At 68.8% G+C, this 46,342-nt stretch carries 46 protein-coding genes; 21 read left to right on the forward strand and 25 right to left on the reverse strand.

Going from position 1 to position 46,342, the window contains the following annotated elements:
* Positions 1 to 57 precede the first annotated feature (57 nt).
* From B0W88_RS32875 to hppD, 4 genes are all read right to left on the reverse strand, one after another.
* On the reverse strand, positions 58 to 720 hold the full coding sequence (locus B0W88_RS32875) for a hypothetical protein (RefSeq protein ID WP_144006610.1): 663 nt from the start codon (positions 718 to 720) through the stop codon (positions 58 to 60).
* Positions 721 to 759: 39 nt separating this feature from the next.
* Positions 760 to 1,689, reverse strand: coding sequence for an MBL fold metallo-hydrolase (locus B0W88_RS04530; RefSeq protein WP_077033467.1), 930 nt, complete (start codon positions 1,687 to 1,689; stop codon positions 760 to 762).
* Between the two features lie 6 nt (positions 1,690 to 1,695).
* Positions 1,696 to 3,426, reverse strand: coding sequence for a long-chain-fatty-acid--CoA ligase (locus B0W88_RS04535; RefSeq protein ID WP_077033468.1), 1,731 nt, complete (start codon positions 3,424 to 3,426; stop codon positions 1,696 to 1,698).
* Between the two features lie 112 nt (positions 3,427 to 3,538).
* Positions 3,539 to 4,666 (reverse strand): 4-hydroxyphenylpyruvate dioxygenase, encoded by a 1,128-nt coding sequence (hppD, locus tag B0W88_RS04540; RefSeq protein WP_077033469.1) that lies wholly within the window; start codon positions 4,664 to 4,666, stop codon positions 3,539 to 3,541.
* A gap of 125 nt (positions 4,667 to 4,791) precedes the next feature.
* Between hppD and B0W88_RS04545 the strand changes: the two genes are divergently transcribed.
* Positions 4,792 to 5,274, forward strand: a complete 483-nt coding sequence (locus B0W88_RS04545; RefSeq protein WP_077033470.1) for an Lrp/AsnC family transcriptional regulator — start codon at positions 4,792 to 4,794, stop codon at positions 5,272 to 5,274.
* Positions 5,275 to 5,286: 12 nt separating this feature from the next.
* On the opposite strand, the gene B0W88_RS04550 is transcribed toward B0W88_RS04545, so the two are convergent.
* From B0W88_RS04550 to B0W88_RS04560, 4 genes are all read right to left on the reverse strand, one after another.
* Positions 5,287 to 6,117, reverse strand: a complete 831-nt coding sequence (locus tag B0W88_RS04550; RefSeq protein WP_077033471.1) for an HDOD domain-containing protein — start codon at positions 6,115 to 6,117, stop codon at positions 5,287 to 5,289.
* A 77-nt stretch (positions 6,118 to 6,194) separates the two neighbouring features.
* Positions 6,195 to 6,443, reverse strand: a complete 249-nt coding sequence (locus tag B0W88_RS04555) for a hypothetical protein (protein WP_077033472.1) — start codon at positions 6,441 to 6,443, stop codon at positions 6,195 to 6,197.
* Positions 6,444 to 6,494: 51 nt separating this feature from the next.
* Positions 6,495 to 6,671 carry a hypothetical protein gene (locus B0W88_RS34365; RefSeq protein ID WP_198937768.1) on the reverse strand — a complete coding sequence of 59 codons (177 nt, stop codon included), beginning with the start codon at positions 6,669 to 6,671 and terminating at the stop codon, positions 6,495 to 6,497.
* Positions 6,672 to 7,023: 352 nt separating this feature from the next.
* Positions 7,024 to 7,593, reverse strand: a complete 570-nt coding sequence (locus B0W88_RS04560) for a hypothetical protein (RefSeq protein WP_077033473.1) — start codon at positions 7,591 to 7,593, stop codon at positions 7,024 to 7,026.
* A gap of 49 nt (positions 7,594 to 7,642) precedes the next feature.
* Between B0W88_RS04560 and B0W88_RS04565 the strand changes: the two genes are divergently transcribed.
* Positions 7,643 to 8,206: an SRPBCC domain-containing protein gene (locus B0W88_RS04565; protein WP_144006611.1), complete on the forward strand. Its 564-nt coding sequence runs from the start codon at positions 7,643 to 7,645 to the stop codon at positions 8,204 to 8,206.
* A 5-nt stretch (positions 8,207 to 8,211) separates the two neighbouring features.
* Here the strand turns inward: B0W88_RS04565 and fusA are convergent, their stop codons facing one another.
* Together fusA and B0W88_RS04575 are read right to left on the reverse strand one after the other, a co-directional pair.
* The gene (gene fusA, locus B0W88_RS04570; RefSeq protein ID WP_077033475.1) at positions 8,212 to 10,293 is read right to left on the reverse strand and encodes an elongation factor G; all 2,082 of its coding nucleotides are present in this window, start codon (positions 10,291 to 10,293) and stop codon (positions 8,212 to 8,214) included.
* Positions 10,294 to 10,376: 83 nt separating this feature from the next.
* Positions 10,377 to 11,024, reverse strand: a complete 648-nt coding sequence (locus tag B0W88_RS04575) for an RNA pyrophosphohydrolase (RefSeq protein WP_077033476.1) — start codon at positions 11,022 to 11,024, stop codon at positions 10,377 to 10,379.
* A gap of 120 nt (positions 11,025 to 11,144) precedes the next feature.
* Between B0W88_RS04575 and B0W88_RS04580 the strand changes: the two genes are divergently transcribed.
* Positions 11,145 to 12,887 (forward strand): proline--tRNA ligase, encoded by a 1,743-nt coding sequence (locus B0W88_RS04580; protein ID WP_077033477.1) that lies wholly within the window; start codon positions 11,145 to 11,147, stop codon positions 12,885 to 12,887.
* Positions 12,884 to 13,495 (forward strand): lytic transglycosylase domain-containing protein, encoded by a 612-nt coding sequence (locus B0W88_RS04585; RefSeq protein WP_077033478.1) that lies wholly within the window; start codon positions 12,884 to 12,886, stop codon positions 13,493 to 13,495. The genes B0W88_RS04580 and B0W88_RS04585 overlap by 4 nt, the downstream gene beginning before the upstream one ends.
* Positions 13,496 to 13,499: 4 nt before the next feature.
* On the opposite strand, the gene B0W88_RS04590 is transcribed toward B0W88_RS04585, so the two are convergent.
* Positions 13,500 to 14,483, reverse strand: coding sequence for an aldo/keto reductase (locus tag B0W88_RS04590; protein WP_077033505.1), 984 nt, complete (start codon positions 14,481 to 14,483; stop codon positions 13,500 to 13,502).
* A gap of 111 nt (positions 14,484 to 14,594) precedes the next feature.
* Between B0W88_RS04590 and B0W88_RS04595 the strand changes: the two genes are divergently transcribed.
* Positions 14,595 to 15,476: a LysR family transcriptional regulator gene (locus tag B0W88_RS04595; protein WP_077033479.1), complete on the forward strand. Its 882-nt coding sequence runs from the start codon at positions 14,595 to 14,597 to the stop codon at positions 15,474 to 15,476.
* A 3-nt stretch (positions 15,477 to 15,479) separates the two neighbouring features.
* Here the strand turns inward: B0W88_RS04595 and B0W88_RS04600 are convergent, their stop codons facing one another.
* From B0W88_RS04600 to hemA, 6 genes are all read right to left on the reverse strand, one after another.
* Positions 15,480 to 16,043, reverse strand: coding sequence for a UbiX family flavin prenyltransferase (locus tag B0W88_RS04600; protein ID WP_077033480.1), 564 nt, complete (start codon positions 16,041 to 16,043; stop codon positions 15,480 to 15,482).
* Entirely contained in the window at positions 16,043 to 16,354 is a 312-nt protein-coding gene (gene grxD, locus B0W88_RS04605) for a Grx4 family monothiol glutaredoxin (protein WP_077033481.1), read from the reverse strand. Before grxD ends, B0W88_RS04600 begins: the two co-directional genes overlap by 1 nt.
* A gap of 69 nt (positions 16,355 to 16,423) precedes the next feature.
* Complete coding sequence (locus B0W88_RS04610; protein WP_144006612.1) at positions 16,424 to 17,047, reverse strand: hypothetical protein; 624 nt, start codon at positions 17,045 to 17,047, stop codon at positions 16,424 to 16,426.
* A 129-nt stretch (positions 17,048 to 17,176) separates the two neighbouring features.
* Positions 17,177 to 17,992, reverse strand: coding sequence for a peptide chain release factor N(5)-glutamine methyltransferase (prmC, locus tag B0W88_RS04615; RefSeq protein WP_077033483.1), 816 nt, complete (start codon positions 17,990 to 17,992; stop codon positions 17,177 to 17,179).
* Positions 17,989 to 19,071: a peptide chain release factor 1 gene (prfA, locus tag B0W88_RS04620; RefSeq protein ID WP_077033484.1), complete on the reverse strand. Its 1,083-nt coding sequence runs from the start codon at positions 19,069 to 19,071 to the stop codon at positions 17,989 to 17,991. Before prfA ends, prmC begins: the two co-directional genes overlap by 4 nt.
* Positions 19,072 to 19,131: 60 nt before the next feature.
* Positions 19,132 to 20,433 (reverse strand): glutamyl-tRNA reductase, encoded by a 1,302-nt coding sequence (gene hemA / locus B0W88_RS04625; RefSeq protein WP_077033485.1) that lies wholly within the window; start codon positions 20,431 to 20,433, stop codon positions 19,132 to 19,134.
* A 69-nt stretch (positions 20,434 to 20,502) separates the two neighbouring features.
* Here hemA and B0W88_RS04630 point away from each other — a divergent pair, with 69 nt between their 5' ends.
* Entirely contained in the window at positions 20,503 to 20,775 is a 273-nt protein-coding gene (locus tag B0W88_RS04630) for a hypothetical protein (RefSeq protein WP_077033486.1), read from the forward strand.
* On the opposite strand, the gene miaB is transcribed toward B0W88_RS04630, so the two are convergent.
* The 5 genes from miaB to B0W88_RS04655 all read right to left on the reverse strand — a co-directional run bounded on the left by miaB (position 20,765) and on the right by B0W88_RS04655 (position 25,419).
* Entirely contained in the window at positions 20,765 to 22,111 is a 1,347-nt protein-coding gene (miaB, locus tag B0W88_RS04635; RefSeq protein WP_077033487.1) for a tRNA (N6-isopentenyl adenosine(37)-C2)-methylthiotransferase MiaB, read from the reverse strand. The two genes, B0W88_RS04630 and miaB, sit on opposite strands and share 11 nt — an antisense overlap.
* Positions 22,108 to 22,491 carry a hypothetical protein gene (locus tag B0W88_RS04640; protein ID WP_077033488.1) on the reverse strand — a complete coding sequence of 128 codons (384 nt, stop codon included), beginning with the start codon at positions 22,489 to 22,491 and terminating at the stop codon, positions 22,108 to 22,110. The genes miaB and B0W88_RS04640 overlap by 4 nt, the downstream gene beginning before the upstream one ends.
* Before the next feature lie 61 nt (positions 22,492 to 22,552).
* On the reverse strand, positions 22,553 to 23,335 hold the full coding sequence (locus B0W88_RS04645) for an IclR family transcriptional regulator (RefSeq protein WP_198937769.1): 783 nt from the start codon (positions 23,333 to 23,335) through the stop codon (positions 22,553 to 22,555).
* Between the two features lie 2 nt (positions 23,336 to 23,337).
* Positions 23,338 to 24,528, reverse strand: a complete 1,191-nt coding sequence (locus B0W88_RS04650; RefSeq protein ID WP_077033507.1) for a mandelate racemase/muconate lactonizing enzyme family protein — start codon at positions 24,526 to 24,528, stop codon at positions 23,338 to 23,340.
* Between the two features lie 9 nt (positions 24,529 to 24,537).
* Positions 24,538 to 25,419: a dihydrodipicolinate synthase family protein gene (locus tag B0W88_RS04655; RefSeq protein ID WP_198937770.1), complete on the reverse strand. Its 882-nt coding sequence runs from the start codon at positions 25,417 to 25,419 to the stop codon at positions 24,538 to 24,540.
* Between the two features lie 223 nt (positions 25,420 to 25,642).
* Here B0W88_RS04655 and B0W88_RS04660 point away from each other — a divergent pair, with 223 nt between their 5' ends.
* The 6 genes from B0W88_RS04660 (at position 25,643) to B0W88_RS35300 (ending at position 34,023) form a co-directional block, all read left to right on the forward strand.
* Entirely contained in the window at positions 25,643 to 28,312 is a 2,670-nt protein-coding gene (locus B0W88_RS04660) for a TonB-dependent receptor (RefSeq protein ID WP_077033490.1), read from the forward strand.
* Between the two features lie 4 nt (positions 28,313 to 28,316).
* On the forward strand, positions 28,317 to 29,066 hold the full coding sequence (locus tag B0W88_RS04665) for an SDR family NAD(P)-dependent oxidoreductase (RefSeq protein ID WP_077033491.1): 750 nt from the start codon (positions 28,317 to 28,319) through the stop codon (positions 29,064 to 29,066).
* Between the two features lie 200 nt (positions 29,067 to 29,266).
* Positions 29,267 to 30,190: a 2-dehydro-3-deoxygalactonokinase gene (locus B0W88_RS04670; protein WP_158080797.1), complete on the forward strand. Its 924-nt coding sequence runs from the start codon at positions 29,267 to 29,269 to the stop codon at positions 30,188 to 30,190.
* Positions 30,187 to 31,344: a mandelate racemase/muconate lactonizing enzyme family protein gene (locus B0W88_RS04675; RefSeq protein WP_077033492.1), complete on the forward strand. Its 1,158-nt coding sequence runs from the start codon at positions 30,187 to 30,189 to the stop codon at positions 31,342 to 31,344. Before B0W88_RS04670 ends, B0W88_RS04675 begins: the two co-directional genes overlap by 4 nt.
* The gene (locus B0W88_RS04680; RefSeq protein WP_077033493.1) at positions 31,341 to 32,588 is read left to right on the forward strand and encodes an MFS transporter; all 1,248 of its coding nucleotides are present in this window, start codon (positions 31,341 to 31,343) and stop codon (positions 32,586 to 32,588) included. The genes B0W88_RS04675 and B0W88_RS04680 overlap by 4 nt, the downstream gene beginning before the upstream one ends.
* Positions 32,581 to 34,023, forward strand: a complete 1,443-nt coding sequence (locus B0W88_RS35300) for a 2-dehydro-3-deoxy-6-phosphogalactonate aldolase (protein ID WP_077033494.1) — start codon at positions 32,581 to 32,583, stop codon at positions 34,021 to 34,023. Before B0W88_RS04680 ends, B0W88_RS35300 begins: the two co-directional genes overlap by 8 nt.
* A 2-nt stretch (positions 34,024 to 34,025) precedes the next feature.
* Here B0W88_RS35300 and B0W88_RS04690 read toward each other — a convergent pair whose 3' ends face one another.
* Positions 34,026 to 34,883: a LysR substrate-binding domain-containing protein gene (locus tag B0W88_RS04690; protein ID WP_077033495.1), complete on the reverse strand. Its 858-nt coding sequence runs from the start codon at positions 34,881 to 34,883 to the stop codon at positions 34,026 to 34,028.
* Positions 34,884 to 34,988: 105 nt separating this feature from the next.
* Between B0W88_RS04690 and phnA the strand changes: the two genes are divergently transcribed.
* From phnA to phnY, 3 genes are read left to right on the forward strand one after another with little or no spacing between them, the layout of a single operon-like run.
* Positions 34,989 to 36,212: a phosphonoacetate hydrolase gene (phnA, locus tag B0W88_RS04695; RefSeq protein WP_077033496.1), complete on the forward strand. Its 1,224-nt coding sequence runs from the start codon at positions 34,989 to 34,991 to the stop codon at positions 36,210 to 36,212.
* Positions 36,209 to 37,285: an iron-containing alcohol dehydrogenase PsrA gene (psrA, locus tag B0W88_RS04700; RefSeq protein WP_077033497.1), complete on the forward strand. Its 1,077-nt coding sequence runs from the start codon at positions 36,209 to 36,211 to the stop codon at positions 37,283 to 37,285. The genes phnA and psrA overlap by 4 nt, the downstream gene beginning before the upstream one ends.
* Positions 37,282 to 38,709 (forward strand): phosphonoacetaldehyde dehydrogenase, encoded by a 1,428-nt coding sequence (gene phnY, locus B0W88_RS04705; protein WP_077033498.1) that lies wholly within the window; start codon positions 37,282 to 37,284, stop codon positions 38,707 to 38,709. The genes psrA and phnY overlap by 4 nt, the downstream gene beginning before the upstream one ends.
* Positions 38,710 to 38,717: 8 nt before the next feature.
* Here phnY and B0W88_RS04710 read toward each other — a convergent pair whose 3' ends face one another.
* Positions 38,718 to 39,296 carry an HD domain-containing protein gene (locus B0W88_RS04710; protein WP_077033499.1) on the reverse strand — a complete coding sequence of 193 codons (579 nt, stop codon included), beginning with the start codon at positions 39,294 to 39,296 and terminating at the stop codon, positions 38,718 to 38,720.
* An 85-nt stretch (positions 39,297 to 39,381) separates the two neighbouring features.
* Between B0W88_RS04710 and phnC the strand changes: the two genes are divergently transcribed.
* Genes phnC through B0W88_RS04730 form a run of 4 tightly spaced genes read left to right on the forward strand, consistent with a single transcriptional unit; the run spans position 39,382 to position 43,102 of the window.
* Positions 39,382 to 40,221: a phosphonate ABC transporter ATP-binding protein gene (phnC, locus tag B0W88_RS04715; protein WP_077033500.1), complete on the forward strand. Its 840-nt coding sequence runs from the start codon at positions 39,382 to 39,384 to the stop codon at positions 40,219 to 40,221.
* A 15-nt stretch (positions 40,222 to 40,236) separates the two neighbouring features.
* On the forward strand, positions 40,237 to 41,187 hold the full coding sequence (gene phnD / locus B0W88_RS04720; protein ID WP_077033501.1) for a phosphonate ABC transporter substrate-binding protein: 951 nt from the start codon (positions 40,237 to 40,239) through the stop codon (positions 41,185 to 41,187).
* A gap of 56 nt (positions 41,188 to 41,243) precedes the next feature.
* Positions 41,244 to 41,984 carry a phosphonate ABC transporter, permease protein PhnE gene (gene phnE, locus B0W88_RS04725; RefSeq protein ID WP_233151624.1) on the forward strand — a complete coding sequence of 247 codons (741 nt, stop codon included), beginning with the start codon at positions 41,244 to 41,246 and terminating at the stop codon, positions 41,982 to 41,984.
* 11 nt (positions 41,985 to 41,995) lie between these two features.
* Entirely contained in the window at positions 41,996 to 43,102 is a 1,107-nt protein-coding gene (locus tag B0W88_RS04730; protein WP_077033510.1) for a TIGR03364 family FAD-dependent oxidoreductase, read from the forward strand.
* A 1-nt stretch (position 43,103) separates the two neighbouring features.
* On the opposite strand, the gene B0W88_RS04735 is transcribed toward B0W88_RS04730, so the two are convergent.
* Positions 43,104 to 43,796 carry an NUDIX hydrolase gene (locus B0W88_RS04735; protein ID WP_077033502.1) on the reverse strand — a complete coding sequence of 231 codons (693 nt, stop codon included), beginning with the start codon at positions 43,794 to 43,796 and terminating at the stop codon, positions 43,104 to 43,106.
* 81 nt (positions 43,797 to 43,877) lie between these two features.
* Here B0W88_RS04735 and B0W88_RS04740 point away from each other — a divergent pair, with 81 nt between their 5' ends.
* Both B0W88_RS04740 and pncB read left to right on the forward strand, forming a co-directional pair.
* Positions 43,878 to 44,726 (forward strand): cysteine hydrolase, encoded by an 849-nt coding sequence (locus B0W88_RS04740; protein ID WP_077033503.1) that lies wholly within the window; start codon positions 43,878 to 43,880, stop codon positions 44,724 to 44,726.
* A 17-nt stretch (positions 44,727 to 44,743) separates the two neighbouring features.
* The gene (gene pncB, locus B0W88_RS04745) at positions 44,744 to 45,934 is read left to right on the forward strand and encodes a nicotinate phosphoribosyltransferase (protein ID WP_077033504.1); all 1,191 of its coding nucleotides are present in this window, start codon (positions 44,744 to 44,746) and stop codon (positions 45,932 to 45,934) included.
* Positions 45,935 to 46,342 lie beyond the last annotated feature (408 nt).

Below are 46,342 nucleotides of genomic sequence, written 5' to 3' on the forward strand. Positions count from 1 at the left end.
CAAAGCAAAACCCCTGTCTCTCACGAGGCAGGGGTTTTTGCTTTGGCGCACAAAATCCTAGCGTGCATGCTGCAGCGGCCATCGCGCGATGTGTTCATGGTGATGAGCGCCTACGTGGCTGAGGATGAGTGCCAAGTGGTCCGGATTCCAGTCGATAGGCTCTATCAGTACCTCGCCGATCACGGCTGGAGGCGAATAGTGCAAGGTCATGTGCAGTTCGCCGGTACTGAGAGCGGGCAGTCGCCGCGACTTCAGGCGAGAACTGACCACGCGACGCAGGTCCAGGGCGGCCTCACGGCCAGCGCGATCGCAACGTAGTGTCAGCGCCTGGCCATTAAAGCTGCGGATTCGGTCGAAGCGAACAGGAGCTGGCGGAAGATGGGCTCCTTTGAGCGCCTCTACGACCGCCTCGACGAGAACCCGAGAGGGTGGGTTCGGGAAGGCAACTCCTTGGTTGAGGTCCAGCAAGGTGGTGTGGAGCCGCTCGGCCTGTTGTGCGTACTTCATCGAGATCTTGAAGTACCGCTGGATCTGCTCGGAGTTTGCGAATAGGCGCAGTTGGTCGCCAGCGGAGGGCATCAGGGCAAGAAATAGACTGTAGGAGTCCGCTCTTTTCCCGTCGGGCAGTGTCTCGGGCCGCCACAGCAGCGAGTCCTCGAAACCCTCCAGCGAGATTTGTCGCAACGCGGGGTCAGCGGCGGGCGTCAGGCGGCGAAGCATCGATCAATCCTTCGAGGAGATCGGCGGAATGCCTACTAGCTAGCGAAGACTGATCGTACCGCCCTCTACGCGCAAGGTGCCGGACTGCGCGAGTTCCTGGACAAGCCCCTCAGTCCACGCAGGCAGTTCCTGGTCGGAGAAGTGCCGCCGCCACATCTTGCCGTGGATCGGCACGCGCTCCAGCCAATCGTCAAGGGCCTGGCGACTGCACCGGCCCACCTCGAGCAGATGGAACATCAGTAGGGCCTTCGCGGCGTGGCGCGTATGGCGCTCCGGATGTCGCCTGAAGAACGCCAGCCGGGATCGTGCTTCACCGAGGGCTCGACCCATGTCGTCGAACGGCTGTCCATGGCCGGGAACGACCGCCCGCACCGGCAGGCCTTCGATGAGGTCCAGAGTGCGCTCCACCTCATCGAATCCCGTTTCGCCGTCCAGTTCGGGAAGCACGATGCCGAATCCGTGCTCCCACAGGGCGTCTGCGGAGGCGAGGATGCCCGATACCGGTTCGAACAGGATCAAGGAGTGAGGATCGTGCCCAGGCGCCGCAAGAACCTGCCATTCCCGCCCGCCCTGGTCGATCAGCTCGCCGGGCTGGACGGCGCGGGTCGGCTGGAAGCGCTCGCACTGCTGTCCCGTGGGCGCGTAGCTGAGCACGCTCTCGTCCCAGTCAACGGCGGCTCGATAGTGCCCCGGTGGAATCCAGATGGCACACTTCGCATGGCGGCGCGCAAGCTCGGCGTTGCCTCCGCAGTGATCGGAGTGCAGATGGGTGTTCACGATCAGGCGCAAGGTCTGCGACGGTCCCAACGCCGTCTGGACCAGCTCCACCGTCTGGGCGCGGTGCGTGCAATAGCCGGTATCGACAATCACCGCTCCTCGGGCATCGCCGAGCATCAGCAGCGAGTTCGAGGAAAGCCAGCCCCGCTCCAGGACGACCAGGTCCGGTGGCAGCAGCCGGCCGCTGCTCATCGTTGATCAGCCGCGCAGCTCACGGCGCAGGATCTTGCCCACATTGCTCTTCGGCAACTCATCGCGGAATTCAATGTACTTGGGGCGCTTGTAGGCGGTCAGCTGAGCCTGGCAGTAAGCGGCAAGATCCTCTTCGGCCAACGCTGGGTCGGACTTGACCACATACAGTTTGACCGTCTCTCCCGATCGCGCGTCCGGTATGCCGATTGCTGCGCACTCCATGACGCCAGGATGCAGATTGACCACCTGCTCGATCTCCGTCGGATAGACGTTGAAGCCCGAGACCAGAATCATGTCCTTCTTGCGGTCGACGATGCGCGTGAAACCCTGCTCATCCATCACGCCGATGTCCCCGCTCTTGAAGTAGCCGTCCGGATACATGACGTTGGCGGTTTCCTCCGGCTTGTTCCAGTAGCCGGCCATCACCTGCGGGCCGCGTATGCAGATCTCGCCGCGCTCGCCCATCGGCACGTCGTTGCCATTGTCATCGCGGATCGCGATCTCGGTGCCCGGTACCGGCAGGCCGATCGTGCCGTTGAAGGTCTTCAGGTCGAGCCGGTTGATCGTCGCCACCGGCGCGGTCTCCGACAGGCCATAACCCTCGACCACCGGGCAGCCCGTGATCTTCAGCCACTTCTCTGCCGTCGCTTGCTGCACGGCCATGCCGCCGCCGTTCGAGATCACCAGCTCGCTGAAGTCGAGCCGCGCAAACGCCGGATCGTTGGCCAGCGCATTGAACAGCGTGTTCACCGCGGGGAACAGGTTGATCTTGTAGTTCTGCAGCGTGGCGATGAAGCCCGGGATGTCACGCGGGTTCGGGATCAGCAGGTTCATCATGCCCAGCCGCGCGCCCAGCATGTAGCAGGCTGTCAGCGCGAAGATGTGATACAGGGGCAGCGCGCAGACGGTCGTGAGCTGCTTGTCGCCGCCCAGCTTCTTGAGCATCGGCTGGAACCAGGCCTCGCTCTGCAGGATGTTGGCCACGACGTTGCGATGCAGCAGCGTGGCGCCCTTGGACACACCGGTCGTGCCGCCGGTGTACTGGAGGAAGGCGACGTCATCCGGGCCGAGCTCGGCCCGGCGCAGGCTCATCCGCGAGCCTTCCTCGATCACCTTGTTGAAACGGGTCACCGTGCGGCCGCCATCGGTCGGCAGCCGGAACTCGCGCACGAGCTTCTTGACGTGGCGCACCACGAAGTTCACCAGCCCGCCGCGCCAGAAACCCAGCATGTCGCCCAGCGAGGCCAGCACCACATGGCGCACGGCCGTCTGCCCGATGACCTCCTCCAGCGTCGCCGCGAAGTTCTCGAGCACGATGATCGCCTCGGCGCCGGAGTCCTTCAGCTGGTGTTCCAGCTCGCGCGGCGTGTACAGCGGGTTGACGTTGACGACGGTGAAGCCCGCCCGCAGGATGGCCGCGATCGCGACCATGTACTGCAGGACATTGGGCATCATGATCGCCACGCGGGCGCCGCGCTGCAGGCCCTTGCCCTGCAGCCAGGCTCCGAGCGCCTGGGAGAGTTCGTCCACCTCGCCGAAGTTCATCCGGCGGTCCATGCAAGCCGCGGCATCGCGCTTTGCGTACTTGCGGAAAGCTTCTTCCAGCAACTCGACCAGCGAGCCGTAGACCTTGTAGTCGACCTCGGCCGGCACGCCCTCCGGATAGCTGCGCAGCCATGGCTTGGGGCTGCTCGCCGAAGATGCCTGTTGCTGCTGGACCAAGGTCTCCACCGTCATTGTCTGTCTCCTGGATAGTCAGCAGACATGGTGGCCGGTGGAGGCGCCTGCGGTGCAGGGGACTTGCCCTAGTCCCGAGTCACGCCCGGGACAGGGCGAAGGCGGTCGCCGTTCAGGCTTCCGCCTTGAGCACGCCGCGGCGGATCTGGTCCAGCTCGATCGACTCGAACAGCGCCTTGAAGTTGCCCTCGCCGAAGCCCTCGTTGCCCTTGCGCTGGATCAGCTCGAAGAAGATCGGCCCGATCACTTCCTTGGTGAAGATCTGCAGCAGCAGCTCGTTGGGCGCGTCCAGGTGGGCGGCGCCGTCGATCAGGATCTTCAGCCGGCGCAGTTCCTCCAGCTTCTCGCCGTGGTCCGGGAGCCGCTTGTCAACCAGGTCGAAGTAGGTGTCGATCGTGTCCTGGAACTCGACACCGCTGTTGCGCATGCCTTCCACCGTGCCGTAGATGTCGTCGGTGCCCAGGGCCACGTGCTGAATGCCCTCGCCGCTGTACAGCTCCAGGTACTCGGCGATCTGGCTCTTATCGTCGCTGCTCTCGTTGATCGGGATGCGGATCTTGCCGCAGGGGCTGGTCATCGCCTTGCTCTTGAGGCCGGTCAGCTTGCCCTCGATGTCGAAGTAGCGCACTTCGCGGAAGTTGAAGAAGCGCTCGTAGAACTCCGACCATTCCTTCATCCGTCCACGGAAGACGTTATGTGTCAGATGGTCGATGTAGGTCAGGCCATGGCCCGCCGGGTTCGAGGGCACCGGCTTGCCCGCGGCATCCAGGAGCGGCACGAAGTCCACGTCGTAGATGCTGATGTTGCCAATCTCGCCGGCGGCCGCGTCGTCCTTGCCGTGCCAGCGGTCGACGAAGTAGATCAGCGAGTCGCCGATGCCCTTGATCGCCGGGATGTTCAGCTCCATCGGGCCGGCCTTGTTGTCGAATCCCCAGGCGCCCAGCTCCAGCGCGCGCTTGTAGGCGAAGCCGGCGTCCTTGACGCGGAAGGCGATCGCGCAGATCGACGGGCCGTGCAGGCGCGCGAAGCGCTGCGCGAAGGAGTCGACCTCGGCATTGATGATGAAGTTGACGCCGCCCTGGCGGTACAGCGTGACGCTCTTCGTCCGGTGCTTGGCGACGGCCGTGAAGCCCATCGTCTCGAACAGCTTGCCCAAAGCGGCAGGATCGGGTGCGGCGAACTCGATGAACTCGAATCCGTCGGTACCCATCGGGTTGTCCCAGGGAGTGAAGGCGGCCATGTGGTGCTCTTTCTTTCGGTCTGAATCGATTGATGCAGGCACTGTAGGCGTAGCGGGGCGCAGGATTCCTGCAAGTTCCGGCGTGAGGAATCTCTCTCGCGCAGGAATCCTGCAACAATTCAGCCATGGAAACCGATGTCCAGCTCGATGCCATCGACAGACGCATCCTGCGAGCGCTGCAGCTCGACGGCCGGGTCACCTACGACGCTCTGGCTGCGCAAGTGGGCCTGTCTGCGTCGGCAGTGCTCCGCCGTGTGCGCAGGCTCGAGGAAGACGGCGCCATCGCTGCCTACGTGGCCCTGGTGCGCCCCGAGCGGGTGGGCCTGGGGCTGACGGCCTACATCAACGTGCGCCTCGAGAAGCAGACCGAGAGCCACAAGCGCAACCCGATGGACCTGTTCCGTGCGGCGGTGCAGACTTGGCCCGAGGTGGTCGAATGCGCCGCGCTGACCGGCGAGATGGACTACATCCTGCGCGTCGTCGTGCAGGACATGCAGCACTACGCCCGCTTCATCTCCGAGACCCTGCTCAAGCACCCCAGCGTGCAGGACTGCAAGACCAGCTTCGTGCTGGACCGGGTCAAGAACACGACGGCGATCCCGGTCTGAAGGGGCGACAGATCAGTCGTACTGATGCAGCAGCGACTGCACATGAGCAGGCGCCAGGCTCAGCAGTTCACCGATATCGCGCAGATCCTCGGCCACGGCCGGGTGGCCCCAGCCCTCGTCGGTATGCTGCGCGAGCCGGACGGCCAGGCGCACCGCCAGCACCTTGGGGTCGATCGCGCGCAGGTGGTCGTCGGTGACCTGGCGCAGCAGGGCCGGCAGCCGCCATGCCTGCATCAGCGCCTGCTCCAGCTCGTTCAGCTCGATGTTCAGGACGTCCCGCTGCGCCTGCTCGCTGCTCAGCGAGCGATCGGCCTGCATGTGCGCTTCCAGCCGCAGCGCCAGGTCCGGCGCATGCACCCACAGCAGCAGTTCCGCGAAGTCGTGCAACAGCGCCGCGCTGTGGATCACTGCCGCGTCAGGGTCCAGCCGATGGACGGCGAACGATAGCGCATAACGCGCAGCCCGCTCGGAGCGGCGCAGCACCCGCTGCAGGCCGTCCAGCGCCTGCGGCCCCAGCTGATCCTCGACCACCGGTTGCGGGCCGAAGGCGCGGAAGAACGGCGAGATGCCCATCAGCACCAGCGCCGCCGTCACCGTCTCTGCGTCGGTCAGCAAGCGTTCGCTGCGATGGGCGGCCGCGTAGGCCAGCACCTTCAGCGTCATCAGCGGATCGGCGCCGATCAACTCGCCGAGCCGGTTGGCATCGACCTCGTCCTCGTTGCCGCGCAACAGCTCCAGCGCCTCCGCGGTCTCCGCCAGCACGGGGATCTCGGCGCCGCGCAGGCGTGCCGTCCAGCTGGCCAGGTCGGGCAGGGGCTGGGTCAGGGGAGGTGCGGCTGGCATGGCTCTCTTCGTTCGCGGGCGGACCCATCCTATATCGGCCGGTCCGCCCCGCGAGTGAAGTTGCTGCCGCACCCCGATCAGAGTCGGGTCACGCCGTCGAGCTGCCCGATCCGCTGCCCGTCGGCATACAGCGTGCCGCCTTCCGGCGCGCCGGCCTCGGCATAGAACTCGAGCTCGGGCCGCCGGCGCCCGCGGGCCGCCGCCAGGCGATCGGCCATCCGTGCAAATAACGCGCTAGTCCAGCGCAATGCGGTGGCGAACCGCCTTCTCCAGGCTTCCTCGACGAGGGCTTCGTCGCCCACGCCCTTCAATTCGGAAATTCTCATGATGTCGTTCCTCCGGAGGCGTACCGCGCGCTCGCGGAACGCCGGATTGATTCAGGGGCTGCGCTCGCTGGTTTCCGCGATCGCGCGTTGCAGTTCACGGCGCGCCTGCTGGCGTGTGTTGCCGCCGGCATGGCGGCCCGCCTGGCGCATTCGGCTGGCCGCGACCAGCGGATTGCGCGGCTTGAGCGTTTGCAGGGTGAGCGGACGGGGGGCGATGAATCGGGACATGAGGATCACTCCTTCGCGAGACGGGCCCGCGCTGGTTGACGGAAAGGGCGACGACAAGGCATGCGGCAGCGCCACTGCGATGTCGTTGCAGCGAAATGGAAAACGTGAACACAGACAGGGCGGCGCGGACGCAGCCGGATCGCAGGGGCGCGAAATGCCAAGGCCTCGGCGGCCGACGGATCGGTGCGAGGCGGGCGACGCCCGTCAAGAAGTTGCGTCTTGGGGTTTCATCGACGGCAATGCCGTCGACTTGCGCAAATGATAATCAAATGATTATCTTGCGCAAGTGGTTTTTATCTAGCGCATCATCTGGACTGACGATGCGGTGCCCCGCGGGCGCGCGGGCGCGCGCTCAGGGGCGGGTCTTGCGGGTCTTCAGCGGCGCCACGCCTTGCTGCAGGCGGCGCCATTCGTCCATCTCGCTGGCGGCAGAGGCGGAGGACGTTGCGGCCGGGCGCGCGGGCGCAGCCGGCGTCGGGGCCGAGGCGGCGGAGGGCGTCAGCACCTCGCCCAGCAGATCCAGCAGCCGCGTGCGGGCGCGCTGCGGATGCCGGCGGTAGTAGGTCAGCACCAGGCCGACGATGAAGCGCTCGTCGTCGTCCTGCGGCAGGCTGGGCTGGACATCGGCGGCGGATGCCGGGTCGGCCGGGGCCTCGACCGGATGGTCATGGTCCATCCAGCCGGGCGGCTTGTGGAACAGCTGCTCGAACTGCCGCGCCAGCCGCTCGCCGATCTGGCGGCTGCGGCCCTTGATCTGGCTCCAATAGCTGGGTTGGATCTGCAGGCGCTCGGCAAAGCGCCGTTCCAGGCCTCTCAGCGTGGCGGCATCGGCATGCTTGACGGTGGAGGCGACGAATTCTTCAAACAGGCGCAGCGCATTGTCCAGACGGACCTGAGCGGTGTCCCGGATCGGGGGTGACATGGCCGCTATGATAAAGCGACGTTGATCGCCACCTGAACGGAGGGCACCCGTGAGGACACTCGTCGCGCTCTTGATGAGCCTTGGCATCGCGCTGCCGGCCCTGGCTGCCGAACGCAGCATTGATAAAGAAGTATTGATCAATGCCGATGTGGAGCAGGCCTGGCACAGCTGGACCACCCGCGAAGGCATCACTGGCTTCTTTGCGCCCGATGCCGAGATCGACGCCCGCGTCGGCGGCGCCTTCCACATCTTCATCGACCCGCTGGCCGAGCCCGGCGCCAAGGGCGCCGACGAGATGCGCTTCATGGCCCTGCAACGCCCGAAGATGCTCAGCTTCGACTGGAACGCGCCGCCGAGCCAACCCGAGATCCGCGCCCAGCGCACCTTCGTCGTCGTCCGGCTCGAGCCCGTGGATGCCACGCATACCAAGGTCAGCATCCACCACACCGGCTGGGGTGACGGACCCGCCTGGGACAAGACCTACGCCTATTTTGACAAGGCCTGGGGCGTGGTGCTGGGCAACCTCCAGCAGCGCTACGAGAAGGGGCCGAAGGACTGGACCGAATGGCTGAAGCAGCTGGAGCAGTACCACAAGGCGGCTCCCGCCAAGTAGCTCACTCACTCCTCTTCGCGCACCTTGTAGGCGGAGGTCAAAGCCGCCTGCGTGTTCGGCGGTACCGGCTCGTAGTGCGAGAGCACCAGCGTGTAGCGGCCCTGGCCGGCGGTCATCGCATTGAGCCGGGTCTGGTAGCTGGACAACTCGGCCAGCGGCGCCAGGCCCTGGACGACCATGGTGCCCGGCACCGCCGAGCGCGTGCCGTTCACCTGGCCGCGCCGCGAGGCCAGATCGCCGGTGATGTCGCCCATCGCGGCATTCGGTGCGCTGATCTCCACGTGCACGATCGGCTCCAGCACCAGCGGCCGGGCCTCCCTGACGGCGGCCATCAAGGCGCGCCGCCCGGCGGTGACGAAGGCGATCTCCTTGCTGTCCACCGAATGGTGCTTGCCGTCGAACACGGTCACCCGCAGGTCCACCAGCGGATTGCCCGAGATCACGCCGCTCTCCAGCGCCGAACGCACGCCCTTTTCGACGGCCGGCATGAACTGCCCCGGGATCGTGCCGCCCTTGACCGCGTCCACGAACTCGAAGCCGGCACCGCGCTCCATCGGCTCGATGCGCAGATAGACCTCGCCGAACTGGCCCGCGCCGCCGCTCTGCTTCTTGTGCCGGTAATGGCCCTCGGCCGGGGCCGAGATGGTCTCGCGGTAGGCGATGCGCGGGGGCTGGGTCGTGACCTCGAACTTGTAGGTCTCGCGCAGCCGTTCCAGCAGCATGCGCAGGTGCAGCTCACCCAGGCCGTAGATCAGCGTCTCGTGCGTCTGCCCGGCGCGCTCCACCTTCAGGCAGGGGTCTTCGTCGACGAGGCGGCCGAGGATCTCCCACATGCGCTGCTCGTCGCCGTGACGGACGGGCGTGACGGCCAGCCCATGCACCGGCACCGGGAAGTCCAGCGGCGCCAGGTGGATGTGCTCGTCTTCCGGGGCGTCGTGCAGGACCGCGTCGTAGTGGATCTCGTCCACCTTGGCGATGGCGCAGATGTCGCCCGGCAGCGCCTGGTCGACCTCCACATGCTTGGCGCCCTGCAGCATGAACAGGTGGCCGACCCGGAAGCACTTGCGGGCATGGCCGACGAAGAGCTGGCTGCTGCGCGTCACCGTGCCCTGGTGGACACGCAGGATGCCCATCTTGCCGAGGTAGGGGTCGGCATGGACCTGGAACACATGGGCCAGCACATGGGCGTTGGGGTCAGGTCTTGCCTGCAGTGGCTGGGCCTCGGCGCCTTCGCCCTGCAGGAACTGCGGCGGGTTGCCTTCGGCCGGGTTCGGCAGCAGGCGCTCGATCACGTCCAGCAGCTCGGCGATGCCGGCGCCGGTGCGCGCGGAGGTGAAGCAGACCGGGATCAGGTGCCCCTCGCGCAGCGCCTGCTCCAGCGGGGCGTGCAGCTCGCGCGGGTCCACGTCGCCGTCATTGAGATAGCGGTCGACGAAGTCGGAGTCCACCTCGACCACCTGCTCCACCAGCGCCTGGTGCGCCGCCTCGACCGAGGAGAAATCGGCGCTGCCCTCGCGGTTGAAGAAGCAGTCGACGACCTTGCCGCCTGACCCGCCTGACGGCAGGTTGAGCGGCAGGCACTCGCGGCCGAAGGCCTCGCGGATCTGCTCCAGCAGCCCCGGCAGGTCCAGCTCGGGCATGTCGATCTTGTTGATCACGATGGCGCGGCAGAGGCCACGCCTGCCGGCCGCTTCCAGCATGCGCGAGGCCATCAGCTCGATGCCGTTCTGCGCGTCGATCACGACGACGGCCGTGTCCACCGCCTCCAGCGCCGGCAGCGACTGGCCGACGAAATCCGGCGCCCCCGGCGTGTCGATCGCATGGATGCGGATGCCGCCGTGGTTCATGTGCACCAGCGAGGCCTGCAGCGAGTGCTGCATGCGGCGCTCCAGCACGTCGTAGTCGGAGACGGTGGAGCCGCGCTCCACGCTGCCGGCCTGGGTGATCGCCCCGGCCTGCAGCAGCAGCGCCTCGAGCAGGGTGGTCTTGCCGGCGCTGGCCGGGCCGACCAGGGCGATCGTGCGGATCGCCGCGATGCCCGGATGAATATCGTCGCTGGCTTCCTGCGAAGAACTGCTGCTGGGCATGGCGCGCTCCTTGTCTCTGGAGGTCTGCGGAGCGGTTCATGCCGATCCGCGGTGGACCCCAGAGTAGGGCAAGCGCGCCGGGCTTACAAGGGGCCGGGTGTTTCCTTGTCGGGGACCTCGTTGCCGGCTGTTTCCGCGCCGGCCTGGACCGGTTCTCCGCAATCATCGCCCGGGCCGCCGTTGTGCCGAGGGCCGCCGCGTCCCAGCTCGCGATGCTGCGGCCGCATGCCCGAACGCAGGTAGCGGTTGTGGTGGTTGATGCGTGGCAAGTAACGGGCAAGTTCCGTCAGCGCCATCTCGTAGACGCCGCGCTTGAACTCGATCACCGATTCCAGCGGCACCCAGTATTCGTTCCAGCGCCAGGCGTCGAACTCCGGGTGGTCGGTGGCGCGCAGGTTCATGTCGCAGTCGCGACCCATCAGCTGCAGCAGGAACCAGATCTGCTTCTGGCCCTTGTAGTGGCCGCGCGCGTCGCGGCGGATGAAATGCTCGGGAACCTCGTAACGCAGCCAGTCTCGGGTACGCGCAATGATGCGCACGTGATCGGGAATGAGCCCCACTTCCTCGTGGAGCTCGCGGAACATCGCCTGCTCGGGCGTTTCGCCGTGTTTGATGCCCCCTTGCGGGAACTGCCAGGAATGGGTGCGGATGCGCTTGCCCCAGAACACCTCGTTCCTGTGGTTGAGCAGGATGATGCCGACGTTGGGTCTGAACCCTTCACGGTCGAGCATAATCAACCTCGAATCTATAGTTGGATCGATTATTGCACCGGGCAGCCCTTGCGGCGCGACCCCTGCTAACCCTCACTACCTGCCCTCCACCTGGCCCCTGCCGGCCAGGTCCGCTCCGCCATGAAAGCCAGCAATTTCTTCATCTCCACGCTCAAGGAAGCCCCTGCCGACGCCGAGGTCGTCAGCCACAAGCTGATGATGCGGGCCGGCATGATCAAGCGCCTGGGCGCCGGCATCTACAACTACATGCCGATGGGCCTGCGCGTGATCCGCAAGGTGGAGAACATCATCCGCGAGGAGATGAACCGCGCCGGTGCGGTGGAACTCCTGATGCCGGTGGTGCAGCCGGCCGAGCTGTGGCAGGAGACGGGCCGCTTCGACAAGATGGGCCCCGAGCTGCTGCGAGTGAAGGATCGCCATGAGCGCGACTTCATCATCCAGCCGACCAGCGAGGAGGTGGTGACCGACATCGCCCGCCAGGAGCTGCGTTCGTACAAGCAGCTGCCCAAGAATTTCTATCACATCCAGACCAAGTTCCGCGACGAGCGCCGCCCGCGCTTCGGCATCATGCGCGGCCGCGAGTTCACGATGAAGGACGCCTACAGCTTCGACCGCGACGTCGAAAGCGCCGGCCGCTCCTACGAGAACATGTACGCCGCCTACGGCAAGATCTTCGACCGCCTCGGCCTGCAGTACCGCGCCGTGGCTGCCGACACCGGCGCCATCGGCGGCGACCGCTCGCACGAGTTCCAGGTCATCGCCGACACCGGCGAGGACGCGATCATCTACTGCCCGACCAGCGACTACGCTGCCAACATCGAGCTGGCCGAAGCGCTGTCGCTGCTGCCTTCGCGTGCTGACGCCACGATCGCACTGACCAAGACGCCCACGCCCGGCAAGGCCACCTGCGCCGACGTGGCCGAGCTGCTGAAGCTGCCGCTCTCGCAGACCGTCAAGTCGCTGGTGCTCGCCACCGACGAGACCAGCGAGAAGGGCGACATCGTCAAGTCGACCGTCTGGCTGCTGCTGGTCCGCGGCGACCACGAGCTCAACGAAGTGAAGGCCGGCAAGGTCGAAGGCCTGAAGGGCGGCTTCCGCTTCGCCACCATCGCCGAGATCGAGGACCACTTCGGCTGCAAGCCCGGCTACCTGGGCCCGATCGGCCTGAAGAAGCCCGTCAAGGTCATCGCCGACCGCACCGTCGCCAACATGGCCGACTTCGTCTGCGGCGCCAACGAGGCCGACTTCCACTACACCGGCGCCAACTGGGGTCGTGACCTGCCCGAGCCGGACGTCGTCGCCGACATCCGCAACGTTGTCGCCGGCGACCCCTCGCCGGACGGCAAGGGCGTGCTCGCCATCCAGCGCGGCATCGAGGTGGGCCATGTGTTCTTCCTCGGCACCAAGTATTCGGCCGCGATGAACGCCAACTTCCTGGACGAGAACGGCAAGCCCCAGCCGATGCAGATGGGCTGCTACGGCATCGGCGTCACCCGCATCCTGGGCGCGGCGATCGAGCAGAACAACGACGCCCGCGGCATCATCTGGCCGGACGCGATCGCCCCGTTCACCGTGGTGCTCTGCCCGATCGGCATGGACCGCAGCGAGGACGTGAAGGCCGCCGCCACCAAGCTCTACGAAGAACTGCAGGCGCAGGGCGTGGACGTGCTGCTGGACGACCGCGGCGAGCGCCCGGGCGCGATGTTCGCCGACTGGGAGCTGGTGGGCGTGCCGCACCGCGTCGTGCTGTCGGACCGCGGCCTGAAGGAAGGCCAGGTCGAGTACCAGGGCCGCCGCGATGCCGAGGCGACCAAGCTGGCGCTGGCCGATGTGCTCGGCCATCTGAAGTCCAAGCTCGCTTGAGGCGACGTGCCGCGCTGACGGCGGCGCTGTCCGCGCTGGCCCTGCCGCGCCTCGCGCGGGCCGGTGCGCAGGTCGAGGAGCCGCTGGCGGATTCGGTCCGCTCGGCGCTGTCCTCGGCCATCGCCAACGCGGCGCCGCCCAAGCCGAAGTTCACCGACATCGAGGCCCGCCTCGCCTATTTGCGCTGGCTCGGCGCGATGAGCGAGAAAATGAAGAAGCGGATCGCCGAGGCGCAGACCCGCATCGAGTTCCTCGAGACCATCTGGTACGAGTCGGCCCGCTCAGGCCTGGAGCCCGCGCTGGTGCTGGGCTTGGTACAGGTGGAAAGCGGCTTCCGCAAGTACGCGATCAGCACCGCCGGCGCTCGTGGCTACATGCAGGTGATGCCCTTCTGGGCCAAGCTGATCGGCAATGGCGACGCCGCCCACCTGTTCCACATGCAGACCAACCTGCGCTTCGGCTGCGTGATCCTGCGCCACTACCTGGACCGCGAGAACGGCGACCTGTTCATGGCGCTGGGCCGCTTCAACGGCAGCCGCGGTCGGCCCGAATATCCGGGCGCGGTGCTCGCGTGCCGCCGCCAGTGGCTGATGCCCGGCGAGAAGTGACGACTCAGCGCTCCACCATCGCCTGCACCGCCGGCGCATAACGCGCCCCCTGAGCGGGTGCGGCCTCGACCGCAGCCTCGATCTCCTGCACCTCCTGCGGCGACAGCACCAGCGTTGCAGCGCCGATGTTTTCTTCCAGCCGGTGCAGCTTCGTCGTCCCCGGGATCGGCACGATCCAGGGCTTGCGGGCCAGCAGCCAGGCCAGCGCCAGCTGGGCCGGCGTCACCTGCCTGCGCGCGGCGATGCCCGCGAGACTGTCGACCATCCGGCGGTTGGCCTCGCGCACCTCCGGGCTGAAGCGTGGCAGCGTGTTGCGGAAGTCGCCCTCGGCGAAAGCCGTCTGCGTGTCGATCGCTCCGGTCAGGAAGCCGCGGCCCAGCGGGCTGAAGGGCACGAAGGCGATGCCCAGTTCCTCCAGCAGCGGCAGGATCTCCTGCTCCGGCTCGCGCCACCACAGCGAATACTCGCTCTGCAGGGCGGCCACCGGCTGCACCGCATGGGCGCGGCGGATCGTCTGCGCGCCGGCCTCGGACAGGCCGAAGTGCAGCACCTTGCCCTCGCGGATCAGCTCCTTCACGGTGCCGGCCACCTCCTCGATCGGCACCTGCGGGTCCACGCGGTGCTGGTAGAGCAGGTCGATGCGGTCGGTGCGCAGGCGCTTCAGCGCGTCCTCGGTGACCTGGCGGATGCGCTCGGGCCGGCTGTCCAGCCCTTGCGCCGGCACGCCGTTGCGAAAGCCGAACTTGGTGGCGATCACCACCCGGTCGCGCAGCGGCGCCAGCGCCTCGCCGAGCAGGCTTTCGTTGTCGCCGGGCCCGTAGGCTTCAGCGGTGTCGAAGAAGCTCACGCCGCGCTCGACGGCGCTGCGCAGCAGCTGCATCGATTGCGCCCGTTCCGGCGCCGGCCCGTAGGCGAAGCTCAGGCCCATGCAACCCAGGCCGAGGGCGGAAACCTCGGGGCCGTTGCGGCCCAGCTGTCGTGTGTTCATCGTCATCTTGCGCGTCCTGTTGCGTTGTCGATGGAGGAACTTTAGGCTTGCCGTCGCTCCAGGACTAGACTGATGGATCGACTAGGACTCAGTAGGTAGGCTAATCAATCCATGGCACGCTTCGACGACCTCGCCGCCTTCGCCGCCGTCGTGCGCGCGGGCAGCTTCACCCGGGCCGCCGCGCAGTTGGGCATCACGCAATCGGCGTTGAGCCAGACCATCCGCGCGCTGGAGCAGCGGCTGGACCTGAAGCTGCTCAACCGCACGACGCGCAGCGTCTCGCCGACCGAGGCGGGCGAGCGCCTGTTCCAGGCCGTGGGGCCGCGCTTCGAGGACATCGAGGCCGAGCTGGCCGTGCTGGGCGAACTGCGGGGCAAGCCGGCCGGTACCGTGCGCATCAGCGCCAGCGAGCAGGCGATGCGGCTGCTGGTCTGGCCGCGCCTGCAGCGCTGCCTCGTCGACTATCCGGACATCCGCCTGGAGCTGAGCAGCAACAACAGCTTCATCGACATCGTGGCCGAGCGCTTCGACATCGGTATCCGCATCGGCTCTGACGTGGCCAAGGACATGATCGCCGTACCCATCGCGCCGGACATGCAGATGGCCGTCGTGGCCAGCCCGGCCTACTTCACCCGCCGGCCGCCGCCGCAGCAGCCGCAGGCGCTGACGCAGCACGACTGCATCGGCCTGCGCCTGGCCTCGCACGGCGGGTTGATGAAGTGGGAGTTCATGCGCCGGCGCAAGTCGGTCAATGCGCATATCGAAGGCCGGCTGGTGTTCAATTCCAGCGAGCTGGTGCTGGCCGCGGCGCTTGCCGGCCACGGCCTCGCCTGGCTGCCGCTGGAGTCCGTGCGGCCGCATCTGGCTGCGGGGCGGCTGGTGTCGGCGCTGGATGACTGGGCCGCGTCCTTTGCCGGCTATCACGCCTACTACCCGAGCCGCCGGGCCTCGCCGGCGGTCAAGCTGGTGGTGGAGGCCCTGCGGACCGGATGAAGCCTAGAGCCCGGTCCAGGCCTTGGGCGCCGCACCGGCCACGCCGGCCAGCTCCAGCACCCGCTCGACGCTCTCGTTGACCAACTCTTCGATCGTCTGCGGCCGGTGGTAGAAGGCCGGCAGCGGCGGGAACACGATCGCGCCCATCTCGGTGGCGGCCGTCATGTTGCGCAGGTGGGCCAGGTTGAACGGCGTCTCGCGCACCATCAGCACCAGCCGGCGGCGTTCCTTCAGCGTGACGTCGGCGGCGCGGGTCAGCAGGTTGTCGCCGAAGCCGTGGGCGATGGCGGCCAGCGACTTCATCGAGCAGGGCGCGACCACCATCGCGGCCGTCGCGAAGCTGCCGCTGGCCACGCAGGCGCCCACGTCGCCGGGCGAGTACGAGAAGCTCGCCTCGCGCTCCAGCGCGGCCCGGTCCAGGCCCAGCTCGTGGTGGACGTTCAACACGCCGGCCGGCGTGACGATCAAATGCGTCTCGAGGCCTAACTCCTTGCCTCGACGGAGCAATTGCAGCCCGTAGGCCGCCCCGGTCGCGCCGGTGATCCCGACGACGAGCCTCTGGGTCATCAGGCGGACAGCACCTGCTGCAATTCACCGGCCTGGTACATCTCCATCATGATGTCCGAGCCGCCGACGAATTCGCCGTTGACGTAGAGCTGCGGGATCGTCGGCCACTGGGCGTAGTCCTTGATGCCCTGGCGCACGCCTTCGTCCTCGAGGACGTTGAAGGTCTTCAGGTCGGACACGCCGCAGGCCTTCAGGATCTGGATCGCGCGGCCGGAGAAGCCGCACATCGGGAACTGGGCCGTGCCCTTCATGAACAGCACCACCCGGTTGCTCTTCACCAGGTCGTCAATGCGTTGCTGGACGTCGCTCATCTTTCTCACCTCAAGTGCTTCACTGAGGCGGGATTATCGGCGAGGCGCGGCGGGCGCGCTGGCGCCGGGTCAATAGCTGTACGAGAGGCCGAACTGGACCACCGGCTTGTAGCGCACGTCGCGCAGCGTGTCGTCCAGGCCTTGCGCATTGCTCACGGACGAGCCCAGGCGCAGGCCGGGCGTCGCGCCCAGCATGCCCAGGTCGGCACTGAAGCTGAAGCCCGAGTGCGCCAGCTGCCCGGTGTAGCCGATGCCCAGGTAGGACAGCGAGGTGCTCGGGTCGTTCAGCTCGCGGGTGGGCGAGAGCAGGCTGATCGAGCGCTGGCCCACGGCCACGCTGCTTTGCAGGCTGCCCAGCGACATGGCCGAGCCGTTCTGCGACAGCGACAGCGGCCCCAGCAGCATGCCGCCGGTGGCGCGCAGGCCGCCGCGCACGCTGTTGCCGAAGCCGGAGCCGGTGAGGTAGTAGTCGCCCAGCAGGTTGGCGCTGAGGATGCGCGAGCCCAGGGCGTGCTGCGGCTCGGAGCCGATCGTGCTGTTCGGGCTCAGGCTGCTCATGCTGAGGCGCGCCTGCCAGCGCGGCGTGCCGTCGTCCTGGGTGCGGAGCTGGAGGCCTTCGGCGGCCTGGGCCGCACCTGCGAGCATCAGCGCCGACATCAACGCGGCGAGCGGAGCCAAACCTCTGTACGACATGGCGACCTCCTGTGATGCTTGCCCTGCACCCTCGCAACCATGCTACGCCCGGCCGGCGCGGCTGTGGCGTCAGAAATGAACGGTTTTTCAATACTGTTGCCCGCACCCCGAAGTGAGGGCTGGCGCGGCTTAGCGGCCGGGCGGCAGGCGCCCGCCACTGACGCGGGGCTGACCGCCTAGATCGCGGCGCAGCGTCACTTCGCCGAAGCCGCGCGCCCGCAGCAGCGCCGCGACCGGCTCCGCCTGGTCGTAGCCGTGTTCCAGCAGCAGCCAGCCGCCGGGCTCCAGATGCTGCGGTGCATCAGCAATGATGGCGCGCAGCGCGGCCAGGCCGTCGCCCTCGGGCGTCAGCGCGCTGCGGGGTTCGTGGCGCAGTGCCGGCAGGTGCGGGTCGTCGCCGGCGATATAGGGCGGGTTGCTGACGATCAGCTCGAAGCGCCGCCCGGCCAGCGGGCCGAACCAGTCGCCCTGGTGGAAGGCGATGTCCAGGCCCAGGCGCTCGGCATTGGCACGGGCGACGGCAAGCGCGCCCGTACTCAGGTCCACCGCCTCGACGAGCGCCGCCGGCATCCGGTGCTTGATGGCGAGCGCGATGGCGCCGCTGCCGGTGCCGAGGTCCACCACGCGCGCCGGCCCGTCCAGCAGCTCCAGTGCCCAGTCCACCAGCGTCTCGGTATCCGGCCGCGGCACCAGCGTGTCCGGCGTCACCGCCAGGTCGAGGCCGTGGAACTCCTTGCGGCCCAGCAGGTAGGCGATCGGTTCGCCGGCAGCGCGGCGGGCGAACTGGGCTTCGAGGATGCCGCTCATCTCGGGCGTTAGGGCGAAATCGTCGTGCGTGATCAGCCAGCCGCGCTCGCGGCCGAGCAGGGCACAGAGCAGCAGCGTCGCGTCCACGCGGTCGACGCCCAGCTCGCGCGCTCGGGCGAACGCCTCAGAGACGATCACGCCCGCCCTTCCAGCAGCGCCAGCTGCTCCGCCGCCTGCGCCGCCTGCAGCCCGGCGACGATGTCGTCCAGGTCGCCGTTCATGATCGCGTCCAGCTTGTACAGCGTCAGGTTGATCCGGTGGTCGGTCAGCCGCCCCTGCGGGAAGTTGTAGGTACGGATGCGGTCGCTGCGGTCGCCGGTGCCGATCAGGCTCTTGCGGGTGGCGGCCTCCTTGGCGGCGCGCTCGTTCTTGTCCTTGTCGCGCAGGCGCGCGGCCAGCACGGCCATGGCCTTGGCCTTGTTGCGATGCTGGCTGCGGTCGTCCTGGCATTCGGCCACCAGGCCGGTCGGGATGTGCGTGATGCGGATGGCCGAGTCGGTCTTGTTGACGTGCTGGCCGCCGGCGCCGCTGGCGCGGAAGGTGTCGATGCGCAGGTCGGCCGGGTTCAGCTGGATCTCCTCGGCCTCGTCGGGCTCGGGCATCACGGCGACGGTGCAGGCACTGGTGTGGATGCGGCCCTGCGATTCGGTGGCCGGCACGCGCTGCACGCGGTGGCCGCCGGATTCGAACTTGAGCCGGCCGTAGACGCCGTCGCCCTCGATGCGCACGACCAGCTCCTTGTAGCCGCCCAGGTCGGAGACGTTTTCCGACAGCAGCTCGGTGCGCCAGCCCTGGCGCTCGGCGTGGCGCAGGTACATGCGCGCCAGGTCGGCGGCGAACAGGGCCGATTCGTCGCCGCCGGCACCGGCGCGGATCTCGAGGAAGGCCGGGCGCTCGTCGTCCGGATCGCGCGGCAGCAGGGCCAGCTGCAGCTCGTCGTTGAGCCGGGCGATGTCGGCCTCGGCGGCGGCGATCTCCTCGCGCGCCATCTCGGCCATGTCGGGGTCGTCCAGCAGTTCGCGGGCTTCGGCCAGGTCGGCCTCGCGCTGGGTGTAGAGCTTGTACTTGCCGACCAGGCCCGCCACCTCGGACTGCTCCTTGGTCAGCGTGCGGTAGCGCTTGATGTCGGCGGCGAGGCTGCCGTCGGCGAGCAGGGCGTCCAGCTCGTTGAGGCGGAAGCCGAGGCGGTCGAATTGTTGGCGGAGGGAGTCTTTCATCGTCGGAGAACAGCGGGTGATGGTTGAAGCAAAGGCCGGGGAGGTCTTTCTTCAGCGCCGCTAATTCTCCGAATCAGAACCGGTCGGGCCCTTGCTGCTGCCCCGCAGGAACAGCCGCGACACCGTCTGCGCCAGCTGCAGCCGCTGGTCGCCGTCGCTGCCGTGCAGCTCGGCCAGCGTGCCGTGCAGCATCTTCTGGGTGAGGCCGCGGGAGAGGGCCTCCAGCACCGTGTCCACGTCCTCGCCGCGGGCCAGCAGCTTGCGGGCGCGGGCGATCTCGGCGGCGCGCCACTCGTCGGTCTGCGCATTCAGCGCCTGGATCAGCGGCACCGTGTGGCGCTGGCCCAGCCAGTGCACGAAGCTCTGCACGCCGGTCTCGATGATGGCCTCGGCCTGCTCGACGGCGGCCAGGCGCTTCTCGCTGGCGGTCTGGACCACGCTGGCCAGCTCGTCGACGGTGTAGAGGTAGACGTCGTTCAGCTGCGCCACCTCGGGCTCGATGTCGCGCGGCACGGCCAGGTCCACCATGAACATCGGCCGGTGCTTGCGCGCCTTCAGCGCCCGTTCGACGGCACCCAGGCCGATCAGCGGCAGGCTGCTGGCGGTGCAGGAGATGACGGCGTCGAACTCGTGCAGGCGCTGCGGCAGGTCGGCCAGGCGGATCGCCTCGGCATTGAGCCGCGAGGCCAGCTTCTCGCCGCGGTCCAGCGTGCGGTTGGCCACCGCCATCGCCTTCGGATTCTTCGCGGCGAAGTGCGTGGCGACCAGCTCGATCATCTCGCCGGCGCCGACGAACAGCACCTTGATCTGGCTCAGGTCCTCGAAGAGCTGGCCGGCCAGCCGCACCGAGGCCGCCGCCATGCTGATCGAGTGCGTGCCGATCTCGGTGGAGGTGCGCACCTCCTTGGCCACCGAGAAGCTGCGCTGGAACAGCTGGTGCAGCGTCGTGCCCAGCGTGCCAGCCTGGTCGGCTTCCCTGACGGCCTGCTTCATCTGGCCGAGGATCTGTGCCTCGCCCAGCACCATCGAATCCAGCCCGCTGGCCACGCGGAAGGCATGGCGCGCCGCGGCGCCGCCTTCCATCACATAGGCATGGTCCAGCAGCGCGCTGCGGCCCACGCCGCCGACGCCGGCCAGCCAGTCGACCGCCGGCTGCACCATCGCCTGCGGCCCGGCCACGTAGAGCTCGGTGCGGTTGCAGGTGGACAGGATGGCGGCCTCGGCCTTGCCGGTGGCCGTGGTCTGGAGCTGCCGACGGAAACCCAGCAGCGTCGGCGCCAGCTGTTCGAGCGTGAACGCGAACCGGCCCCGCAGGTCGAGCGGGGCGGAGTTGTGGTTCAGACCGAGGGCGAATACCGACATGCCGTGATTATAAAATTTGGGACGATATTGCGCCGCCGCGCCGTCAGAACACCTTTAAGCCGAACCCACTTGTCGCCGCTCGACGCCTTCTGGCATATCGCCAACCTCTTTCTTCCCGCCTGGGCCGTGGCGGCGCTGCTGGCCTGCGCCGTCAAGCTGCTGTGGCGGCGGGATCTGGCGGCGCTGACCTGGCGCCGCCTGGCCCTGTGGGGCGCCGCCGGCGGCAGCGTGGCAGTGATCGCCGCGCTGGTGATCACCGGGCACGACGGCAAGATGATCGGCTACGGGCTGATGCTGGCGGGCATCAGCCTGGCGCAGTGGCTGCTGATGATCAGGCGCTAATAACGCTTTCGTTGAGCAGCACCTCGCCGCGCAGCGAGTGCGCGAAGGCGGTCGTGATCTTCACGTCGATCAGCTGGTTCATCAGCCGCGCGTGGCCCTTGAAGTTGACGATGCGGTTGCACTCGGTGCGGCCCATCAGCTCGGTCGGGTCCTTCTTGGCGTGGCCGGTGACCAGGATGCGCTCGGTGCGGCCGACCATGCCTTCGCTGATGCGCAGCGTGTTGGCCTCGATCTCGGCCTGCAGCTCCTGCAGGCGCTTGATCTTGGTTTCATACGGCGTGGTGTCTTCCAGCGCCGCGGCCGGCGTGCCGGGGCGGGGGCTGAAGATGAAGGAAAAGCTCTGGTCGAAGCCGACGTCGCGGGCCAGCTTCATCAGCTTCTCGTGGTCGTCCTCGGTCTCGCCGGGGAAGCCGACGATGAAGTCGCTGGCGATGCGGATGTCCGGCCGGATCGCGCGCAGCTTGCGCATGATGCTCTTGAACTCCAGCGCCGTGTAACCGCGCTTCATCGCCATCAGGATGCGGTCGCTGCCGTGCTGCACCGGCAGGTGGAGGTGGTTCACCAGCTGGGGGATCTTGCCGTAGGCCTCGATCAGCCGCTGCGAGAACTCGTTGGGATGGCTGGTGGTGAAGCGCAGGCGCTGGATGCCGGGGATCTCGGCGGCGTACTCAAGCAGCAGGGCCAGGTCGGCGTACTCGCCGGTGTCGCCCATCTTGCCGCGGTAGGCATTGACGTTCTGCCCCAGCAGGTTGATCTCCATCACGCCCTGGTCGGCCAGGCCGGCGATCTCGGTCAGCACGTCCTCGAAGGGGCGCGAGACTTCCTCGCCGCGCGTGTAGGGCACGACGCAGTAGGAGCAGTACTTGGAGCAGCCTTCCATGATGGACACGAAGGCGGACGAGCCTTCCACCTTGGCCGGGGGCAGGTTGTCGAACTTCTCGATCTCGGGGAAGGAGATGTCCACCTGCGGGCGGCGCTGCTCGCGGCGGGCGGCCAGCATCTGCGGCAGGCGATGCAGCGTCTGCGGGCCGAAGACCACGTCCACATAGGGCGCGCGCTCAATGATGGCCGCGCCTTCCTGCGAGGCCACGCAGCCGCCGACGCCGATCAGCACGCCCTTTTCCTTCAGGTGCTTGACGCGGCCGAGGTCGCTGAACACCTTCTCCTGCGCCTTCTCGCGCACCGAGCAGGTGTTGAACAGGATCAGGTCGGCCTGCTCGGGGTCGTCGGTCTTCTCGTAGCCCTGGGCGGCGCCCATCACATCGGCCATCTTGTCCGAGTCGTACTCGTTCATCTGGCAGCCGAAGGTCTTGATGAAAACTTTCTTGGCGCTCATTGCTTCGTCCAGGTCTGCGAGGCTTGATCGAAGGACCAGGCGGCGGCCTGCGCGGCGGTGGTCGGCCAGGGCTTGTTGGCGGCTTCGGTGCTGTTGAGGATCCAGACGTCCATCAGTTGGCCGTCCGGCGCCACCGTGTAGTGCACGAGCAGCTTGGTGCCGGTGACGCTGGCCGGCTGCAGCAGCAGGTTGGTGTCGCCGCGCAGGCGCGAGCCGGGCGACATGCGGGCGGCCTGGCCGTTCAGCGTGACGTCGGGGCTTTGCGTGACGACGAGCACGCCGCGCAGCGCGTTGGGCGGGAAGTTGCGTTGAACCTGGGCGTTAGCGGCAGGCGCGACGATGGCCATCGCGGCCATCAGGGGAATCACACAGCGGTACATGGTATCTGTCCAGTGGCTGCGCTCGGATGAACGGCAGAAGCCGCAGATTGTAGGTGGACGGCTACTCCGCCAGCTGGAGCGCGGCTTCGCGCAAGGCCTCCACCAGCGGCGGCGTCGAGCCGTCCGGAATCCAGCCCGACAGCGCGATGCCCACATGCGCCGGGTCGCCCGAGGACACGGCCACGACGTGATGGTCCCGGTCGTCCGCCACATGCACCCGCGCGTAGCCGAGCTGCCGGATCTCGGCCAGCTTGGCCAGCAGTTGCGGCATGCCTTCCGGGAAGTTGGGAATCTCCGCCCGGTCCTTGTAGATCTCCGCCACCCGCTCGTCGCCCAGCTCGGCCAGCAGCACCATGCCGATGCCGCTGATAGTCGCGGGCAGCAGGCCGATGCGCCCCAGTCCGCGCGAGGCTTCGATGCCCGGCGGCGCGTGGAACAGGTAGCTGACGCTGTCGTTCCACAGCACGCCGAGGGCCACCGTGTGGCCGAAGCGCCGCAGGCCCTCCAGCAGCGGCAGCGCGCGCCGCATCAGGCCGGAGGCGAACAGGCTCTGCGCCGCCAGCACATGCATGCCGGGCCCGGAGGTGTACTTGCGGTTGGCGGTCTGCCGCGCGATGCCCAGGTAGGTCAGCGTCTTCAGCAGCCGGTTGACCTTGGTCGGGTCCAGGCCGATGCGCCGCGCCAGTTCGCGGCAACCGACCGGCTCGGGCGCCGTGGCCAGCGCCTGCAGCGTCGCGATGCCGTCGATGAGGCTCTGGTTCGGCTGGGCGCCAAGAAGCGACGATTGCATGCGGTCGGTGGTCACGGGCGAGGAGGGGCTGCGGGCAGCGGATGATGCCACCATCGTCAGCCCACCGCCTCCGCATGGTCCCAGAAGCGCGGCCCGGGCACGGCGCCCAGGCCCGGGCCGGAGGGTGGCCGGTACGCCCCGTCGCGGTAGGCCATGTCGGTCTCCAGCAGCGCCAGGCTGCGCTCGAAGATCGAGTGCTGCCACTCGTGCTTCCAGAAGCGCTCAGCCACGCAGGAAGCCTGCAGGCTGGCCGCGAGGAAGAGGCCGGTGCCGATCGTCGCGTGCGGCGCGAGCTGCACGCCGGCGGCCTCGCCGCGCCGCGCGATGCGCAGGAACTGCGTGATGCCGCTGTGGCCCATCTCCGGCTGCAGGTAGGCCAGCGGCGCGCGGCCGAGCCGGTGGCCGGCCTCGTACTCGGTGGCCCATTCCTCGCCGGCGGCCACCGGCACCGGGCTGGCGGCGCAGACGGCGATCAGCCCCTCGATGTCCTCGGGCTTCACCGGCGCCTCGATGAAGGCCGGCCGCAGCGGCGCCAGCGCGCGGGCCAGGGCCAGCGCCTCTTGCGCGTCGAACTTCCAGTGCAGGTCCACCATCAGCTCGGCCTGCGGCCCCAGCGCCTCGCGCAGCGCGGCGAACTCCCGGGCGATGCCCTCGTGGCTCACCACCGCGGCGAACTTGAAGGCGTTCACGCCGCGTTGCTGCCAGTCCCGCGCCAGCGCCACGCGCTCGTCCAGCGTGGCCGCCGGCAGGCCGGACAGATAGGCCGGCACCTCGGCGCGCCGCTGCGGCCCGAGCAGCTCGCGCAGCGGCCGGCCCAGCGCCCGCGCGCGCAGGTCCCACAGCGCGATGTCCAGCGCCGCGATCGCATCCACATAGGCGCCGCCGAAGCTGCCGCGCACCCGCATCAGCCCGTACATCTCGTCCCACAGCGCCTCCACCTCGCCGGGCAGGCCGCCGGCGAGCACCGGCGCCAGCAAGTCGTTGACGAACTCGCAGGTGGCGCGCGGCGCGCAGATGCCGTAGGTCTCGCCCCAGCCGACGGCGCCGCTGCGGGTGGTGATGCGCACGGCCACCGAACGGTCCACGCTGGGGTAGATCGTGCCGTTGCCGCGCCGCACGATGTAGCCGCGCTCGTTGATCGTCTCGTCCGGGCCGAGCGGGCCGAGGTAGGGCGTGTCGCGCGGCACGGTGACGATGAAGGTCTCGACGCGGGCGATCGCCTGGTCCGGGTGAAGGTCGGCCTGCATGCTCATCGCTCAGAAGGCTATCAGTTCGCGGGCGCGCAGGCGGGCCAGCAGCGCGTCGAGTTCCTGCAGGTCGAAGCGGTCCAGCTCGGGGCCGGCGGCGCGCGTGTACGTGCTCTCGATCAGGCCGCGCCGCTGCAGCACCGCCTTGGTCAGTCGCCAGCGGAAATTGGCCTGCATGCTCAGGAGCGGCAGCGTCTGCTCGAACAGGTCGCGCGCGGCCTGCTCGCGGCCCTCGACCCAGTCCCGGTGCATGCGCACATGCAGCTCGGTGATCTCGCTGGCCGGCATCGTGCCCTGGCTGCCGCGGGCCAGTTCGTCGATCACGTAGCGTGCCCCGGCGCCGCCGAAGACGGCATCCAGGGCGCCGCCGGCCAGTTCGCCGAGCTGGGTGATGCGCTGGCCCGAAGGCGCCGCCTCTTCCTTGACATAACGGATGCCCTCGACGGTGCGCGCCAGTTCGGCCACCGCCGGCAGCGGCATGCCGATGCCCATCGGCGCCGGTGCGTTCTGGACCATGATGGCCAGGCCCGAGGCCGCGTGCAGCTCGCGGTAGAAGCGGGCCATTGCGACGGTGTCGCCGGCATAGGCCTTGGGCGTCAGCACCATGGCCGAGACCGCGCCGGCCGCCGCGCCGGCCTGGGCGCAGGCCAGCGCCTCCTCGGGCGTGGTGGCGCTGGCGCCGACGACGAAGGGCAGGCGGCCGCCTATCCACTCGCCCAGCCGCGCCGTCATCTGCAGCCGCTCTTCCAGCGTCAGCGTGTCGTATTCGCTGGCCAGGCCGGGGAAGACCACGGCGCTGGCGCCGGAGGCGATCACGTACTCCAGCACGCGGCGGGTGCCGGCTTCGTCGATGGCACCGCTGCTGGTGAAGATGGTCGGGAGGATGGGCATCACGCTCTGTAGTGCAGGCATCTTGTCTCCGAAAGTGTTGCTATAGAAGCATACTTGTATGGTGCTTCATTAGCAACGATGTCGGTGTTTTATCCGGGTAAACGCCAAATATGAAGCGTTGATCCTTTAAAAATGTTGCTTTAATATACACACAACGACGGCGCGCTTCGTGGTCCTGCACGCCTCGGCACATACCGATAACGGAGACAAGAAAGGATCGAGCATGGGTAAGAAGAAGGCAGTGATCCGCGGGCTGCTGGCAGCGTCCACGGTCATCGGGTCGAGCGGCGTGGCGCTGGCGCAGGACGCCCCGGCGACTCCGGCACCGGCCGACGCGCAGCAACTCGACAAGGTCGAGATCACCGGCATCCGCAAGAGCCTGGAATCGGCGCGCAACCAGAAGCGCAACGCCACGCAGTTCGTCGACGCCATCGTGGCCGACGACATCGGCAAGCTGCCGGACCGCAACGTGGCCGAGTCGCTGTCGCGCGTCTCCGGCATCCAGGTGGACCGCGGCATCGGCGAGGGCACGAACGTGTCCATCCGCGGCCTGCGCCAGAACGTGTTCCTGTTCAACGGCCGCGAGATCGTCGACAGCACCGGCCGCGGCGGCACCGGCCTGGACCAGCTCGGCACGACCACCTACGGCATCATGGCCCTGGTGCCCTCGGAGCTGATCAGCAACCTCGAGGTCACCAAGCTGGCCGGCGCCGAGCAGATCGCCGGCGGCCTGGGCGGCATCGTCGACATCCGCTCGCGCCTGCCGCTGGACGGCCCCGACCAGTTGGTCGGCAAGCTGGGCCTGAGCCGCGACGCGCTGCCCGGCAAGAATGGGGACGAGTTGTTCGGCCTGATCTCGCGCCGGCTGGACGGCAACCGCCTCGGCATCATGGCCTCGGTCTCCTACGACCGCCGCCAGCTCTCGCAGCAGGGCCTGGACACCTTCTCCGGCTACCGCCAGTTCACCGACCCGAACAGCAGCGCGCCGACGCAGGTGCGCTTCGGCGACCAGGACGTGCGCGCCACCGACATCCAGGAAGACCGCCGCAAGAAGGGCTTCAACGGCGCGATCCAGTGGCGGCCGAGCAAGGCCTTCGAGCTGATCGCCGACACCTTCGTCTCCAAGCTCACCTCCGCGCGCGATCGCTACTGGATCGGCTTCAACCCGACCTCGGGCCTGAGCAACGCGAGCTACTCCGACAACAACATCCTGCTCTCCGGCCACGCCACCGTGCCGGTGCAGACCAACACCGAGTTCGCAGACGTCAAGGCCAGCGTCGTCTCCAGCGCACTGCGCGCCAAGTACCTGGTCTCCGACAGCCTGCGCGCCACGGCCGAGCTGTCCGGCGGGCGGTCCACCTCGAGCTACCACCAGCGCTACCTGCGCATGCAGCCGAACTCGAACATCACCAGCAGCGTGGACTTCGATCTCACAAAGGGCCCGTTCGGCGCCTTCACGATCAATGGCGTGAACCTGTCCGATCCGACGCAGATGACGCAGACGATCATGTTCGACAGCTACTTCAACGCCGCCACCGACAACAAGGCCGCCCGCGTCGACTTCAAGAAGAGCTTCGGCGATTCCTGGCTGGACTCGGCCGAGTTCGGCGCCCGCCATTCGCAGCTGGACTCCTCGCAGAACCCGCTGGTGGCCGACATCCGGCCCGCCGGCGGCATCCCCGCCAGCAGCCTGGCGGCCTTCATGACGACCTACTCGAACCCGGACTTCGCCCGCGGCGCCTTCGCCGGCCTGCCGCGCAGCTACCTGGTGCCTTCGCGCGATGCCTTCACCAGCTGCCACGCCTTCACCAACTTCCCGGCCATCTCGCAGAACGCCGCCTGCCTCGACGCGTCCACGCAACTGACCTCGGTGGCCGCCACCTTCGACATCAAGGAGCGCTTCGACGAGGCCTATGCCAAGCTGAACTTCGACACCGACGCGCTGGGCCGCAACGTGGCCGGCAATGTCGGCCTGCGCGCGATCCGCCGCAGCATGGACTCGATCGGCAACCTGATCAACACGGCCGGCGCCACCTCGCCCAACACTGCCACGCGAACCGATAACGAGCTGCTGCCCTCGGCCGTGGCCAAGGTCGATCTCACATCGCAGACGGTGATGCGCCTGGGCGCGGCCAAGGTCGTGGCCTTCCCGAACTCGGCCGACCTGAACAACGGCCTGCGCCTGTACGCGCCGACCTATGCCAACGGCGTGCTGGTCAACCCCGGCACCGGCACCGGCGGGTCTCCGCAGCTCAAGCCCTTCAAGGCCACGCAATTCGACCTGTCCTTCGAGCACTACTTCGGCAAGCAGGGCCTGGCCTCGCTGGGCCTGTTCGACAAGGATGTGTCCAGCTACATCATCCAGAAGCAGATCGCCGAGACCTACGGCAGCGACACCTACCTGGTGAACCGCAAGGTCAACGGCGAGGGCGCCAGCGTGCGCGGCGCCGAGCTGCTGCTGCAGCTGCCCTTCTACTTCCTGCCCGAGGCCTTCCAGGGCTTCGGCACGATGATGACCTACTCCTACATCGACTCGAAGACGCCGGTGAAGGATGCGGCCGGCCGCGACCTCACGTTCCCAGGCCTGTCCAAGCACAACTTCAACCTGGTCGGCTACTACGAGCAGGGCCCGTTCAGCCTGCGCGTGGCGCTGAACTGGCGCGACCCGTATCTGGTGAGCCTCTCGGCCGCCAATACCGGCATCTACACCGACAGCTACACCGACCTCTCCGCCACGCTGCGCTACGACTTCTCGCCCAGCGTCTCGCTGGGCCTGGAGGCCAACAACCTGCGCAACAGCAAGCTGCGCACGTACGATGGATCGAGCGAAGGGCTGCGGACGAACGCGATGTTCGGCCGCGTCTACAAGGCCAACCTGACCCTGAAGTTCTAAGAGCATGACGGTATCTGGAGGAGAACTGGCCGGCCGCCGCGCCCTGGTGAGCGGCGCGGCCAGCGGCATAGGCGCCGCCATCGTGCGGCGGCTGCAAAGCGAGGGCGCCAAAGTCGCGGGGCTGGACCTGCTGCCTTCGCCGGGCGCGGATTGCCAGCTGCTGGCCGACCTGCGCGACGGTGCGGCGCTGTCGGCGGCGCTGGCGCAGATGGAACAGCAGCTCGGCGGCGCGGCGGACATCGTCGTCCACGCCGCCGCGATCACCGCGATGGGCGGCGTGCTCGACGTCGAGCCTGGACGTTATGGGCAGATCTACGAGGTCAACGTCGTCGGGGCCGTGCGCCTGCTGCAGTTGTGCGTGCCCGCCATGCGCGAAGCGGGGAAGGGCGCGTTCGTGCTGATGTCCTCGATCAACGCGGACTTCGCCACGCCGAGCCAGGCGGCCTACGCGATGTCCAAGGCTGCGCTGAACAACCTGGCGCTGACGGCGGCGCTGGAGCTGGCGCCGCAGGGCATCCGCGTCAACGCGATCGCGCCGGCCTCCATCGACACGCCGGCGATGCGCGCCAGCATCGCCCGCCAGCCCGATCCTGAAGCGGCAAGCCGCGCCAACTGGCAGCGCCACCCGATCGCCCGCTGGGGCACGGCCGAGGAGGTCGCCGAGCTGGCGCTGTTCCTCGCCTCCGACCGCGCCTCGTGGATCACCGGCAGCATCCACCGCATCGACGGAGGCGCCAGTGTCACGAGAAGGTGAGCCCCCCGCCCGGTCTCGCGGCGCTGAACGCGCGCGAGCCCAGTCGGCCCCCCGAGGGGGCGCCGGCACTTGCGGCATGGAGCCGCAAGCGCCGCCAGTGGGCCGGCTTGGGAGCGGCCCGGCGCTCGGCCCGGAATGCCAAGACCGCCAAGAGCGGCTTTCATCCGACTAGGGTGGCGCGCGGCGCCATGGACAAAGCAATGCAACACGACACCGCCGACATCATCGGCATCAACTGGGGCAGCAGCAATTTCCGCGCATACCGGATCGATCCGGCAGGCCGCAAGGTGGACGAGTTCGCGCGGCCGGCCGGCGTCGCGGCGCTGGGGCGCGAGGGCATGGTCGAGGTGATGCGCGAGCTGGGCCAGCGCTGGCCGGTGCCGGCGGCGCGGGTCTATGCCTCGGGCATGGTCGGCTCCAACATCGGCTGGCGCGAGGCGCCGTACGTGAAGGCACCGGCCCGGCTGGAGGAACTGAAGCGCGGGCTCGTGGAGACCGAGATCGGCGGGACCGCCGTGGCCATCGTGCCCGGCGTGAGTTGCCGCCGTGCCTTCGACGACGGCCCCGACGTGATGCGCGGCGAGGAGATGGAGCTGTTCGGCTTCGCCGCCGCCAACCCCGAGTGGAACGGCCTGATCGCGCTGCCCGGCACGCACACCAAGTGGGCCCGCTTCAGCGCCGGCCGCATCGTGGACTTCTTCACGAGCATGTCCGGCGAGATGTTCGACCGGCTGACCGGCGCTGGCCTGCTGGCCTCGATCGTCGACGGGCCGGCCGAGGACGGGCCGGCCTTCCAGGAGGGCGTGGCCACCGGCCGCAAGCGCCAGCTGGGCCTGGCAACGACGCTGTTCGGCGCGCGGGCGCGGGTGATGCAGTCGCGCCTCGCGCGTGCCGATGCGGCGTCCTACCTGCGCGGCCTCTTGATCGGCGCCGAGATCGCCGACGCGCTGGCCATCCATCCGGGTCTGCAGCGCGCGCCGGTGCCGCTGGTCGGCAGTGGGCCCTTGTGCAAGCTCTACGCCAGCGCGCTGGAAGGGGCGGGCATCACCGGCATCGCCATCGAATCGGGCGAGGCCTGCGTCAGCGGCTTCGCGCGCCTGCACGCCGCCACGGAGGCACCATGACGACGACCAGGATCGCCCACATCGAAGCCATCCCGCTGCGCGTGCCGCGCCCGCTGGCGCCGCACATGGGCCACGCCGTGCAGCCCAACGAACGCGGCTACCTGATCGACCCCGACAACGGCACGATCTACCCTGCCGACGACCGCGCGCTGCTGATCCGCATCGACTGCGAGGACGGCACGGTCGGCTGGGGCGAGACCTACGGCATCGTCGCAGCCGGCGCGGTGCGCGAGCTGGTGGACGACGTGATCGCGCCCTGGCTGCGCGGCCGCGACCCGCTGGACGTGCAGCGCATCTGGGAATCGCTCTACAACATGATGCGGGTGCGCGGCTACACGACAGGCTTTTGGCTGGACGCGCTGGCCGGCGTGGACATCGCGCTGTGGGACTTGTGCGGCAAGCGCCTCGGCCAACCGGTGCACAAGCTACTGGGTGGCGCGGCGCGCACAACCATTCCCGCCTACATCACCAACATCCAGGGCGCGGACGAGAACGCCAGGCTCGACTTCATCGCCGCCCAGCATGCCGCCGGCTACCGCGCCTTCAAGGTCCACGCGTCGACGGCCTTCGACGCGGTGGCGCTGATCCACAGGATGCGCGAGCGCCATGCCGACATCGAGATCATGCTGGACCTGCACTGGTGCCACACGGCCGCCGAGGCGATCGCAATCGCCAAGCGCATCGAACCCTGCGGCATCGCCTTCCTCGAAGCGCCGGTGCGCGTCGAGGACGTGGACGGCCTGGCCCGCGTGGCCGCGGGCACCAGCATCCCGATCGCCGTCGGCGAGGAATGGCGGACCGTCTTCGATGCGCACTTGCGGCTGAAGACAGGCGCGGTGGCGGTGGTGCAACCCGAGATGGGCCGTACCGGCATCACCCAGTTCATGCGCATCTGCCAGCTGGCCGAGCTGCACCATGCGCGCATCGCGCCGCACGCGACGATCGGCTTCGGCGTCTTCATGGCGGCCAGCCTGCAGGCCAGCGCCGCCGTCGAGAGCCTGACCCGGCACGAGGTGCAGAACCACATGTTCCCGCGCTACCTGCCACTGTTCGACACGACGATGAGTTGCGCGGCCGGTGCCTATTCGCTCACGACCGAACCCGGCCTGGGCATCACGCCGAAGCCGGCGCTGTTCGAGCACCGCCTGCCATGACGAGGAATCACCGCCTGCTGGGCGCCCTGGTGCTGGCGCTGCTCGCCGCCTCCACCTTCCTCAACTACCTGGACCGCCAGGTGCTCTCGCTGCTGGCTGGTCCCGTGCAGCAGGCGCTGGCGATGGACGACAAGGCCTACGCCGGCGTCGTCACCGCCTTCATGCTGGCCTACACGCTGGGCAACCTCAGCGCCGGCTGGCTGATCGACCGGCTGGGCGTGCTGCGCGCGGCGCCGTTCTTCGTCGGCGCGTGGTCCGTCGCCGGCTGCATCAGCGGCCTGGCTCAGACGATGCCGCAGCTGGCCGCGAGCCGCTTCGTGCTCGGCGTATTCGAGGTGGGCAACTTCGTCGCCGCGCCGCTGCTGGTGGCGCTGTTCCTGCCGGCGCGGCAGAAGGCCTTCGGCGTCGGCGTGTACACGGCGGCGGCGATGTTCGGTGCGGCCGTCTCGCCGCCGCTGATCACTGGCATCGACGCGGTGCTGGGCTGGCGCGCGGCCTTCCTGCTGCTGGGCGGCGCGGGCCTGGCCTGGGTGGCGCTGTGGCTGGTGCTTGTACCGCGGAGCTCGCCCGAGTCCGCGACGGCCTCGGAAGCGGATGCCGTGCGCGACGGCGCGATCGAGCTGCCGCGCTGGCGCGATGCGATCGCCGAGCCGCGCGTGTGGGCCATCGGCTTCGGCACGATGCTCAGCTACCCGGTCTGGTTCTTCTACCTGAACTGGTTCCCCAAGTACCTGACCGACGAGCGTGGGCTCAGCACGCTGGAGATGGGCCAGCGCGCCTGGGTGGTCTACCTCGCCGCGGGCCTGGGTTGCCTGGCGGCCGGCGGCGTGATCGCGCTGATCGCGCGGCGCGGCCACAGCCCGGTAAAGGCGCGGCTGCTGGCGATGGCCGGCGTGGCCGTGCTGGCGCCCACCGGCGCGATCAACTTCTTCGCGCCGCCGGTGGCCGTCAGCCTCGTCTCGGCCGCCTGGGTGGCCTTCATCCACATGATCTGGCAGGTCACCATCACCTCGCTGCCGCTGGAGCTGTTCGCGCCGCGCAGCCTGCCCAAGGTGTTCTCGGTGGCCGGCATCGCCAGCGGCGTCGGCGGCATCGCCAGCACCTGGCTGATCGGGCAACTGGTCGGCAGCGTCAGCTACCGGCCGATGTTCGTCGTGATGGGCTGCGCCTATGCGCTGGCGCTGGCGGTACTGCTGGCGCTGCTGTCGGCCGGGCAGCGGCGGGTGCGGGTGGCCCATGTCTGAGCAACGGTTTCGAGAGGCGCTGGCGCAGCGGCCGCTGATCGCCATCCTGCGCGGCATCACGCCGGAGGAGGCGGTCGAGGTCGTGCAGGCGCTTTACGACGAGGGCATCCGCATTGCCGAGGTGCCGCTGAATTCGCCGCGGCCCTTCGAGACGATCGCGCGGCTCGTGCAGCGTTTCGGCGACCGGATGGTGATCGGCGCGGGCACGGTGCTGACCGTGGCGCAGGTGCGCGAGCTGGCCGCCACCGGCGCGCTGCTGTGTGTGTCGCCGAACGTCGATGCGGCAGTGATCGCCGAGGCCGTTTCGTTGGGCCTGGTGCCGCTGCCCGGCTACCAGACGCCCAGCGAGGCTTTCGCCGCGCTGGCGGCCGGGGTGCGGCAGCTGAAGCTGTTCCCGGCGGCCGGCCGCGAGGCGGACATCGCGGCTCTGCACGCGGTGCTGCCGGCGGGGACCGAGGTGATCGCCGTCGGCGGGGCGACGCCGCAGACGCTCGCCTCGCAGCTAGCCGCCGGCGCCGCGGGCGTCGGCGTCGGCTCGGACCTGTACAAGCCGGGCATGTCCGCCGCTGCGGTGCGCGAGCGCGCGAGAGCCTGGGTGCGCGCCTGTGCCTTGCCCGAGGTCGAGCTGGCCTGGAACCCGCAATGCCAGATCGGCGAGGGACCAGTGTGGCGAGGCAGCGATGGCGCCGTGCTGTGGGTCGATCCGGTGCGCTCGATGCTGCTGAAGCATCGCGACGGCGTGAGCAGCGAGACCGCGCTGGACACGCCGGTCTCCGCGCTAACCTTGTCCCTCGACGGACAGCGATTGATCGGCTGCTTCGAGAACGGCATCGGTGAGGTCGACGAGCACAGCGGCCGGGTGCGCCAGGGCGCCACCGCCGCGCTCGACCCCGGCTGCCGCTTCAACGACATGACCCGCGACGCCGACGGCGGCCTCTGGGTCGGCGCGATGCACAAGGGCCTGCTGGCCGGCCGCGGCGCGCTGTACCACGCGCCTTCCTTCGATGGCCCGCTGCGTCTCGTGGCGCAGGGCCTCGGCGTTCCCAACGGCATGGCGATCACGCCGGATCGCCTCTACCTGATCGACACGCTCTCGCGCCACCTGCTCGCCTATCCGCGCCGGGGCGCCGAACTCGGCGAGCCGCAGATCGTCACCGACTTCCTCGACCTGCCTGGCAAGCCCGACGGCATGGCCCGGGCACCCGACGGCAGCCTCTGGGTGGCGATGTGGGGCGGCGGCTGCGTGCTGCGCGTCGGCGAGGGCGGCGCAATCGAGCAGCGCATCGCGATGCCCGGCACGCACCACATCAGCAGCCTCTGCTTCGATGACCGGGGCGCCATGTGGGTGACGACATCGCGGATGCGCCAGAGCGCCGCACAACTGGCCGCCACGCCGCGGGCCGGCGGCCTGTTTCGCGTCCGCCTCGCGGCCTGAGTTCAACCGGCGATCACCTCGAGGAAGCTGCGCACCATCCGCATGTCGCGCCGCTCGCCGAGGCAGACGACGTGGGCATAGGTGCGCGCCTCCGAGTCGCCCAGCTTCACCGCATGCAGCCCCGGCCCCGGCACGAACTCCACCTCTGACACCGCGGCCAGGCCGATGCCCTGGACCACGGCCTCACGGATGATCTCGCGGCTGCCGATCTCCATCACGATGCGCGGCTCGACCTTGGCCGCCTTCAGCGCCGCCTCGAAGGCCTTGCGCGTCGTCGAGCCCTGCTCGCGCATGATCAGCGGCTCGCCCGCCAGCTCCGCGATGCGCACGCTGCGCCGCTTCGCGAAGCGGTGCTCGGCCGGCACCAGCAGCCGGATCGGATGCTCGCTGTACGGGATCGCGACGAAGCGCCGGTCCTTGGAGAACTGGGCGAGCACGCCCACGTCCGCGCGGTAGTCCAGCAGCCGCTCCAGCACGTCCTGCGAATTGCCGGTGCTGACGGAAACGGTGATGTCGGGATAGCGGCGGTTGTACAGCGCCAGCATCTTGGTCACGTGATAGGGCCCGACGGCAGCCACCCGCAGGTGGCCCGAGCGCAGCTCGCCGGCATCGGCCAGCAGCTGCCGCGCCTCGCCCTCCAAGCTGAAGATCTGCCGCGAGATCTGCAACAACCGCTCGCCCAGCTCGGTCGTCTGCACACGGCGGCCGTAGCGGTGGAACAGCTCGACGCGGTAGCTGTCCTCCAGCGAGCGCACCTGCGTCGTGATCGTGGGCTGGCTCACATGGAGCTGCTCCGCCGCCTTGGTGAAGCCGCCCGCGCTGGCGACGGCGTGGAAGGAGCGCAATTGTGTCAAACGCATGAAATGGAGCTCCCGATTTTCCCGGTGGTCATATAGATCCACTCAATTTGAAATCAGAAAACATTGAATTTGTATGAATCCGCGAAGGCATCGACAGTGCAGGCCATGACTTCTTCGATCCCCGATTCCATCGCGGTCAACGGCCGTTTCTACCAGCGGCCCAGCGAGCCCGCCGTCGTGCTCTGCATCGACGGCTGCGAGCCCGACTACATCACCCAGGCACTGCAGGCGGGCGCGATGCCGAAGCTGCAGCAGATGCTGGCGCGCGGCGCTGTGACCTCGCTGGTCGGCGACGCGGTGATGCCCACCTTCACCAACCCGAACAACCTGTCCATCGTCACCGGCGTGCCGCCGGCGGTGCACGGCATTGCCGGCAACTACTACCTGGACCGCGCCAGCGGCGCCGAGGTGATGATGAACGAGCCCGAGCTGCTGCGCGCGCCGACGCTGCTGGCGGCGATGTCCGAAGCGGGCGTGCCGGTCGCCGTCATCACCGCCAAGGACAAGCTGCGCCGCCTGCTGGGCCACGGGCTCTCTTCAGGCAGCATCTGCTTCTCGGCCGAGAAGGCCGATGAACAGCAGCAGGCGCTGGCCGGCCTGTCGCTGCCGGACGTGTACAGCGCGGCGCTGAGCGAGTTCGTGTTCGCCGCCGGCGTGGCGCTGCTGCGCGCCGGCCGGGCACGGCTTCTGTACTTGTCCACCACCGACTACGTCCAGCACAAGTGCGCGCCCGGCACGCCCGGCGCCAACGCCTTCTACGCGATGCTGGACCGCTACCTCGGCGAGCTCGATGCGCTCGGCGCCCGCATCGCGCTGACGGCCGACCATGGCATGAACGCCAAGACCGACGCCGCCGGCGCGCCGCGCATCGCCTTCCTGCAGCCGCCGCTGGACGCCGCGCTGGGCGAGGGCGAGGCGCGCGTGATCCTGCCGATTACCGATCCCTACGTGGTCCATCACGGCGCGCTGGGTTCCTTCGCCACCATCTATCTCGCGGATCCGGCCCATGCCGCCGCGGCCGCCGCGGTGCTGCGCGCGCAGCCGGGCGTGGAGCTGGTGCTGACGCAGCAGCAGGCGGCGGAGCGCTTCGAGCTGCCGCCGGATCGCATCGGCGACCTGGTCGTCGTGGCCGAGCGCCTGGCCGTGCTGGGCACGGCGCCCGAGCGGCACGACCTGGCCGCGCTGCAGGACCTGCCGCTGCGCTCGCACGGCGGGCTCTCGGAGCAGCAGGTGCCGCTGCTGTTCAACCGCCGGTTGCGCGATGTACCGCAGCGCCGCCTGCGGAACTTCGATGCCTTCGAGCTGCTGCTGAATCACGTCCGAGCATGAGCCTCCACCGCTTTCACAACCCGGTGCGCACGATCGCCGGGCAGGGCGCACTGCAGGCGCTGCCCGACTTGCTGGCCGGCCGCCGCGCGCTGCTGCTGAGCTTCCCCGAGGCCGGCCCGCTCGGCCTGCTCGATGACCTGCGGGCGCAGGTCGTCGCCGTCATCGACACCATCACGCCGAACCCCGACATCGCCGACCTGGCCGCGCTTTACGACGAGGTCTGGCGCCATGACGCCGAGGTGCTGATCGCGCTCGGCGGCGGCAGCGTCATCGACAGCGCCAAGGCGGTGCTGGCCGGCACGCCCGGCGGCACCTTCGACGCGATCGCCGCGCTGCTGCGAGAAGGCACGCGTTTCGACATGCCGCGCTGCAAGGCGCTGATCGCCGTGCCGACCACGGCCGGCACCGGCAGCGAGGTCACGCCCTGGGCCACCGTCTGGGACCGCGAGCAGCAGCGCAAGCATTCGCTGCAACTCGACATCACCTGGCCCGAGGCCGCCATCGTCGACCCCGCGCTGATGATGAAGCTGCCGGCCGCCGTCACGCTGCAGAGCGGCCTCGACGCGTTGTCGCACGCGCTGGAGGCGCTCTGGAACCGGCACGCGAACCCGGTGTCGGACGCGCTCGCCGTGTCGGCCGCGCGCAGCATCGTTTCCACCTTGCCGGCTCTGATGAAGCAGCTGGACGATCCGGCCCTGCGCGAGGCGATGGCCCTCGCGGCGCTGCAGGCGGGCCTCGCCTTCAGCAACACGCGCACCGCGCTCGCTCATTCGCTGAGCTACCCGATGACCTTGCGCCACGGGCTGCCGCATGGCATCGCCTGCTCGTTCACGCTGCCGCTGGTGGCACGGCTGGCGATCGGCCGCGATGCGGGCCGGGACGCGCTGCTGGCGCAGGCGCTGGACGTGCCGGCGCAGCAGGTGCCCGCGCGATTGGAGTCGCTGCTGCATACCCTGGGCGTCAGGACCAGCTTCGCCGACTACGGCGTCGGCGAGGCCGAGGCCGCCGCGCTGCTGGACGAGGCCTTGCTCGGAGATCGCGGCCGCAATTTCATCGGAGCTGCATCAGCATGAGCTACAGGGAAGAACTTCTACGCCTGCGCGGCGAGCGCGTGGCCGGCGACAGCGGCCGTTTCGAGGTGATCGATCCCTCCACCGGCGAGCCGGTCGGCAGCGCCGCCAAGGCCAGCCGCGAGCAGGTCGAACAGGCGCTGCACCATGCCAAGGCCTACCGCAGCCCGCTCAGCCGCTTCGAGCGCGCCGAGATCCTGCGCCGCGCCGCTGCGCTGCTGAGTCAGCGCGCCGACGAGGCCGCGCAGCTGATCACCGCCGAGTCCGGCCTCTCGCTGCAGGACAGCCGCTACGAGATCGGCCGCGTGTCCGACGTGCTGCTGTTCGGCGCCACCGAGGCGCTGAGCGACGACGGCCAGGTCTTCGCCTGCGACCTGACAGCGCACGGACGGCAGCGCAAGGTGATCTCGATGCGCGAGCCGCTGCTGGGCGTCATCGTCGCCATCACGCCCTTCAATCACCCGATGAACCAGGTGGCGCACAAGGTCGTGCCGGCGATCGCCAGCAACAACCGGCTGGTGCTGAAGCCCTCGGAGAAGGTGCCGCTGTCGGCGCTGTGGTTCGCCGACCTGCTCTATGAGGCGGGCCTGCCGCCGGCGATGTTCCAGGTGCTGACCGGCGACCCGGCCGAGATCGGCGACACGCTGATCACCCACCCGGCCGTGGAGTTGGTGACCTTCACCGGCGGCGTCGAGATCGGCAAGCGCATCGCCGAGCGCGCGGGCTACCGCCGCACGGTGCTGGAACTCGGCGGCAACGATCCGCTGATCGTCTGCGAGGACGCCGACCTGGACCGCGCCGCCGCGCTCGCCGCTCAAGGCTCCTACAAGAACTCCGGCCAGCGCTGCACGGCGGTCAAGCGCATCCTCGTCCATTCGGGCATCGCCGAGGCCTTCACCGAGCGCCTGGTCGCCGCCACCGAGGCCTGGACCTACGGCGATCCGCGCGACGAACGGAACGCCATGGGAACCGTCATCGACGAAGCCGCCGCCCGCCTGCTGGAGCGTCGCGTCGATGCCGCCATCGCCGCCGGCGCCCGGCTGCGCTGCGGCCACCGCCGCCGCGGCGCGCTGCTCGCGCCGACGGTGCTGGACCGCGTGCGTCCCGAGATGGAACTGGTGTTCGAAGAAAGCTTCGGCCCGATCTCGCCGGTGATGACCTTTGGCTCGGTGGACGAGGCGATCGCGCTGGTCAACGCCAGCCGCTTCGGCCTGTCGTCCGGCGTCTGCACCCAGCGCATGGACTGGATCACCCGCTTCGCCAAGGAGCTGCAGGTCGGCACCGTCAACGTCTGGGAGGTGCCCGGCTACCGCACCGAGCTCACGCCCTTCGGCGGCATCAAGGACTCGGGCCTGGGCCACAAGGAAGGCGTGCAGGAGGCGATCAAGGCCTACACGCAGCTCAAGACTTTTACCTTGCCGTGGTGATGCCGGTGCTAACGCTTCGTTCCAGCGCAATGCGCCATCAGCCCGTAGAGCTGCTCCAGCGCATGCTCGCGGCTCGCCGGCCAGCGTTCCGGCCGCTTGGCCTGGTCGTCCCAGCTGCGCAGCCGCAGCGCGTCCTCCGCATGGGGCTGCTCGCGCCATTGCGCGGCCTCGGCCGCAGCCATCGGGCCGCCCTGCAGCGCCAGGCTGCGCACGGAGTCCTCGCTGAGCCGCGCCAGGTACTCCGGCTGGCGGGCGACGAGATAACGCTTGGCCTCGACGTGCAGCGCCACCGGCCGCGCCACGGCGGCGCCGAACAGCGGCTCCAGCAGCACGGCGGCGCGGGCCTCGTGCCGGTCGTCATGGCCTTGCAGCGAGGGCGTGTCGCTTTTTCCGTCGATGAACTGGCCGTCCAGCAGATGCCCGATGTCGTGCAGCCAGGCCGCCAGCTGCAGCGGCGCCGGCGCGTAGGCGTCGCGGGCCAGCTGGCCGCACTGCCAGGCGTGCTGCCACTGGGTGACGCCTTCGCCGGCGTATTCGAGATGCCCCAGGCGCTCGAAGCGCGTGATCAGGTCCTGCCAGTGCTCCATGCGGCGAGCTTATTCGGCGTCCGTTCCCCGTTGATGACGGCTCCGTGTCACTGCGGATTCACCAATGCTTCCTACGCTCGATGCCATGAATACGAATGACCCGATCGTGCAGGTCGACGACCTGCGCAAGAGCTTCGCCGGGCAGCCCGCGCTGAAGGGCATCACGCTGAAGATCGCCGAGGGCGAGCGGGTGGCGCTGCTGGGCGCCTCCGGCTCCGGCAAGTCCACGCTGCTGCGCTGCCTGTGCGGGCTGGAGACGGCCGAGTCCGGCGCGGTGCGCGTGTTTGGCGAGACGTTGCAGTCCGAGGGCCGGCTGAGCCCCCGGATCCGCTCGCTGCGCCGCGGCATCGGCGTGGTGTTCCAGCAGTTCAACCTGGTCGGCCGCCTGCCGGTGATGACCAATGTGCTGACCGGCCTGGCCGCCGAGGTGCCGCTGTGGCGCGCCCTGAGCGGCCGCTTCACGCTGCTGCACCGGGCGCGGGCGCTCGACGCGCTGGACGCGATCGGCCTGGCGCCGCAGGCCTTCCAGCGTGCCTCCACGCTCTCGGGCGGCCAGCAGCAGCGCGCGGCTATCGCCCGCGTGCTGGTGCAGGGCGCGCGGCTGCTGCTGGCCGACGAGCCGGTCGCCTCGCTGGACCCGGAGTCCACCCGCCGCGTGATGGAGCAGCTCGCCGCGCTGAACCGCGAGGCCGGCATGACGCTGGTCGTCAGCCTGCATCACGTGGCGCTGGCGCGGCGCTACTGCGAGCGCGTGATCGCGCTGCGTCACGGCGAGCTGGTCTTCGATGGCCCCAGCAGCGCGTTGACGCCCGAGTTCCTGCGCGAGCTCTACGGCAGCGCCGCCGACGAGCTTGAGTCCGACGAAGAACAGCACATTCCTTCCATTCCCCACCCGGCCCGGCTGACAACACCGCTGGCCGCCTGAACCCGGAGATCTCTCATGATCAAGAAAATCGTTCTCACCGGCCTGCTGGCCGCCGCCTCGCTGAGCTCGGCATTCGCCCAGGAGATCAGCTTCGGCATCATCGCCACCGATTCCGCCTCCACCCAGCGCGAGCGCTGGGAGCCCTTCTTCCGCGATATGGAGAAGAAGACCGGTCTCAGCGTCAAGAGCTTCTACGCGCCCGACTACGCCGGCGTGATCGAGGCGATGCGCTTCAACAAGATCCAGGTGGCCTGGTACGGCAACAAGGCGGCGATCGAGGCGGTGGACCGCGCCAACGGCGAGGTGTTCGCCCAGGTCGTCTATGCGGACGGCAGCATCGGCTACAACAGCCTGCTGATCACGCACAAGGACAGTGCCTACAAGACGCTGGACGACGTGCTCAAGAACGGCAAGGCGATCAACTTCGGTATCGGCGACCCGAACTCCACCTCGGGCTTCCTGGTGCCCAGCTACTACCTGTTTGCGCAGAACCACATCGACCCGCGCAACACCTTCAAGACCGTGCGCAACGCCAGCCACGGCGCCAACATCCAGGCGGTGCTGGCCAGGCAGGTCGAGGTGGCCACCAACAACACCGAGGAGATCACCAAGCTCGAGGCCACCAAGCCCGAGCTGGCGAGCCAGATCCGCGTGCTGTGGAAGAGCCCGCTGATCCCCAGCGACCCCTTCGTCTGGCGCAAGGACCTGGACCTTGCGGTGCGGGCGAAGATCAAGCAGTTCGTCGTCAACTACGCCAAGACCGACGAGGCCGAGAAGGCGATCCTGAAGAACATCTACAACTACGGCGGCTTCCGCGAGTCGAGCAATGCGCAGCTGATCCCGATCCGCACGCTGGAGCTGGCCAAGGAGCGCATGAAGCTCGAGGGTGACGAGCACATGGAGGCGGCGGCCAAGAGCAAGGCGCTGGCCGAGATCGACGCGAAGATCGCGGCGCTGAAATCGTGAGCGACGCTGCGCTGCACCTGCTGCGGGAGCGCGCCGCGGCCCAGCGGCCCGGCCCGCTGCGCTACCTGGGCTGGATCGCCGCTTTTGCCGTGCTGGCCTGGGCCTGGCAGGGCGCGGAGATCCGCCCGCTGGACCTGATCCGCGACTCGGCCAATATCGGCACCTACGCCCGCGACTTCTTCCCGCCCGACTTTCGCGACTGGCGCATCTTCGTGCGCGAGATGGTCGTCAGCGTGCACATCGCGATCTGGGGCACGCTGCTGGCGGTGGTCGCGGCCGTGCCGATGGGCCTGCTCTGCGCCTCGAACATCGCGCCGGCCTGGCTGCACCAGCCGGTGCGTCGACTGATGGACGCCTGCCGCGCGATCAACGAGATGGTGTTCGCGATGCTGTTCATCGTGGCCGTGGGCCTGGGCCCGTTCGCCGGCGTGCTGGCGCTGTTCGTGCATACGACGGGCACGCTGGCCAAGCTCTTCTCCGAGGCGGTGGAGGCGATCGATCCGCGCCCGGTCGAAGGCATCCGCGCCACCGGCGCGCACAAGCTGGTGGAGCTGCTCTACGGCGTGATCCCGCAGGTGCTGCCGCTGTGGCTGAGCTTCACGCTGTACCGCTTCGAGTCCAACGTGCGCTCGGCCTCGGTGGTGGGCATGGTGGGTGCGGGTGGCATCGGCGTGGTGCTGTTCGAGGTGATCCGCGGTTTTCAGTACGGGCAGACCTGCGCGGTGCTGATCATCCTGGTGGTGACGGTCAGCGCGATCGACATCGGCTCGGCGGCGCTGCGCAAGCGGTTCATCTGATGGTGATGGACGTGGAGAATTTCGATCTGGTCGTCGTCGGCGCCGGCATCGTCGGCCTCGCGCATGCGCTGATGGGCGCGCGCCGTGGTTGGCGGGTGGCGGTGGTGGAGCGTGACCAGCGCTGCGTCGGCGCCTCGATCCGCAACTTCGGCTTCATCACGGTGACCGGGCAGCGGGCCAGCGATACCTGGTGGCGGGCGATGCGGTCCTCGCAGGTCTGGGGCGAAGTGGCGGCAGCGGCTGGCATCCCGATCCTGCAACGCGGCCTGTGGGTCGCGGCACAGCGGCCTGCAGCGGCGCAGGTGCTGGAAGCCTTCCGGGCGACCGACATGGGGCGGGACTGCGAACTGCTGGGGCCCGAAGCGGCGGCCAGTCGCGCGCCGATGCTGAAGGCCGATGCGGCGGCCCTGTACTCGCCGCACGAACTGCGCGTCGAATCGCGCGAGGCGATCCCGCGGCTGGCCGCCTGGCTGGCCGAAGCGCACGGCGTGCGCTTCTTCAACGGCGAGGCGGTGCTGCATGTGGAGCCCGGTCGGGTGCAGACGGCGCAACGTGTCTTCGAGGCCGAGCGCATCGCCCTGTGCCCCGGCACCGACCTGCGCGGCCCGGCGCTGCGCTGGCTGCCGCCGACGCTGCGCCTGAGCCAGCTGCAGATGCTGCGGCTGATGCCCGAAGCGCCGGTGCAACTGCCCGCGCCGGTGATGGCGGACCTGAGCCTGGTGCGCTATGCCGGCTATGCGGCGCTGCCCGAGGCGCAGCCGCTGCTCGCGCAGTTGCAAGCGGAATGCCCCGAGAGCCTGGCCCACGGCATCCACCTGATCGCGGTGCAGAGCGCGGACGGCAGCCTCGTCGTCGGCGATTCGCACCATGAGCATGCGAGCCCGGAGCCCTTCGCCAGCGAGCGGGTGGACGCGCTGATCCTCGACCATCTGCACGAGGCGATCCGGCTGCCGCGCTGCCGCGTCATCGAGCGCTGGACCGGCGTCTACCCGACCGGCCACACGGCCGATGCGCTGGTCGAGGCGCCCGAGGCCGGCCTGCGCATTGTCCTCGTCACCAGCGGCACCGGCGCGAGTACCGCCTTCGGCATCGCGGAAGAGGTCGTGCGCGACTGGTGATTCAGTTCCGGGCGTTCAGCCCGCGCTCCAACAGCGACAGCTTCTGCCGGAAGGCCCGGCGCAGCCGGTAGAGCTGCGCCGGCCGGTTCGCGCGGCCCAGCTCCTGCGCGCCCTCGACCGGCTCCACCATGCCCAGCTGATCGATCTTGCGGCGAAAGCTCACCTTGTTGATCGGCTCGCCCAACAGCGCCTCGTACACCGCCTGCAGTTGCGGCAGCGTGAAGGTCTCTCCGCACAGGTGCACCGGCAGCGAGGAATACTGGCTCTTGGTGCGCACGCGCGCCACCGCGGCCTCGATGATGGCCCGGTGATCGAAGGGCAGGCGAGGCAGGCGCGCCACCGGCCGCAGCTGCAGGCCGGGCTGGCCTTCCAGCAGCGCGGCCGGCACCAGCGCGTAGTACGCCACCGACAGCGACCACCCGCGCGGATCCCGCTCGGGCCCGCTGAAGCTGCCCAGCTGCTCCAGCCAGGGGCTGGCCAGCGCCGCCTTCTCGCGCAGCACGCGCACGGCGGCCTCGGTGGTGCTGCGATCCTGCGCCGTGCGCACATAGCCGCCGGGCAAGGCCAGCGCGCCCTCGAAAGGCGCATGCTCCCGCTCGATCAGCGCGACCTGCAGCTGCTGCTCGTGCAGCGTCAGCAGCACCACGTCGACGGTGCAGATCAGCGCATCGGCAATCGCCTTCTTCTCAGCCATCGCTCGCATCCATGCTTGCCTAGTTAGTTGCAATGTTATACGAAGTGACCTAGAGTCGGGCCAAGGAAGAAGGAGAACGCCATGATCCAGCTGCTGATCATCGACCCGCAGAACGACTTCTGCGACCTGCCGGAGAACTACCGCCCGCTCCACCCGTTGACCGGACAGGCGCAGCAGCCGGCACTGCCGGTGGCGGGTGCCCATGCGGACATGCAGCGGCTCGCGGCCTTCGTCGGACAGGCCGCCGGGGTGCTCGACGGCATCACCGTCACGCTCGATTCCCACCACCGCCTGGACATCGCCCATCCGACCTTCTGGCTGGGAGCCGACGGGGCCCCCGTGGCTCCCTTCACCGAGATCACCGCCGCCCAGCTTCGTGCCGGTGCCTTCCGCCCGCGCGATCCCGCGGCGCTGCCGCGTGCCCAGGCCTATCTGGACGCGCTGGAAGCCCGCGGCCGCTACACGCTGATGGTCTGGCCGGTGCACTGCCAGATCGGCAGCTGGGGCCACAACGTCCATGCGGACCTGCTGGCCGCCTGCGGCGCCTGGGAGGAGGGGCGAGGGCGGGTGATGCAGGCGGTGATCAAGGGCACGAACCCCTGGACCGAGCACTACAGCGCGCTGCAGGCCGAGGTGCCCGATGCGGCCGACCCCGATACCGAACTCAACGAGGCGCTGCTGGCCAGCCTGGGCCGCGCCGACCTGCTGCTGGTCGCCGGCGAGGCCAGCAGCCACTGCGTGAAGGCGACGACCGAGCACATCCTGCAGCACCTGCCCAGCGGCCGCCTGGACAAGGTCGTGCTGCTGAGCGACTGCATGAGCCCGGTCACCGGCTTCGAGCCGCAGGCCGCGGGCTTCCTGGCCGATGCCGCGCAGCGCGGCGCGCGCATCGCCACCAGCCGTGAGATGCTCGCCGAACTGACCCGCTGAAGAAGCAAGAGACCACGATGCCCCCGGTGATCACCAGCCTGCTCGATACCGACCTCTACAAGTTCACGATGTGGCAGGCGATGCTGCATCGCCATCCGCAGACGCAGTCGGAGTACCACTTCGTCTGCCGCAACGACAGCGCCTATCCGCTGGCCGATCTGCTGGACGACGTGAACCGCGAGCTGGACAGCCTGTGCGCGCTGATGTTCCGCGCGGACGAACTGGCCTACCTGAGCAGCCTGCGCTTCATCAAGTCCGACTTCGTGGACTTCCTGCGCATCTTCCATTTCCAGCGCGACTTCATCACGGCGCGTGCCGGCGCGAACGGCTCGCTGGAGATCGTCGCCCGCGGCCCGCAGGTCCATGTGATGGCCTTCGAGATCTTCGTGCTGGCGCTGGTCAACGAGCTGTACTTCCGCCGCTTCGACCGCGAGGCCGCGCTGGCCGAGGGGCGGCGCCGGCTGCAGGCCAAGGTGGACCGGCTGCATGAGTTCGGTCGTGCGGCGCCGCTGGCCCACCCGTTCGAGCTGTTCGATTTCGGCGTGCGCCGCCGCTTCGCCGGCGACTGGCAGCGCGAGGTCGTCACGACGCTGCGCGACCAGGCCTCGGCCGTCTTCAAGGGCACCTCCAACGTGCAGCTGGCGCGCGACCTCGGCCTGGTGCCGATCGGCACGATGGCGCACGAGTACCTGCAGATGTACCAGGGTCTCGGCGTGCGCCTGCGCGACCACCAGAAGGCCGCGCTGGAGGATTGGGTGCAGGAGTACCGCGGCGACCTGGGTATCGCGCTGACCGACGTGATCGGCATGGACGCCTTCCTGGCCGATTTCGATCTCTACTTCGCCAAGCTCTTTGACGGCCTGCGCCACGACTCGGGCGACCCGGTCGTCTGGGGCGAGAAGGCGCTGGCCCACTACGCGAAGCTGCGCATCGACCCGCACACCAAGCGTCTGGTGTTCTCCGATGGCCTCGATATCGAGACCGCCATTTCCCTGTACCGGCACTTCGGCGATCGCACGCAGCTGGGCTTCGGCATCGGCACGCACCTGACGAACGACGTGGGCCTGCAGCCGCTGAACATCGTGATGAAGCTGACCCATGTCAACGGCCAGCCGGTGGCCAAGCTCTCCGACAGCCCCGGCAAGACGCTGTGCGACGACCAGACTTTCCTGGCCTATCTGCGCCAGGTGTTCGGCGTCCAAAGATAAAAGTACAGGCGAACCTTCGTTTTGTGCAGGGCCTTCCACGGCCCTTTTTCATAACCTTCAGCCCAAGCGGAGCCTCGTCGGGCCCGCGTGACAACAACAGGGAGTCGCCGCGTCCATGCGAGCACCCCAGGAGACACGGCTGATGGAATCGCACACCCCACTTCCTCCGCGCTGACGGCTCCGGCCGTCCCGGCACTCCCACGCCTTTCGTCGCCATCACCCGCTCGCGGTGAGGCCCCTGCACGCCCCTTTTTCTTTTCTTCACCTCAACCACAAGAACCCGGAGAGAGACAGACATGATGAAGACCACGATCGCCGCCGCCGCGCTGCTGGCCTGCGCCGCCGCCGTTCATGCCGACGAGGCCGCCGCCCCCCATGGCGCCCCGCCCACCAACTGGAACGACACCT

This window comes from Pelomonas sp. KK5 (genome assembly GCF_001984095.1).
Taxonomy (GTDB): Bacteria; Pseudomonadota; Gammaproteobacteria; order Burkholderiales; family Burkholderiaceae_C; genus KK5.

Bases quoted from the DNA above. Each gene is read 5' to 3' on its own strand.
- B0W88_RS04710 (WP_077033499.1), bottom strand. From the start codon at position 39,296: ATGGAGCACTGGCAGGACCTGATCACGCGCTTCGAGCGCCTGGGGCAT.
- B0W88_RS04660 (WP_077033490.1), top strand. From the start codon at position 25,643: ATGGGTAAGAAGAAGGCAGTGATCCGCGGGCTGCTGGCAGCGTCCACG.
- B0W88_RS04610 (WP_144006612.1), bottom strand. From the start codon at position 17,047: ATGTCGTACAGAGGTTTGGCTCCGCTCGCCGCGTTGATGTCGGCGCTG.
- B0W88_RS04735 (WP_077033502.1), bottom strand. From the start codon at position 43,796: ATGGCTGAGAAGAAGGCGATTGCCGATGCGCTGATCTGCACCGTCGAC.
- B0W88_RS04560 (WP_077033473.1), bottom strand. From the start codon at position 7,593: ATGTCACCCCCGATCCGGGACACCGCTCAGGTCCGTCTGGACAATGCG.
- grxD (WP_077033481.1), bottom strand. From the start codon at position 16,354: ATGAGCGACGTCCAGCAACGCATTGACGACCTGGTGAAGAGCAACCGG.
- B0W88_RS04670 (WP_158080797.1), top strand. From the start codon at position 29,267: ATGCAACACGACACCGCCGACATCATCGGCATCAACTGGGGCAGCAGC.
- phnD (WP_077033501.1), top strand. From the start codon at position 40,237: ATGATCAAGAAAATCGTTCTCACCGGCCTGCTGGCCGCCGCCTCGCTG.
- pncB (WP_077033504.1), top strand. From the start codon at position 44,744: ATGCCCCCGGTGATCACCAGCCTGCTCGATACCGACCTCTACAAGTTC.
- B0W88_RS35300 (WP_077033494.1), top strand. From the start codon at position 32,581: ATGTCTGAGCAACGGTTTCGAGAGGCGCTGGCGCAGCGGCCGCTGATC.
- B0W88_RS04580 (WP_077033477.1), top strand. From the start codon at position 11,145: ATGAAAGCCAGCAATTTCTTCATCTCCACGCTCAAGGAAGCCCCTGCC.
- miaB (WP_077033487.1), bottom strand. From the start codon at position 22,111: ATGAGCGCCAAGAAAGTTTTCATCAAGACCTTCGGCTGCCAGATGAAC.
- psrA (WP_077033497.1), top strand. From the start codon at position 36,209: ATGAGCCTCCACCGCTTTCACAACCCGGTGCGCACGATCGCCGGGCAG.
- phnC (WP_077033500.1), top strand. From the start codon at position 39,382: ATGAATACGAATGACCCGATCGTGCAGGTCGACGACCTGCGCAAGAGC.
- B0W88_RS04550 (WP_077033471.1), bottom strand. From the start codon at position 6,117: ATGCCAGCCGCACCTCCCCTGACCCAGCCCCTGCCCGACCTGGCCAGC.
- B0W88_RS04595 (WP_077033479.1), top strand. From the start codon at position 14,595: ATGGCACGCTTCGACGACCTCGCCGCCTTCGCCGCCGTCGTGCGCGCG.
- B0W88_RS04535 (WP_077033468.1), bottom strand. From the start codon at position 3,426: ATGACGGTGGAGACCTTGGTCCAGCAGCAACAGGCATCTTCGGCGAGC.
- B0W88_RS04655 (WP_198937770.1), bottom strand. From the start codon at position 25,419: ATGCCCATCCTCCCGACCATCTTCACCAGCAGCGGTGCCATCGACGAA.
- B0W88_RS04545 (WP_077033470.1), top strand. From the start codon at position 4,792: ATGGAAACCGATGTCCAGCTCGATGCCATCGACAGACGCATCCTGCGA.
- B0W88_RS04665 (WP_077033491.1), top strand. From the start codon at position 28,317: ATGACGGTATCTGGAGGAGAACTGGCCGGCCGCCGCGCCCTGGTGAGC.
- B0W88_RS32875 (WP_144006610.1), bottom strand. From the start codon at position 720: ATGCTTCGCCGCCTGACGCCCGCCGCTGACCCCGCGTTGCGACAAATC.
- B0W88_RS04645 (WP_198937769.1), bottom strand. From the start codon at position 23,335: ATGGTGGCATCATCCGCTGCCCGCAGCCCCTCCTCGCCCGTGACCACC.
- B0W88_RS04575 (WP_077033476.1), bottom strand. From the start codon at position 11,024: ATGCTCGACCGTGAAGGGTTCAGACCCAACGTCGGCATCATCCTGCTC.
- B0W88_RS04650 (WP_077033507.1), bottom strand. From the start codon at position 24,528: ATGCAGGCCGACCTTCACCCGGACCAGGCGATCGCCCGCGTCGAGACC.
- B0W88_RS04530 (WP_077033467.1), bottom strand. From the start codon at position 1,689: ATGAGCAGCGGCCGGCTGCTGCCACCGGACCTGGTCGTCCTGGAGCGG.
- B0W88_RS04600 (WP_077033480.1), bottom strand. From the start codon at position 16,043: ATGACCCAGAGGCTCGTCGTCGGGATCACCGGCGCGACCGGGGCGGCC.
- B0W88_RS04590 (WP_077033505.1), bottom strand. From the start codon at position 14,483: ATGAACACACGACAGCTGGGCCGCAACGGCCCCGAGGTTTCCGCCCTC.
- fusA (WP_077033475.1), bottom strand. From the start codon at position 10,293: ATGCCCAGCAGCAGTTCTTCGCAGGAAGCCAGCGACGATATTCATCCG.
- hemA (WP_077033485.1), bottom strand. From the start codon at position 20,433: ATGTCGGTATTCGCCCTCGGTCTGAACCACAACTCCGCCCCGCTCGAC.
- B0W88_RS04555 (WP_077033472.1), bottom strand. From the start codon at position 6,443: ATGAGAATTTCCGAATTGAAGGGCGTGGGCGACGAAGCCCTCGTCGAG.
- prfA (WP_077033484.1), bottom strand. From the start codon at position 19,071: ATGAAAGACTCCCTCCGCCAACAATTCGACCGCCTCGGCTTCCGCCTC.
- B0W88_RS04680 (WP_077033493.1), top strand. From the start codon at position 31,341: ATGACGAGGAATCACCGCCTGCTGGGCGCCCTGGTGCTGGCGCTGCTC.
- phnY (WP_077033498.1), top strand. From the start codon at position 37,282: ATGAGCTACAGGGAAGAACTTCTACGCCTGCGCGGCGAGCGCGTGGCC.
- B0W88_RS04740 (WP_077033503.1), top strand. From the start codon at position 43,878: ATGATCCAGCTGCTGATCATCGACCCGCAGAACGACTTCTGCGACCTG.
- B0W88_RS04640 (WP_077033488.1), bottom strand. From the start codon at position 22,491: ATGTACCGCTGTGTGATTCCCCTGATGGCCGCGATGGCCATCGTCGCG.
- hppD (WP_077033469.1), bottom strand. From the start codon at position 4,666: ATGGCCGCCTTCACTCCCTGGGACAACCCGATGGGTACCGACGGATTC.
- phnA (WP_077033496.1), top strand. From the start codon at position 34,989: ATGACTTCTTCGATCCCCGATTCCATCGCGGTCAACGGCCGTTTCTAC.
- B0W88_RS34365 (WP_198937768.1), bottom strand. From the start codon at position 6,671: ATGTCCCGATTCATCGCCCCCCGTCCGCTCACCCTGCAAACGCTCAAG.
- B0W88_RS04675 (WP_077033492.1), top strand. From the start codon at position 30,187: ATGACGACGACCAGGATCGCCCACATCGAAGCCATCCCGCTGCGCGTG.
- B0W88_RS04690 (WP_077033495.1), bottom strand. From the start codon at position 34,883: ATGCGTTTGACACAATTGCGCTCCTTCCACGCCGTCGCCAGCGCGGGC.